Here is a 55,863-nt window from a genome sequence, read left to right as displayed (position 1 = left end):
CTGCCCGTTCCCTTGGCGCATGCCTCCATGCCGGGGGCGAGAACGGTCGCCATCCGATCGGGATCGCCGGCGCCCAGCGCATCGAGGAATGTCGTGATCGCCTGCTTGTTCGGTGTGGTCATGGCCGTCTCCTCAGCTTTGCAGATGCGCGGTGACTTCATCCATGATCGCGCCCAGTTCGGACAGGATCGGATTGCGGCGCAGCGTCAGCCCGCCGTTCACCTGCAGGTTCTGGCCGGTCATGAAACACTTGTCGCCCGCCAGCCAGATGACGGCCTCGGCAATATCCTCGCGCGTCCCCACGCGGCCCAGCGGATATTCCTTCTCAAACGCGTCCATGACCGGCTTCATTTCGAAAGTCGGCCCCGCCATCGGCGTCCTGGTCAGGCCGGGAGAGATCGAGTTGGCGCGAATGCCGCGCGCGCCATATTCATTGGCGACGGTGCGGACGATATGGTCGATCCCCGCCTTCGTGCCCATGTATGCGGCATGGTTTTCCAGCATGATCGTTGCCGTCGCGGACGATATCTGGATGATCGAACCACCTTCGCCCATCACGCGCAGCAGCGCCTGCATGAAGAAGAACGGCCCCTTAAACTGGATGGCAAGGATCTTGTCGAGATCGGCCTCGGTCGTTTCGGTCGTGGGCTTCATCAGGCCCCAACCCACCGCGTTCACGCCGATGTCGAGCTTGCCATAGGTCTCGACCGCAAAATCGACGGCAGCCTCGACCTCTTCCTTGCTGGTCAGGTCCATCAGGCAATAGCTGCCCCCGATCGTATCGGCGAGGCGCTTCAGCTCGTCTTCGTGACGGCCGGCGACGACGACCTTTGCGCCTTCCTCGGCCAGCCTTTCGGCGATCTTCTGTCCCAGATTGTCGCGACCGGCCGCGCCGGTGACGAGCGCGACCTTTCCGTCGAGCTGGCCCATGCTTATCTCTCCTGTTTTTCCCGTTGAACACCTTGGCGCGCGCTGGGCGCGGATGAAGGTTCCCGGGGGTGGTTCGCTAGCTAACCTATCTCCATCGCAGGCCGTATGGCAACACACTATCTTTTCCGGCTCGGCGCTCGGGGATGGGGTGCGCGCATGGCCAGCTGCGCAAAAAGTACACATGCAAACGCTTGACTCGAACAGGCGATGAGATAGATAGTACGCATATATACGATATTCCGCCCCGGAGGATCGGCGCTGACGAAAAGCGGCGACTGCTTGGCGGAGAGGACGGGTTTCGGGTGCGGCTTTACCGCGGCTTCGATGGTCTCGCGCTTGGCGGGAGTTCGGACGTGGCTGCGTCGCACCGATTGCAGGAGAATTGCGCGGTGCTGATCGAGCTGTCTGACGACCAGAAGGCAATCGCCGAGAACGTACGCCGGACGTGTGAGGATTTCGGCGACGACTACTGGAGCGCATGCGACACCGACAAGCGCTTCCCCGAGGAATTCCATCGCGCCATGGCCGATAATGGCTGGCTGGGCATCACCATGCCCGAAGAGCTGGGCGGCGCGAACCTGGGCGTGACCGAAGCGGCGATCATGATGCACGAGGTGTCGGCCAGCGCGGGCGGCTATTCGGCGGCGAGCGCGCTGCACCTCAACCTGTTCGGTCCGCACTCGGTCGTCGTGCATGGCACGGACGAACAGAAGAAGCGCATGCTGCTGCCGCTGATCGAGGGGCGTGACAAGGCGTGCTTCGGCGTGACCGAGCCCGACGCGGGTCTCGACACCACCTCCATCAAGACCTTCGCGAAAAAGGTCGACGGCGGCTATTCGGTGACAGGTCGCAAGATCTGGACCTCTTCCGGACAGGTGGCGAACAAGATCCTGCTGCTGACCCGCACGACGCCAAAGGAAGAGTGCAAGAAGCCCACCGACGGCATGACCTTGTTCTACACCGATCTCGACAAGACGCAGGTCGAGGTGCGGCGCATCCCCAAGATGGGCCGCAATGCGGTGGATTCGAACGCGACCTTCATCGACGATTATTTCGTGCCCGAGGAAGACCGCATCGGCGAGGAGGGGCAGGGCTTCAAATATATCCTCCACTCCCTGAACCCCGAACGCATTCTTGTCGGGATCGAGGCGGTGGGCCTTGGCCGCGGCGCGCTGGCCCGCGCCTCGCAATATGCGCGCGAGCGCAAGGTATTCGGCAAGTTCATCGGCGAGAACCAGGGCATCCAGCATCCGCTGGCGGAGAATTGGACCTATCTCGAATCCGCCTACTGGATGATCATGCGGGCGGCCTATCTCTACGATGCCGGGCTGCCTTGCGGGGCGGAGGCGAATGCGGGCAAGTTCCTCGGCGGTCGCGCGGCTTTCGATGCCTGCACCCGCGCCGTCATGACGCATGGCGGCATGGGCTATTCGACCGAATACCAGGTGGAACGGCTGTTCCGCGAATCCATCCTGCTGCGCATCGCGCCGATCACCGAGCAGCTGATCCTCAGCCATATCGCCGAGCGCGTGCTCGACCTTCCGAAATCATATTGACCAGAACGGGCGGATTTTCATGACCGAATTCGGGATCACATCTTTCGGGGCCTATATTCCCCGCCTCCGGCTGGAACGGGCCGCCATCGCGGGCGCGCACCGCTGGATGGCGCCGGGCCTGCGCGGCATGGGCAAGGGCGAACGTTCGTTCTGCAACTGGGACGAGGATACCGTCACCATGGGCGTCGAGGCGGCGCGCGATGCGCTGGGCGAGGATGATGGCGCATCAATCACCGCGATCAGTTTTGCCAGCACGCGTTCGCCCTATGCCGATCTGCAACCTACCGCGATCATGGCGCGCCCGCTGGGGCTGTCGCCCAGCATGCGATCGTTTGACAGTGGCTATACGCAGCGCGCGGGCACGTCGGGACTGCTGGCCGCGCTGAAGAGCGGGGAGCCGACCTTGTTCGTCGCCTCGGACGAACCCAAGGGCAAGCCCGCCAGCCAGCAGGAAATGCTCTATGGCGCAGGCGCGGCGGCATTCGTCACCGGGACCGAGAACGTGGCCGCGAAGCTGATCGGATCGGGCACCTCGATCTCCAATTTCGTCGACCATTTCCGCGATGCCGACGCCGATTTCGACTATAGCTGGGAAGAGCGCTGGATCCGCGACGAGGGCTACGCCAAGCTGATCCCCGCCGCGGTGAACGAGGCGCTGTCCGAAGCTGGGCTGGCCATCGGCGACATCGACCATTTTGCTATGGCCTCGATGCTGCGCGGGGGCGCCGCGCCGATCGCGAAAAAGCTGAAGTTCGAAGGCAATGTCGTCTCTGACCTCGATGGCCGGTGCGGCTATTGCGGGGCGGCGCAGGCCCCGCTGATGCTGGCCCTTGCGCTCGAGACCGCGAAGCCGGGCGAAAAGATACTCGTCGTCGGCTTCGGTCAGGGCGCCGACGTGCTGATCTTCGAAGTCACCGATGCCATCGAAAAGGCGCGCCCGAAACGCGGCGTCACCGGTTCGCTGGAGGCAGGCTATGCCACGCAGGATTACCTGCGCATGCTGTCGTTTGCGGGCGGGATCGATGTCGAATGGGGCATGCGTTCGGAAAAAACGGCCAAGACCGCGCTGACCGAGCAATATCGTTCGCGCACGCAGATGGATGCCTTCATGGCGGGTGAGTGCGGCGAATGCGGCACGATCCAGTTTCCCCAGCTGCAATATTGCGCGCGCTGCCATGCACCGGCCGAGAAGTTCGGCGATGTATCTTTGCGCGATGCGCCTGCCAAGGTCATGACGCAGACTGCCGACTGGCTGTCCTATTATCCCTCGCCCCCGCTCTATGTCGGCTTCATCCAGTTCGACAATGGCGCGCGGCTGCAGATGGAGATCGTCGATGTCGGCCCCGACGGGATCGATATCGGCACCCCGCTCGACATGGTCTTCCGCATCAAGGAGCGGGACAACCAGCGCGGGTACAACCGCTATTTCTGGAAAGCCGTGCCCGCGCTGGCCGGCGGAAAGGCTTGATCAATGGCATCGGGTATCAAGGACAAGGTCGCGATTCTGGGGGCGGGCTGCTCCAAGTTCGGCGAACGCTGGGACGCAGGCTCTCCCGAACTGATGGCAGAGGCTTTCGAGGAAGCGCTGGCCGACGCCGGGATCGAGCGGAAGGACATTCAGGCGGCATGGTTCGGCTGCTGGGGCGACAGCATCAATGTCGGCAATTCGTCGATCCCCGCCGCAGTCGCGCTCAGGCTTGACGGCATTCCCGTCACCCGCGTCGAGAACATGTGCGGCACCGGGACCGAGGCGTTGCGCGGCGCGGCCTATGCGGTGGCGTCGGGTGCGGTGGATATCGCGCTCGCCATCGGGGCCGAAAAGCTGAAGGATACAGGCTTTGGCGGGCTGCCGCCGCCGTTCAAGGGCACCTTCAACGATCTGTGGATGCCGATGGGATCGGCGCCCGCCGGTTTCGCCCAGCTCGCCGATGGCTATCGCACCCGCTATCAGGTTTCGAAGGAGGATCTGAAGCGCGCGATCGGGCATGTGAGCTGGAAGAGCCACCAGAACGGGCAATACAGCCCCAAGGCCCATTTCCAGAAGCCCGTGCCGATGGACAAGATCCTGAACGCGCCGATGATCGCCGAGCCGCTGGGCCTGTTCGATTGTTCGGGCGTTTCCGACGGGTCGGCCTGCGTCATCGTGACCACGCCCGAAATCGCGAAATCGCTGGGCAAGAAGGATATCGTCACGATCAAGTCGCTGCAGATCTCGACCAGCTCAGGCCGCGAAACGCAATTGTCGGACTGGGACGGCGCGACCGTTCCCAATACCCGCACCGCGATCCGCAAGGCCTATGAGGAAGCGGGCATCACCAAGCCGCAGGAACAGGTGAGCCTGACCGAGGTGCATGACTGCTTCTCGATTACCGAACTCGTCACGATGGAGGACCTTGGCCTGTCCGAAGACGGGCAGGCGGTGAAGGACGTGCTCGACGGCAAGTTCGACCGCGACGGCAAGATCCCGTGCCAGATCGACGGTGGGCTTAAATGCTTCGGCCATCCCATCGGCGCGTCGGGCCTGCGCATGGCCTATGAAATCTACACCCAGCTGCAGGGCAAGGCGGGGCAGCGGCAGCTGGCCAATCCCTCGCTGGGCGTCACGCACAACCTTGGTGGCGTGCCCTATCAGGGCATTGCGGCCGTTTCGATCCTGGGACTTCTCTGATGGCTGGCGTATGGTTTGACGAGCTTGAGGTGGGGCAGGTGTTCCACCACGCGATCCGCCGCACCCTGACCGAAACCGACAATGTCATGTTCACCTGCATGACGCACAACCCCGCGCTCCTCCATCTGGACGAGGAGTATATGAAGGGCACCGATTTCGGACAGCGGCTGGTGAACAGCGGGTTCACGCTGGCGCTGATGGTCGGTATCTCGGTCAATGAAACGACACTGGGCACGGCAGTCGCCAATCTGGGCTGGGACGAGGTGCGCTTTCCCAAACCGCTGTTTCACGGCGATACCATCCGGGTCGAGACCGAAGTGCTGGAACTCAGGGAATCGAAATCGCGCCCGACGCAGGGCATCGTCACCTTCCAGCACCGCGCCTTTAACCAGCACGACGAGCTGGTCGCCACCTGCAAGCGTTCGGGCCTGCAGTTGAAGAAGCCGGTGGAGCAGGCGCCGTGAGCGAAGCCCCGATCCGGTCCTTTCTGTTCATCCCCGGCGACAGCGAAAAGAAGCTGGGCAAGGCGGATGCGTCCGATGCCGATGCGCTGATCTTTGACCTTGAGGACGCGGTCAGCCCCGACAACAAGCCGATGGCGCGAAAGCTCTTGTCCGAATTCCTGGCCGCCCGCCCGCGCGGCAGCCGGAACGCGCAGTTCTATGTGCGGGTCAATCCGCTCGACACCGGCATGACGCTGGAGGACATGGCCGCGGTCATTCCGCACGGGCCCGACGGCATCATGCTGCCCAAGTGCAATGGCCCTGCCGATGTGGTGCAAGCCTCGCACTACCTCGATGCGTTCGAGCAGATGGGCGGGGTTGAGGCCGGGTCGATCAGGATCCTGCCGGTCGCCACCGAAACTGCCATCGCGCCATTCACGCTGGGCGAATATGCCAGGGCGGACCTGCCGCGCCTGATGGGACTGACATGGGGAGCAGAGGACCTGTCCGCCGCCATCGGGGCCAGCAGCAATCTCGACGAGACGGGGAGCTGGGCCTTTACCTATCGCATGGTGCGCGCGCAGTGCCTGCTGGCCGCCCATGCCGCGGGGGTGGAGGCAATCGATACGCTTTATGTCGATTTCCGCGACGACGAAGGCCTGCGCGCCGCGAGCCGCACATCGCGCGGCGAAGGCTTTACCGGGCGCATTGCGATCCATCCGGCGCAGGTCGCCGGGATCAACGAAAGCTATATGCCCAGTGCCGAAGAGGTCGAACATGCCAAGCGCATCGTCGCGGCCTTTGCCGCCGCGCCGGGCGCGGGCACTGTCGGGCTGGACGGCAAGATGGTCGACATCCCGCATCTGAAACAGGCGCAAAAGGTGCTGGCGCAGGCCAAGCTTTATGGGGGAGCTGCATGATGGAGCGCACGCTGTTTTCGAGCGAGCACGAGATTTTCCGGGAGTCGGTGCGCAATTTCGTCGACACCGAACTCGTGCCAAACCACGCCCAGTGGGAGGAGGACAAGCGCGTCCCCCGCGAGATCTGGGCCAAGGCGGGCGAGGCGGGCATCTTGTGCCCCGACATTCCCGAGGAATATGGCGGTTTTGGCGCAGACTGGCTGTATAATGTCGTCGTCATCGAGGAGCTGGCCAAGAAGGGCATGAGCGGGCCGGGCTTCATGGTCCATTCCGAAATGGTCGCGCCCTATATACTTGCCTGGGGATCGGAAGAGCTTAAGCGCGAATGGTTGCCCAGAATGGTCGCGGGCACCGCGATTGGCGCGGTCGCCATGACCGAGCCGGGCGCGGGCAGCGATTTGAAGGAACTGCGCACCCGAGCGGTTCGCGATGGCGATGACTATGTCATCAACGGGCAGAAAACCTATATCTCCAACGGGCAGAACTGCGATTTCATCCTGCTCGCCTGCAAGACCGACCCCGAGGCGGGGCCGCGCGGCGTTTCCATCATATTGTGTGAATCCGCGCGCGAGGGTTTCGAGCGCGGGCGCAATCTCGACAAGATCGGGCTGAAGGCGCAGGACACGTCGGAACTGTTCTTTTCCGACATGCGCGTACCCGTTTCCAATCGGCTGGGTGACGAGAACGCCGGTTTCTCGATGCTGATGACCAAGCTCTCGCAGGAACGTCTGACGCAGGCGATCCGCAGCATCTGCGTGGCCGAGGCGGCGATCGACTGGACGGTGGAATACACTTCGGAACGCAAGGCGTTCGGGGGGACGATCGCGGATTTCCAGAACACCCAGTTCACGCTGGCGCAGCTTTCGGCAGAAACGACTGCGATGCGCGTGTTTACCGACTGGTGCATCGCGCAGCATCTGAAGGGCGAGCTGAGCCCCATCGATGCCGCCAAGGTCAAGCTGTGCGTCACCGACCTGCACAACAAGGTCGTCAACGAATGCCTGCAGTTCTTTGGCGGCTATGGCTACATGCTGGAATATCCGATTGCGCGTGCCTTTATCGATGCGCGCATCACGCGGATCGCGGGCGGCGCGACCGAAGTGATGAAGCAGATCATCGGGCGCGACCTGTTCAGGAACCGCCGATAAAAATTCGAAGCGAGAGGTGAGAGATGTCTAACTACCCAACGCCCGACAAGGCGACCTTGCTGGAGATCTACCGCAAGGCGGCGACCATCAAGCTTAACGACGAACGGATCATCAAGGAGATGAAGTCGGGTCGGCTCGTCACCCCCTATTACAGCGGGCGCGGGCAGGAAATCATCCCCTCGGCGCTGGCGATGAGCCTGAATGACGACGATTACCTGTGCACGATCTATCGCGGTACGCATGACATGGTGGCCAAGGGGTTTCCGCTCGACACCATGTGGGCAGAACTCGCCGGGCGCGTCACCGGATCGTGCAAAGGCAAGGGCGGGCCGATGCACCTGACCCATCCGGAATCGGGCTGTATGGTCACCACCGGCATTGTCGGGTCGTCCATGCCGATCGCCGTGGGGCTGGGCTGGGCGGCGAAGCTTGACGGCAAGGGGCAGGTGGCGGTCGCCACGTTCGGCGATGGCGCATCGAATATAGGCGCGTTCCACGAAAGCATGAACATGGCGGCGCTGTTCGACCTGCCGGTCATCTTCCTGTGCCAGAACAATCTCTACGCCGAACATACCTCGATGCAGAAATCGACCAAGATCGACCGCTATTCAAAGCGCGCCGATGCCTATGGCATGGTCGGCGTGACGGTGAACGGCAATGATCCGGACGAAATGTACGGCGCCGCCAAGGTCGCCATCGACCGCGCTCGCGCGGGTGAGGGGCCGACCATGATCGAGGCGATGACCTTCCGCTTCAACGGCCATCTGATTGGCGACATGTGCGATTACATGAAGCACGGCGAACTGGCCGAGGCCAAGCAGGAGGACCCCGTCCCCGCGCTGCGCCAGCGCCTGATCGACGAGGGGATCGCCAGCGAGGACGAGCTGGCCGGCATGGAAAGCGGCATCAAGGAGGTCATCGAGGCCGCCGTCGCGGCCGCCTATGACGCCGACTATCCCGATGCCATCGAACTGAAGCGCGACGTGTTCGCGCAGGAAATCGCGTGAGGCTGCCATGACCGAGACAACGAAAATCACCATGCTCGAAGCCATCAATCGCGCGCTGCACGATGCGATGGAAGCCGATCCCAAGGTCCTAGCGCTGGGCGAGGAAGTGGCCGATCCCGAAGAGGGCGGCGTGATGGGCGTTACGAAGGGCCTGTCGACCAAGTTCGGCGCCGAGCGCGTCGTGTCCACCCCGATTTCGGAACAGGCGATCATCGGCTCTGCGATTGGCGCGGCGATCGGCGGATACCGCCCGGTGGCCGAGATCATGCTGATGAATTTCGTCGCCGTGGCGATGGACATGCTGACCAACCATGCCGCGAAATTGCGCTTCATGTCGGGCGGGCAGACCGCGGTGCCGATGGTGGTGCGCACCATGACGGGATCGGGCTTTTCGACCGGCGGGCAGCATTCCGATTACCTTGAGGCATGGTTTGCCCATACGCCCGGCATGAAGGTCGTCGCCCCGTCGAACCCGACCGATGCCTATGGCCTGCTGCGCGCCGCGATCGAGGACGATGATCCGGTGCTGTTCATCGAGAACATCCAGCTCTATTTCATGCCCGCCGATTTCACCGCGGAAAAAATCCCGCTGGGCAAAGCCCGCATCGCGCGCGAGGGCAGCGATCTTACGATCATCACCCATTCGCTGATGGTGAACCATGCCATGGCGGTGGCCGATCAGATGGCCAAGGACGGGACCGAGGCGGAGGTCATCGACTTGCGCACGATCTCTCCGTGGGACCGGGAAACGGTGCTGGCGTCGGTTAAAAAGACCGGCCGCGCTCTGATCGTGCACGAGGCGGTGAAGGAATTCGGCATTGGCGCCGAAATCGCGTCGGTCATCAACGAGGAACTGTTCGGCCAGCTGAAAGCGCCGGTGAAGCGGGTGGGCGGCGCGTTTTGCGCAGTGCCCTATTGCAAGCCGCTGGAATCCGCCTTTGCCCCCAGTGCCGATTCCATCGGCAAGGCGGCACTGGAACTGGTGGCCTGATTGTCGTGCGGGGCGGTCAGCCGCCCCGCCGCGCTAGAATTATGACCGGCACTAGAAACGCCGGCAATCCGGGAGAATGACATGGACTACGATTACGACGTGATCGTCGTGGGCGGCGGCGGTGCGGGCATGACGGCGGCGATTGTCGCGCATGACGCGGGCGCCAGCGTCATGATTCTGGAAGCTGATGAAAAGCTGGGCGGTGCGACATGGCTGTCGGGCGGGGTGATCTATGCCGCCGGCACTTCGGTGCAAAAGGCGCAAGGGATCGAGGACAGCCCGCAGGCGATGTACGATTACATTATGACGCTGAACGCGTGGCAGACCCGACCCGATATCATCCGCACCTTCGCCAATCGCAGCGCCGAGGCGGTGGAATGGATGGTCAGCCTTGGCGCCGAATACGAATGGGTGGTGAAGTCGGGCGTCGATACCGTGCCGCGCGGCCATTGCACCAAGGGTTCGGGCTATACGATTGGCGAAATCCTCAAGAACGAAGTGGGTGCCCGCGGAATCGAAACCGCGTTGAAGACCCGCGTCGAACGCTTGCTGGTCGAGGATGGCCGCGTCTGCGGCGTCCATGCCGACGGCGTGGACCTGAAGGCCAAGGCGGTGGTGCTGACCACCGGCGGCCTGGGCAACAGCCCCACCATGCGGGCGAAATATTTCCCCTCTGTCGCGCAGCACGGCGATATCGTCTACGCCGTCCACGACGATGCGCCCTTTATCCTGGGCGATGGGATCAAGCTGGGCGAACAGGTCGGGGCCGAGATTACCGGCATCGATACGGGCCTTGTCCTGCCGTCGGCCGCGCTGGTGCCCAAATCGGTGGAAGCGTTCCTGCCGCCGTGGATGATGCTGGTGAACGATGACGGCCATCGCTTCATGCCCGAAAACGCGCCCTATGCGGTGTCGGGCTACTTGATCAACGAGCAGCCGCGTGCCCATGCATGGGGCATCTTCGATGAAAAGACGATGGTCGAGGGGAGTCAGGACAAGCGTTTTTCCGACCCCTATCACACTGGCGAGGTGTCGCAGACCTGGGACGAGGATCTGATCCGCAAGCATGTGAAGACGGGGCGGATCAAGCAGGCCGACACGCTTGACGATCTGGCCGACATGATCGGCGTCAACCGGCTGGCCCTGCGTTCGACCGCGGCGCGCTATAACGAGGATGCGCGAAGCGGCGTCGATACCGAATGGGAGAAGAACGCACCTAAGCATTTCCCCATCGACAAGGCACCGTTTTTCGCGGTCGAGGTACGCGCATCGGTCATTGGCCAGACCAGCGCCGGGGTCGATATCGACGCCACCACTCGCGTGCGTGACTGCAATGGCAAGATCATTCCCGGCCTGTTCGCCGCGGGCGAAACGGTCGGCTGCATCCAGGGCAAGCGCTATTCGGGCGGCGGCATGGGGGTCGGCAATGCGCTGACCTTTGGCCGTATCGCCGGCGAGGAAACCGCCAAGGAAGTGCTCGCCAACGATCCGCTGCCGGGGCTGACCCCGGCCTGACCGCGCCAAGGAACCATTGGGAGAGAATGCGGTGAAGCTTAGCCAATATGACGAATTTCCCGTCCACCAGACGCCCTATCCGGTGACCTATATCCCCTCGACCGATTATGCATGGGACGAGGGGTACTGGTTCGGCGTGTTCAATGCGGATGAAAAGGTATTCCTTGGCACCTATCTGCGCATCAATCCCAATACCGACATGATCGGCGGCTGCGTGCTGCTCAACGTCGCGGGGCATCAGACCACGATTCGCTTCAACCGCTGCTGGCGCCGCAATGTCGCGCTGGAGGTGGGACCGTTCCGCGTCACCATCGTCGAGCCATTGAAGCGCATCCGCATCGAACTGGCTGAAAACGACAGCGGCGTTTCGTTCGACATCATGTGGGAAGGAACCTCGCCCGCCTTTCTGGAAGACCACCACATCGCCACCCATCGCGGGCGGCGCACCACCGACCAGAGCCGCTATTCGCAGCCCGGCAAATGCACCGGCTGGATCAAGTCGAGCGAGCGGAGCTGGGAGGTGGAACCCGAAGGCTGGTCGGGTTCGCGCGATCACAGCTGGGGTCTTTACGCCTCGCGCCCGCCGCTCTCCCCGCTCCCCACCCTGTTGCCGCCGATGGAGGACGATGAAGGACCCAAGCGCGCGATGCGGTTCTGGAACTGCTTTCGCACGGGCGAATACAGCGGCTTCTACCACGTCCACGAAACGGCAGAGGGCGTGCAGGGCAAGATGAACGACGTGTTCGGCACCCCCTTTGGCGGCCGCATCTTCAAGGGCTGGGACGAGGAGGAGGTCGAGCTCGTCTCTGGCCGGCACGAGATGGAGTTCACCGAAGGCACCCGCATCCTGAAACGCGCCACCTTCTTCCTGGCCGATAAAGATGGGCGCGAGTGGAAGCAGGTCTTCGATATCGAGACGCCGCCGTGGGTGGTGCAGCCGATGGGCGCGTTTCCGGGCAGCTGGTACGATGGCGGCACTTTCTTCACCTATCACGGGTCGGAGGAGCTTGCGCTGGAATGGGAGGCGGCCGATTATTCGGTGCAGCCATTCCAATATACGCCCCATTCCGTCAGCGGCGCGGGCGCGTCCGAAGGGTTCAACACCGGCACCAGCGTCGGCAGCATGGTCCACGGCCCCGAATATCTGGCGCGTGTCACCACCTATGCCCCCGATGGCACGGTGTCGCGCGGATCTTCGCAGGTCGAGCTGTTCATCAATGGACGCTACGACCCCTACGGCTTCCAATGAGGCGCAGGGCATGAAGCTGGGGCTGGAGAACCGCGTCGCACTGGTCTCCGGCGGGAGCGCGGGCATGGGCCGCGCCATCGCGATGGAACTGGCGGGCGAGGGCGCGCGGGTCGCCATCGTCGCTCGGCGGGAAGGGCCGCTGGCCGAAACCGTCGCCGCGATCGAGGTGGCTGGCGGCACCGCCATCGCGATCAGCGCCGACATGGCAAGCGAGGCCGGGGTGCAGGAGGCGGTGGCGCGCACTCGCGAGGCTTTCGGCGATCCCGACATCGTGATCGGCAATGTGCGTTCCATCCTGCGCTATGGCTTTGACGAGGCGGCGGACGAGGACTTTCGCCAAAGCAACGACCAGGTCGTGCTGTCCTTCGCCATGCTGGTGCGCGAGGTGATGGGGCCGATGAAGGACCAGGGATTTGGCCGGATCGTCAATCTCGGTTCGGTTTGCGCGAAAGAGCCGCACCGGTTTTTCAATATCGTGCTGTCCAACACCTATCGCACCGCGGCGGTGGCGCTGGCGCGCAGCCTTTCGAACGAGCTGGCGCCCTTTGGCATCACCGTCAACACGATCGCGCCGGGCAGCATCGACACCGGCCTCAACACCGAGGCGCAGTCGGGCGGCGGCATGCGCACCCCGCGCGAGGAGCCGCCGGTAATCCAGATGGGGCGCAACGGCACGCCAGATGAAGTGTCGGGCCTTGCCGCGTTCCTGTGTTCCGACCGCGCCAGCTATATCACCGGCCAGACCATCGCCGTCGACGGCGGCTGGACGCGCGGCCTGTTCTAAGGAGAGGAACCGATGACACCCGATCAGGCACTGGCGCGAGAGGCGATCCGATACACGCTGGAACTGTATAACCGCAACGCCGACACCGCCGATTACGAACGCCACGCCGAGGTCTTCCACCCCGAGGCGCATTTTTCGGTACGCGGGCTGGGCGATGCGCATGGGCTGGAGGAAATTCTCGCCATGCTGAAACCCGGCGCGGAAAGCCGGGCCGCCTATGACGATGCCAATTTCCAGCGGCACAATCTGACGAGCACGATGATCGAACTGACCGGTCCCGAGACAGCTGATGCCACCACCTATGTCTGCGTGACCAGCGAATTGGGGTTCGACCATTTCGGCCGCTATGACGACCAGTTTGTCAAGACCGGCGATCGCTGGCTTATCATGAAGCGCCACGCCGCGATGGAATGGTCGCGCCCCGATTCCCGCTTTGCGCGCTGGCTGGGCGAAGCCGCCCCGGTGCGCGAGTTTCCGTGGTGAGCGCCCCGCTCCCCTTTGAAATCGCCATCGCGCCCGAACGGGTGGACGACATGCGCCGCCGGATCGAGGGGGCGAGCTGGCCCGGCGATTTCGGCAATGACGACTGGCGCTATGGCGTCAACCAGGACTGGCTGTCCGACATGGCGCGATACTGGGCGCGCGATTTCGACTGGGAGGCGCAGCAGGCGAAAATGAATCGCCTGCCGCAGTTCATCGCCGATATCGACGGTATTTCGATCCATTTCGTCCACCTGAAAAGCGGGCGCCCCGATGCGATCCCGCTGATCCTGACCCATGGCTGGCCGTGGACATTCTGGGACTGGCACGCGCTGATCGAACCGCTCGTAACGGGGGAGCGAGATGGCCCTGCCTTCGATGTCGTGGTGCCTTCGCTTCCGGGCGTATGCTTTTCCGCGCCGCTTGCCACGACGGGCATCGGGCTTCGCCGGATCGGGCAGCTGTGGGTCAAGCTGATGGCGATGCTGGGCTATGACCGCTTTGCCGCGGCGGGCGGGGACTGGGGCGCGGGCGTCACGGCGGAACTGGGGCACGCGCATGCGGAGCACATCATTGCCGCGCATGTCTCGCTGATGATGTTGCCGGGGCTCAACCCCGCGACGATCGGGCCCGATGCCTTTGCCGAGGACGAGCAATGGATGCTGGCCCGCGCGTTCGAGGCGCTGCCCACCATCACCAGCCATGTCGCGGTGCAATCCGCCGATCCGCAGACGCTGGCCTATGCGCTGGCCGATTCGCCCATCGGCACCGCCGCATGGCTGTGGGAGCGGCGCCGCAACTGGAGCGATTGCGACGGCGATGTCCTGAACGCCTATTCCAGGGATTTCCTATGTACGACGGCATCGCTTTACTGGCTGACCAACACCATCGGTTCGTCGATGCGGATCTATGCCGAGCAGTTCAAGGGCTTTGGGCTGGAGATCGACTGGCCGGTCCTGAACGACGCGGCAAAGACGATTCCCGTTCCCTTTGGCGTCGCCATCGCCCCGCGTGAGGTCGCTTTCCTGCCGCGTGCCATCGTGGCGGAAAAGACCGACCTCAGGCGCTGGCAGCGCGTGCCGGCGGGCGGTCATTTCCTTCCGGCGGAGCAGCCGGGGATCGTGCTGGAGGAATATCGCGCCTTCTTCTCTTCGCTGAGCTGAGGGGAAATCCGGGCTGGATCAGCAAAGGCGGGGCAATCGGGTCTTTTCCTCCGGGCCAAAAGTGGTAAGCTAGGTGACGATATAAGATCATGCCGATGCGGGAATCGGCCGCGAAGCCAGAGGATGACTTGATGACCGACGTTTTCTACGAAGCGGAAACCCTCAAAAACGCCTATCCGCTGATGGCGAAAATGCGCGAGGACGAGCCGGTCAAACGGACGCTCGACCCCAATGGCAACGAGATTTTCATCGTCACCCAGGCCAAGGCGGTGTCCGATTGCGCGCGCCGGATGGAGGATTTTTCGAACGAGTTCAGCCATCTGCTGATGGCCGGCAACGCCTATCCCGAAGTGGCCGAAATCCTTGAAAGCGAGCCTTTGCCATCGGGCCTGCTGCTCACCACCGACGATCCCGATCACAAGCGTTTCCGCGCGCAGGTCAATGCCGCCTTTGCCACGGGCCGCGTTGCCAATATGGCCCCCGATATCGAAGTGCTGGTCGATGAGCTGATCGATGGTTTCATCGAGCGCGGCAGTTGCGATTTCGTCGATGAATTCGCGGTGCTTTTGCCCACCTATATCATCGCCGACATTCTGGGCATGCCGCGCGAACATTTCCGCCGGGTCAAGGAATGGTCCGATGCGGTGATCACCGTCGTCGGCCGCATGGGCACGAAAGAGCAGGAGATCGAGGCGGCCAGGCTGATGGCCCAGACCCGACGCTATATAAAGGATCTCGTCGCCGCTCGGCGCGAGAGCCCGCGTGACGATCTCATTTCGAACCTCATCCACGTCGATGTCGAAGGGGTCATTCCCCTCACCGATACCGAGGTGGCGGCGCTCGCCTTCGAAACGTCGGTCGCGGGGAACGAGACTACGCGCAACACGATGATGAGCGGGCTGGTGCAATTGCTGCGCCGTCCCGACCAGCTGCAGGCGCTGATCGACGATCCCTCGCTCACCGGCAATGCGGTGGAGGAGATGCTGCGCTATGAAACGCCGGCCAGCTCGATGTGGCGGATCGCGCGGCACGATACCGAACTGGCGGGCACGAAGATCCCCAAGGGCGGCGTCATCCTGCTGCGCTATGACGCGGCGAGCCGCGATCCGGCCATGTTCGAGAACCCCGAAGAATTCGACATCACGCGCAAGAACGCGATCCGCCATTTCGCATTTGGCGCGCCCAGCCCGCATCGCTGCCTTGGCCAGATGCTGGCGCGCAAGGAAATGACCATCGCCTTTCCCAAGCTGCTCTCGCGGATGAAGAACATCAAGGTCGCCGATGGCAGCCACACCGATTACCTGCCCAGCCTGCTATTCCACACCATCGGCAGCCTGAACCTGACGTTCGATCCGGGACCGAAGGTCGGCGCGAAACTGGGCGTGTCGCACGGCTGACCGCGCATAAAGGCAGATGCAACGAACCGCCGGCATGACCGGCGGCATGATGACGGAGAGGCAAGTTGCTCGATATTCCGCGCCTGACAAAGGCGCTCAATCAGGCATGTCACCGGCTGATCGGTGACGACTATGGCTATGCCAGCGATGAGGAAGCGATTGCGGCGACCCTCTCGATGATGGAAACGCGGCTGCTGCACGGGCGCGAGGTGTTCGATGCCTGGACGCAGCGGCTCGATGCCTATCTTGGCGAATTGCGCCAGCGGCTGGCGCTGGAAAGCGCCGCGCCCGATCTGGCGCGCGCGCTTGACGATCTGCGCGCGCAGATCGCTGCGGCCAATCCGGCGGGCAAGGCCGAACTGGACGAGGCCGAGCGCCAGCTGCTGAAGGCCTGGGGCCTGTTGAGCGCCCGCCTCAACGGCGAGGACGCAATCCCCCAGGCCGAGCGCGACCGCATGGCCATCGAACTGGCCGAGGCCGAGGCGCTGCGCACCGAAGAGCGCATGGGCAAGAGCGTGCTGAAGCGCGGAGCAGACAGCACCGATATCAGCGCCGAAACGCTTGCCGCCTATCTGGCCGACCGCTTCGACGATCCGACGATCCGCGTTCCCGAATTCCGCCGCCTGCCCGGCGGTTATGGCAAGGAAACGACGCTCTTTACCGTCGTGGGCGAGAAATTCGCGGGCGATTACGTCATGCGGCGCGACCGCGACACGCCGACCATCGACAATGATTGCCACCGCATCGACAATGAAACCCCGGTGATTGAGGCGGCCTTTGCCCAAGGCTTCCCCGCGCCCGAGGCGATGTGGTGCGATACCGAGCACGCAATGCTGCCCGGCGGCGATTTCCTGATCATGAAGCGCGCGCCCGGCACCACCGGCGGCGACGTGTTCGGTTCAGCGGGCGGGGTGTCCGATGGATTGACCCAGCTATTGGCAAGCAGTGTTGGCAAGCTTCATTCGCTGCCGCAATTGCGCGAACTGGGCGATCTTACCACCGGCATCTGGTCCGAATTGTGGGACATGAGCTGCAAGGAGGTGACGACCCATTACATCACCTCTTTCCGCGACCTGTATCTCGAGGAAATGGCCGAACCGACGCCTGCCGTGCTGGGTCTCTATGGCTATCTCCTCAACAATGTGCCCAACGCGCCGGGGGAACCCAAGCTGCTGCATGGCGACGTCGGCTTTCACAATTTCATCGTCGACGAAGGGACGTTGAGCGCGGTCGTCGACTGGGAATTCGCGCATATCGGCGACCCCGCCGACGATATCGGCTATATCGCGAATACGGTCGGCGGCTCGCTCGACTGGGCGCGGTTCATGGAATTGTACAAGGCGGCAGGCGGGCAGGACATCGATCCCGAACGTCTGCGGTTCTTCCGCATCTGGGGGCATTTGCGCAATCTGACCGCGTGCCAGCTTTCCACCAATGCCTATGAGATCGGGCGGCTGCACGACATCAAGATCGCGCATGTCGGCCATTCGATGACGCCGATGTTCCTGAATGCGATCAAGTCGGTGTTCGACCGGCGCTGACAACTGCGTTGATCGAATGTGTCAGGCGAGGGTGGGGTCGACCATCACCTTGGCTGGATGCGATCCGGTTCGCATCGCCTCGAAGCGGGCGGGCAGGTCGGTGAGCGAGATCGTGTCTCCGATCATCGCGTGCGGCTCCATATGGCCCGCCTCCAGCGTGTCGAGCACTTCGCGGAATTCGCTGCGGCCATAGGCGACGGAAAAGCGGATCGTCGCTTCCTTGATCATGCCGAAGAATGGCACGATCGGGTCGGGTTTCATGCAGCCGCCCAGCGACAGGATCTGGCCGTTCCAGCCGACGAGCTCGATGGCCTGCTGCAACAGGCCGGGGGCGCCCGCGCCCTCCACCACGATATCGGGCGCGCCGCCCAGCAGTTCGGCCACGCGTTCGTTCAGCCCTTCGCCGGTCGTGACAAGCCCGTCCGCGCCCATGGTGTCGACCAGATCGGCCCCGCGGCGCGTGCGCGCAATGGCGGTGATCCGGCCCACGCCTTTTTGCCGCAGCCAATAGATGGCGCCCGCCCCGATGGCGCCTGCGCCGATCACCGCGATGCGGCTGTCGGGCGCGATCTCCAGCCGCCGGATGCCGCGCAGCGAGGAGGCCAGCGGTTCGACCAGCGCGCCATCTGTAAAGCTCAATGCATCGGGCAGGCGAAAGCTGGCGCGGCCATCGACCAGCGCATATTCGCTATAGCCGCCTGCCATCGAGCGCATTTGCGCGCATTGCAGCGGCGCATCGGCGCGGCAGGCGGGGCAGGTCCCGCAACCCGCGATGGGGAGCGCGGTCACCCGGTCGCCCGGTTTCAGTCCGCTCTCCGCTCCAGCTTCCACCACTTCGCCGGCATATTCGTGCCCCGGGGCAGTGCCGGCGGGCATGTCGAAGGGCGAGCCGCCCGTCATCGACAGGTCGGATGCGCAAATGCCGCAGCGGCACACGCGGATCACCGCCTGCCCAGCGGCGGGGCGCGGAATCTCGCGCTCCTCGATCGCCAGTGGCTTGCCGGCACCTTCGAAAATGGCGCTGCGCATCGATTTCTCTCCCTTGTCGTAGCTATGCATACGGCTATAGAGTACGCGAGCGTACTATTCCAGCCTGACGAGACGGGCGGAGACAATGGGAGAGAAGAATGTCGAACCCTCCGCCGCTTCAGCGATATGAGGACGTGACCGCCGCATGGGTCGAGCAGGCGCTGGCCCGCGATTTTCCCGGCGCGCGGGTCGCGGCGGTCCGGTACGGGCCAATATTCGGCTATAAGCGCAACAAGTTCCGGATCGAGGTCGATTATGCCGATGGCGCGGAGCGGCCCGCGACCCTTATCGTCAAGAGCAATTTCCCGGGCGAGAACGATCCGCAGACGGGGTCCGCCTGGGCGATGGCGAATGAATTGCGCTCGCTGCGCGATCTGGTGCCGATGGTCGATGCGCCCGCCATGCCCCATTGGCACCACATCAATGTGACAGAGGACGCCTCCGACATCGTGATGGAGGATTTGTCGCCTAGGGGCGCGACCTTCTTCGATGCCTATCGCACGCTGAACCTGGGGCAGGCGATGGGTTTTGTCGATGCCTTTGCCCGCATGTATGCGAGTCGATGGGACAGCCGCGCCTTTGCCGAAGGGGGCGAAATGGGCCCCGAAACGCTGGCGGGTGAAAACCGCAGGCTGGTGAACGAGGTCTATTTCCCCGGCTTCTTCCAGCCCGAAAGCTGGCAGTCATACATCGAACTACCGCGCGGGCGCGCCTTGCCCGCCGCGTTTCAGGACATGGACAGGGCCAAGGCGACGTGGGACGCGATGTGGGGCGTTTTGAAATCGGCGCCGCTGGTTATGGTGCATGGCGACGAACACCTCGGCAATCTGTTCGTCAGCGCCGATGGCACGCCGGGCGTGATCGACTGGGTCGCCCGGCCCGAACACTGGCCCATCGGGCTCACCTATTTCATGCTGTGCAGCCTTGACGTGATCGACCGCCGCCGCTGGGACCGCGCGCTGATCGAGCATTTCGTGACCCGGCTGAAAGCGCATGGCGTGGCGCATCCGCCATCGGTGAAGGAGGCATGGTTCCTATACCGCTGCACCTGTTTCTATCCGGTGATGACATGGCTCAACAATAGCGGGATCTGGCAGCCCGAGGCGGTCAATACGGTCAACGCCGTGCGCGCCGCATTCGCCGCGATCGAGCATGATTCCATGGGTCTTCTGGGCGCCTGACGCGCTAGAGCCGCATCGGCAGTTCGAGCCAGCGGTCATAGACCATGTCGCGGTGAGTGAGCAGGATCGGGTCCACCGCCGCAAGTACCTCTGCATCCTTCAGCCCATAGCTGTCGTGTAGTTCGGGGCTGGTTGGGCACAGATCAATCGGAAGCGGGCGCACCATCGCCATGAAGCAGGCCGAATAGATGTCGAGCGCGCTGAGCTCGCCGAAATAGAGATCGCAGCCTGCCGCGCGCTGGCTGCGCAGCCGTTCGCCCAGCAGGGTGAGCACGGCGATCATGCGGTGGCGGCAATGGGCCATATCGCCGCCATGGCCATATTTGCCGCGCATGCGCACAAGCCCCTTGTTTGCGTTGATTTCGGGGCTGTCGGGCAGCGAATTGAAATGAAACAGGCGGCGGTTCCAGCCAAAGCCATCCTCGTCGCATAATTCGTGCAGCATGCCGAACATTGCTGCGCGCTCGGCTTCGCGCACGGGGATCAGCGCCGGCACGGGCGCGATGCGCTCGACAAGGGCAATTATCGCGCTCCACCCATCGCGGGGCGGCTCGTCGTTCCAGATAGCGATGGGGCTGTTGTTGAGGCCGGTCCAGCGGACCAGCTCCTCATTCGCTTCTCCCGGAAACTGCGCGACACGCAAATGGTCGATTCGCTTGACCCGCAGCATTCCCTTTGCCGCCTCGCTCCATGGATTGGGCACGCCTTCCGTCACGACGAGGCGCATGGCCCGCGCCTTGCATGCGTCGTCGACCGTCGCCTTGTCTGACGGCATCGCTACTCTCCTCTTGCAGCCCGCTTCGGCGGCGCCACGGGCCTCATCCGCGTCCCATCGAACTTGCGGCGCGCAAATATTGTATGCTAGCTATCTATCTAGCGGCGGAGGCCGAACGAAAGCAATGAGGAAAGGGATGGGAATGGCGGCAGCCGACGCGCAGATGGCGCGATCTCAGGGGCCAGAATTCGTGGAGGATGGCTTTCTGGCGATCGCCGATTACCCCGATCATTTCGCCCGCACCGTGCCCGACCGGCTTGCGCTTGCCGATGACCGGCGCGGCTGGACCTATGCCGAGCTTGACCGCGACTGCGACCGCTTCGTCGCTCTTTTGCAGCATTATGGCGTAGGCGTGGGAGAGCGTTTTGGCTGGCTGGGCAAGAACGATGCGCTTTTCATCATCGCCCATATCGCGGCGGCGCGCTGCGGGGCGGTGATGGTGCCGATCAACTGGCGCAATACCGCGCCGGAGGTCGGCTATGTGCTGGAGGATTCCGCGCCGCGCCTGGTCGTCGCCGACAGCGAATTTTCATCCACGCTCGATGCTGCCGACGCCGTGGGCCTGCCGCGCCTGCTTACCGATGACGATGGCCCCGAAGGGCTGCGCGCCCGACTGGCCGCCTACGACCCTGCGCCGCGTGCCGATTACGATGCGATGGCCCCGTTCCTCCAGCTTTATACCAGCGGCACGACGGGCAAGCCCAAGGGCGTGATGACATCCCAATATGCCATGTCCTTCATGCGCCATGGCGAAAAGCTGCTGCCCGGTTTTGCAGGCTGGGGCGATGACGAGATGCTGCTCTCGCCGTTGCCGGTGTTTCATATCGGCGGGCTGTCATGGGTGCAGACCGCGCTGTGCCGCGGCGTCACGGTTCACGTGACGGCGGATACGACGCCGGCGGGCCTCCTCGACCTGTGCCTCAGGCATGGCATCACCCGCACCTTCATGGTGCCGACGCTGGTGCGCGCGCTGATCGAGGAGATGGACGCGCGCGGGGTCAGGGTAGAGACGCTGCGATCCATTCATTACGGCGCGGCGTCGATGGACCCGCAATTGCTGGAAAAATCGGTCGACCGTCTGGGTTGCCGCTTCCTCCAATATTACGGAATGACCGAGATCGGCGGATCGGCCACCGTGCTCCAGCCCGAGGATCACGATACATCCCGCCCGCATCTGCTGCGATCGGTCGGGCGTCCGATGCCGGGCGTGACGATCGAGATCCGCGATCCCGAAACCGGGCGGCGCCTGCCGGTCGACACGCCGGGCGAAATCTGGCTTGCCTCGCCCAGCCTGTTTTCCAGCTATTGGAAGCGGCCGGAAGATACTGAAAAGGCCATGGAGGGCGACTGGTACAAATCGGGCGATGGTGGGCGCATCGATGCCGATGGTTATCTGTTCCTGACCGACCGGATCAAGGACATGGTCGTGTCGGGCGGCGAGAATGTCTATCCGGCAGAGGTGGAATCGGTGCTGCGCCAGCATCCCGCCATTCTCGATTGCGCGGTATTCGGACTGCCGCACCCGAAATGGGGTGAGGGAGTGACTGCCGGGCTCGAACTGCGGCCGGGGATGGCGGTGACGAGCGAAGAGGTGATCGCCTTCGCGCGACAGTCGCTGGCCGCGTACAAGGTGCCGCGCCGGATCGAGATCGGCGTGACCTTGCCGCGCACCGCCGCAGGCAAGGTGCAGCGGGGCAAGCTGCGCGCGCAGTTCATCGCCCAGATGGAGGACAGCTGATGGGCGCGCCCATGTACCTGATCGCGCAGCTGGAGCTGTCCTATGGCGGCGTCGCCGAATTCATGGCCGTCGCGCCAAAGGTGCGCGCCGCCATGGAGCAGCGCGGGTGCAAGATGATCCATGCGTTTTCGCAGGAAACCGGCAGGCTCAACACCTTTGTCCATATCTGGCAGCTCGACAGCGCCAACAGCTATGTCGATGCGGTCGCAGACCTGCGGCAAAGCCCCGAGATCGGCGATATCGTCGCATCGCTGGCGAAATCCGTGGTGAACGAGACGCTGACCCTGGCCAGCGCCTTGCCCTATGGCCCCGACGCCGCCTGAATTCAGGCGGTAAAGCGGGCCGAGCAGCGGTCGAGCACCACCACGCCGCGTTCCTTGGCAATGGCGCGGAAGCGGATCTGCCCGTCGCCCTGTTCGAAGAATTCGCACACGATCGTTTCGCCCGGCATCACCGGCTTGCTGAAGCGCACGAACATCGATTTCAGCCTGCTTGCGTCATTGCCGCAATAGGCTTTGAGGATCGCGCGCGTGGCGATGCCATTGGTGCAAAGCCCGTGCAGGATCGGCATGTCGAAGCCTGCTTTTTGCGCCAGATCGGGATCGGCGTGGATCGGGTTGTAGTCGCCGCTCAATCGATAGATCAGCGCCTGCCGGGGCAGGGTCGCGATCTCCACCACCTTGTCGGGCGCGCTCTCGGGCAGTTTTTCGGGAGCGGCGGGCGAGGTGCCAAAGCCGCCTTCGCCGCCATTGCCGCGCAGGAACAGGGTGGAGCGGACCGTCGCCAGATGGCTGTTACCGGCTTCGTCATACAGTTCCTTGGCCTGGTGCAGCAGCGCGCCACGGCCCTCGCCCTTGTCCTCTATTCCCATCACCGAATATTCGCCGCGAATCGCGCCGGTCGCGGGCAGGGGGCTGTGGATGGTGAAGTCCTGCTCGGCGTGGAGGATCTTGACCCAGTCGATCCCGAATTCCGGCTTTTGCGCCCAGAACCCCGGATGGCACAGCACATTGGCATAGGACGGCAGGCAGGTGAGGTCCTTTTCATACACGAAGGGCAGTTCCGACCGGTCAAGCGGATCGGCGCCGCAACCGAGGCCCAGGGCGTAAAGGATCGTGTCGCGAAAATCGTAGGACTGGACGATCGGCTCGATCGTCATGGTGCGAATGCGCTCGATGTCCACTGGTGTCTCCCGTCGTCTTATGACCGCATCTAGTGTGCATGCGTACTAATAGCCGGACGCCAAAGTGACAAGTCGTTTCTGGACATAATATACTAGCATACTATATAAGGGAGCCATGACGCCGGGCTGAATGGAAGCCTGGCATATCGACCGGGCGAAGAACCGGCACATCGGGAAGGACAGCGTGATGGAACATGCTAAGGTCAAGGGGCGCGGCGGGCCCGAATATCGGGACAGCCCGTCGCATCATTTTCAGGAAATCGCAGCAGGCGATGCCAATCCTGCGCCTGAATTGTTCCGCGAATATGCCCAAAGCGACCTGCCCGACCGCGCCGTGCCGCGCGCGCGCTATACCTCGCACGCCTTCGCCCAGTTGGAGCGCGAGCGCATGTGGTCGCGCGTCTGGCAATTCGCATGCCGCGAAGAGCAGATCCCCGAAGAGGGCGATTGCCACGTCTATGAGGGGCCGGGCGCTTCGATACTTGTCGCGCGCGGTGACGATGGCGAAATCCGCGCCTTCTACAACAGCTGCCCGCATCGCGGGATGAAACTGTGCGAGGGCGACACCAGCGTCGCCAAGATCAAGTGTCCGTTTCATTCCATCGCGTGGAAGCTCGACGGGTCGGTCGACCATGTTCCCGCGCGCTGGGACTTCAACGACACCTCGATGGAGGAGCTGAAACTGCGCGAGATCCGGGCCGAGCTGTGGCAGGGGTTCGTCTTTATCAACCGCGATCCGGCCGCGCCGCCGCTGTCCGAATATCTGGGCCGGCTGGTCCCACATTTCGAGGGGTGGAATTATTCGGACCGCTATGTCAGCGCGATCATGCGCCGCCCGATGCTCGCCAATTGGAAGACTTGCGTGGAGGCGTTCCTCGAGGCCTATCACCTGTCGGGCATCCACCCGCAGGCGCTGCCCTTTGGCGGCGAATCGAGCACGCAATATGACGTCTGGCCGGGCGAGCCGCATGTCAGCCGTTTTCTCGAACCGGTCGGCATTCACAGCGACCAGCTGCCCAAGGCGCTGAGCGAGCAGGAGATCATCAATTTCGCCACCCGCGTCGTCGCGGGGGCCGATAGCGAACTGCCCGAACTGCCCGAAGGCATGACCGCGCGGCAGGCGATGATCGCGGGCATGCGCGCCACCTATACCGAAATGCACGAGCATGATTATTCGGGCCTTTCGGACGTGGAGGCCGCCGATGCGATCCAGTATCACCTGTTTCCGAACATGGTGATCTTCCGCTCGCTCCCTTATCCCTTTGTCTATCGCTTCCTGCCCGACCGAAACGATCCGGGCCGCACCATGTTCGAATTCTGGGTGTTCCGCCCAAAGCCTGCCGACGGCGAGGTGCCCGAAGCGAAGATCGTGGAGCTGACCGACGACCAGAGCTTTGCCGAAGCCGGGGTGCTGCCCGACTGGCAGGCCCATATCTACGATCAGGACGCCGACGGGCTTGCCGCCTGCCAGAACGGGATGCGCGATGGCGGCGACATGCCGATCCGCTTTACCAGCTATCAGGAATCGCGCCTGCGGCTGCTGCACCACACGCTGTCGCGCTATGTCAGCGACAACCCGTGCGACGCTCCAGGGTTCTGAAGCGGGCTAACGACTCAGACAGTGTGCCGCACGAATTCCGCGCCGGACCCGTTCGGGTTGCGGCGCGGATGCGTATTGACAGGCCATGCGACAATAAGGTTATCTAGCGCACGATATCGACCGCATCGCAACGGCGGCGAAACACGCAAGGGAGAGTACATGCTGAAAACGCCCGAGGACCGCAGCTTCCTGGCCGAACTGACCGATGGCGTGCTGCGTCTTTCCTTTAACCGGCCCGAATTCGGCAATGCCATTCCATCGCAAAACGTGCCCTTGCTGACCGATCTGTTCCGCAGCGCGCAGGACAATCCCGCAGTGCGCAGCATCTTGATCCGGGGCGAGGGCAAGGTGTTCTCCGCAGGCGGGGACGTGGCAGCGTTCGGCCGCTCCGTCGAACAGCCGAAGGACGAGCGTGCCGCCGACTTCGACCGGCGCCTGCGCATCGCGGCCGACCTTGCCAAGGCGATCCATGCGTTCGAGGGCGGCATCGTGACCGCCGTGCGCGGGGCGGCGGCGGGTGCGGGACTATTCTATCCGCTGGTCGCCGATGTCGCGATCGGCGATCCCAGTGCATGTTTCGTGTTCGCGCATCAGCGCGTCGGCCTTACCCCCGATGGCGGGCTGACCACCGTATTGCCGCAGGTCGTGGGCGTGCGCATGGCAAGGAACCTGCTGATGACCTCGGCCAAGGTCGATGCCGAAGAGGCGCTGCGGCTTGGCATGCTGACCGAGATCGTGGCGGCAGAGGAGCTGGACGAACGCGCGATGAAGGCGGCGCAGCGTCTGGCACGCGCACCGCAGCTGGCGCTGAAGATGGCCAAGCACCTGATCAATGCCACGCCCGGCGCCACGCTCGATGCGATGCTGGAAGCCGAAACGGCCGGCATCGTCGGATGCGTCGCCGACGATGATTTCGAAGAGGGCGTGCGCGCCTTCCTTGAAAAGCGGGCGGCGCGCTTCCCCTCGGCTGCCTAGGCGGGGGGCACTTCGTCGACGAGATAGATCGTCGTCACCGCCCCGCGCTTTCGCGCCTCGGCATAGGGGCGATATTCCTCCGATGCGAAAAACGCCTGCGCCGCCTCCACCGAGGGGTAGGACACGATCGCCACCGTCTGCGGCACATCGCCATCGCCCTCCAGCTGGATCGGCGCGCGCGACAGCGCCATGTATTTCCCGCCCGCCTTCTCGATCAGACCCGGCACATTGGCGCGGTAATCGGCCACCCATGCCGGATCGGTGCAATCGAGGATGACGACCATATAGGCGGTCACGCCGGTTCCGTGGCCAGCGCCGCCTGGTGCATCAAATAGCTGTACTCGTTCCAGCTCACCTCCTGGCTCTCGCCATATCCGGTGCGGCCGTCCCAGTCCCATTTCACAAGGCCAAGGTGGCAGGTCATGTTCGACCACCCGCCCCATTCCGTCTGTGCGACCAGCGTGCCGGTGATGCGATAGCTCTCGCCCTTGTCGTCCTCGAACGTGTAATCATGGATGACAGGGGCGTGGCGCTCGCCGCTGCGACGGGTGATCTTGCTGGCGCTGACAATGCGGCGCTGCTCGCCGTTTTTCAGCACCCAGCCATCGTTGAAGATGCGCTGCGGGGCATCCATTACCCCCTGCCAGTCGGGATCGCGGGCGGGATCGTCATGCGATCCCACGTTGAAGGCGAAATCGGGGCCGAACGCGCCGGTCACCCATGTATAGGGCGGCACCGGCGCATTGCTTTCGGGCCGCAATTCGCCCCAGCTGCGATCGCGCACCGGGAAGCAGTCGACCGGATAGGTCCTGCCGCGCAGGGTCAGCGTGCCGGTGGCATGCATCAGCTGTTCGAAATGCTGGTTGTTGGCGCGCATCACCGGCACCTCCACCGCATCGAGCATTACATCGAACGCGCTCTGGCGCGAAGGGTCGTCGAAGGTCAGCCGCACCTTCTCAAGCGCCTTGACCGGGGTCACGGTAAAGCCGTTGGGAAACCGGATCGTGCCGTCTTCCCCGATCACCTCCATCGACAGATAGTCGCGGTAATCGAACAATTCGCAGGCCATGTGGCTGGGCTTGTGCCCCTGATAGATCATCAGCCCGCCCGAGCACATCTTGAGGTTCGGATGCACCCAGCAATAGGCGAAGCAATTGATGGCCGCCTCGGGCACATGGAAATTCCAGAACCATGTCTCGGTCAGCGTATCGCCTGCGGGGCCGGTGCCGTGAAAGAACTCGTCCGCCGGTTTATGCAGGCCAAAGCCGCCGCCCAAATTGCTGTTCCAGTCCGTGTCCGACATGCGGTCCTCTCTCTTAGTGCTTCGCTGCTGTCGCGCGCGTTTAATCGTACGCTAGACTACGACTGCGCTGCGATCAATCCGGCAGTAATGCCTGATACAATAAAGTAAGCAGACGTACCTTTTTTTCTGGACCCTCCAGGTAAAGTCGTTAATAAGCGTACTATCCGGTCGCCATGCATAATTGCAGTCGGCCGGTCGCTGATGGGAGAGGGCCATCGGCGGAAATAAGAAAGCATAGGAGAGGTACTTAGGATGCGTATCGTGCAAGCCGTCAGCCTTGGCGCTATCGCCATTTCCCTGGTGAGCAATCCCGCCCAGGCCCAGTCTTCGACCGCCCCCGCCGAGCAGGACGCGGAAACCACCGCACCTGCGGCTACGGGCCCACAGGAAATCATCGTCACCGCGCGTAAGCGCGATGAGACGCTGATCTCCGTGCCGGTCGTCGTCACGGCCGTTGGCGGCGAGCAGCTTGCATCGCAGGGCGTGACCAATCTTGACGGCATCGCGCGCATCACGCCGCAGCTGATGGTCGGCAACCAGGGCGGTTCGGTCCAGGGCGGCAATATCAACATCCGCGGTATCGAGGGGCCCGACCAGAACCCGTTCGGCGATTCGGCCGTATCCTTCAACATCGACGGGGTGCAGGTGACCAAGGCCACCGTGCGCCGCATGAGCGATTTCGACATGGCGCAGGTCGAGGTGCTCAAGGGGCCGCAGGCACTGTTCTATGGCAAGAACAGCCCGGCTGGCATCATCTCGATCCACACCGCCGATCCGACCGACGTGTTCGAGGCCAAGCTTTCGGCCGGCTATGAATTCAATGCCGACCAGTTGCGGCTGGAGGGCTATGTCTCCAGCCCGCTGACCGATTCCATCGGCGTGCGCCTTGCTGGCGTCTATTCCGACATGAAAGGCGACCTCAAGGATCTCACGCCCAAGGATTCGCCCTATTACAACGGCAGCCGCAATCCCAATTCGGAAGACTGGGCCTTGCGCGGCACGCTGAAATTCGACGATGGCGGCCCTTTCGACGCCAAGCTCAAGCTCAGCTATGGCGAACTGAAGGGCAATGGTCCGGCCTCCACCACCGCCTTTGTCAGCTGCCCCTATGGCGCGCGTTTCAGCACCTTCCTTGGCGGCACGATCGACCAGTGTTCGGCCAGCGATGGCGCCAATTCGAACGCGGGCTATGGCACGGTGCTCGCCGACATCGGCGGCGACATCAGCCTGTTCCGTCCCGATGGCAAGAATTTCAACAACCAGGACCAGTTCCTGGGCGGGCTTGAAATGAATTACGAACTGGGTGCGGTGACGCTCACCTCGGTGACCGGCTATTACAAGGTCGATGTCGACCAATGCCAGAACTATGAGAACGACGATACCGTGCTGCTGCCCAGCTGCAATGTGCTCGGTATTGACGAATTCAGCCAGGAGCTGCGCTTCAACACCGATTACGACGGCCCGCTCAATGTCTCGGGCGGCGTGTATTTCGCCGACACCAGCGCCTCGACCGGGTCGATCACCTATCTGTTCGGCGGCAATTTCGACCTGATCGCCGAAGGGTTCGGCGGCCCGGAAACGCCTGCGCTGATCAACAACTACTTCTTCAAGCAGAAGGGCAAGGCGTATTCCGCCTATATGCAGGTCAGCTTCGAGCCGATCGACACGATCGAGATCGACGTCGGCGGACGCTACACGCGTGAGGAAAAGCGACTGCCGCTGGTCCTGTCAGGCGGCGGCCTGTCGGATGGCGTGATCCCGGGCACGACCTATTTCGACGAATCGCTGGTGATTCTGACTCAGGCCGAACTGGACGCTGCCGGCAATCCCGACAGCTATAATCTCGGCGTTCTGAAGACGCGCAAGGGCGCGTGGACCGATTTCTCGCCCGAAGTCACCGTCAGCTATCGTCCGAACCGCGATCTCACCGTCTTCGGTTCGTACAAGCACGGCTTCCTGTCGGGCGGGTTCAACTCGGGCTCGGTGACATTCGCTCCGCCGAGCGGCGTGCTCGACCTCAGCTACAACCCGCAGACGGTGAAGGGCTTCGAGGCGGGCTTGAAGGCCAATCTGCTGAATGGCGATGTCCGCTTCAACCTTGCTGCCTATAGCTACACGATCAACGACCAGCAGGTGACGGTGGTCTTCAACGCGACCAATTCGATCCGCAACGCCGGCGCATCGAAGGTGAAGGGCATCGAGGCCGATGTCACCTATCGCACGCCGCTCGATGGCCTCAGCCTCAATGCGGCGGCGGCCTATAACGACGGCAAATATTCCGAATATGCCAATGCGCCCTGCTATGGCGGGCAGACGGCCGAGCTGGGCTGTCGTGCCGACGGCACGCAGGACCTGTCCGGGACCGAGCTGATCCGCGCGCCCGACTGGAACCTGCAGGCAGGGTTCGATTACAAGGCAGAGGTGACCGATGGGCTCGAGCTGGGGATCAATGGCGGCGTCAAATATGTCAGCAGCTATCTCACCGATGCGTCCTCGGCGCCGAATGGCCGCCAGCCCGGTTATACGCTCGTCAATGGCACCATTCGCCTTACCCCGCCGGATGAAAGCTGGGAACTGGCGCTGATCGGGCGGAACCTGACCGACAAATATTACTTCGTTGCCAGCAGTCTCGTGCCCTTCGCTTTCGATCCGACCGGCACCGGGACCACGCTCGACCGCTTCGCCTCGCTCAGCCGCGGGCGCGAGGTCATGCTGCGCCTGTCCTACCGTTTCGGAGGTTAGGCACCACAAGCTTCTCCCCTGGCAGTTTCTGCCACGGACTGAAGGGGGTGACGGTCGATCCGTCGCCCCCCTTTTTTCGGCTGGTGACAGCGGGTTGGCGCCAATGAAAAGGGGCGGCCCGACCATCGTCGGACCACCCCTTCGTTGCGGTGCAGTTGCCTTCGGGATCAGAAATCGAAGCTGATTTCCCCGCCAAAGGTGCGCGGCGCGCCCGGGGCCGAGGAATAGGCCGAACCCGAGGCCTGCGCGTAATAGTTGATGTTGTACTTCTCGCCCGTGATGTTCTTCATCCAGAACCGGAAGGTCACGTGGTCGTAATCTTCGGGCGTGAACGAGATCGATCCGTCCATCAGGAAACGTGACGGTTCGAAATACACATTGTCCGCATCCCAGGGATATTTGTCGGACCAGCTGGCCGACAGGTTGAACCGGGCACGACCTGCGCCCGCGAAGTCATGCTCGTAATCCATTCCGCCCGAGAACTTCCACTTCGACGCATAGGGCAGGCGGTTGCCCGAACAATCGGTGGTCAGCTGGTCGATATTGCCCGGCGCGACATCCGAATATTCATAGGTCGCGCAGTCGAGCGTGCCATTGCCGTCGACATCGCCGAAGCCGCGGAATTTCGCATCGAGATAGCTGCCCGCGACCCGGAACGTCAGCCCGTAGACCGGCGCCCAGCTGAGATCGAGCTCGACGCCCTTGGTCCGCGATGCTTCCGCATTGGCGAGGAAGACGAGGCCGTTGCGCTGCGCCTGGATCTGCGGGTTCTTGATGTCGTTCCAGAACAGGGCACCGTTCAGGCGGACATTGCCGCCGAATTCGGTCTTGAAGCCGATTTCATAAGCATCGACCACTTCGGGGTTCAACGCCGGCAGGTCGAGCGGCAGAGTGTTGAACGTACCCGCCTTGTAGCCGCGGCTCAGCGAAGCATAGAGCAGCGCATCGGCGGTGACCTTATAATCGGCCGCGGCGCGCCACGTCAGCTTCTTGTACTTGCGGCTATGGTTCGGATTGTCGCCATCGACGATTGCCACGCCATTTGCGCCGCCATAGTCGTTATTGGCATCGAACTGCTGCGCCCTGATGGTCAGCGGATCGGGGCCGAACACGCCGGGCAGGAAAGTTATGTCGGTGGTGCCGGTGCCCGTCACCTTGTCGATCGTATAGCGCAGGCCGCCGGTAATATTGAAATTGTCGGTGACCGGATATGTCACCTGACCGAAGGCGGCATAGCTCGAAACGTCCTGACGCCCCCTGATATCGAGGTAGTCGATCCCCGCCATGTCGGTGCCCGGGCCATAGATCGTGGTCGGATTGAACCCGCCCTTGGCGTCGAGGTAATAGAGTCCGAGTATCCATTCGACCGGCGACATGATCTTGGACTTCAGCTGGAATTCCTGGCTGAATTGTTCGTCGATGACGTTGAGGTCATAGCGCAGCCAGTTGTAGTCGCTGTAATTTCCGGCCGAGTAATACAGCTCGTCCGATTTGCGCCAGGCGGTGATGCTGGTGAAATCGGCAAAGCCGAGTTCGACATCGAGCTTGCCCGAAAAACCGTAGCCCTCGTTGTCGTCATACTGCTCTTCGGCAAGCGAGACATCGTAGAAGCCAAGCTGCGGCAGGACCTGCGATGGATCGGGCATGGCGCCCGGCACGATCGGGAAGCCGTTATGCGCGGCATCGGGCGAACCGCCGACGGTGCCGGGGAAGGGACGCGAATAAATGCCGATCTGGCTGTGCAGGTTGACGTAATAGCCGACGAGCTTGAGGTCGATCGTGTCGGTCAGGTCGAACAGCAGCTTGCCGCGGGCGCTGAAATGGCGGCCCTTCCAGTAATCCTCGCCGCCATCCTGATAGCCGAGCGAAGTGTCCAGCGGATCGACCAGCTTCTTGTTCCGGCCCCAGCCTTCGCCCTGGTCGTTGTAGCTGAGCGCGATATTGGCCGCGACCCGGTCGCCGATCGGCATGTTGGCATAAAGCGACGCGTCCATCGTCTGGTAATTGCCATAGCCCAGCGTCGCCTTCATTTCGGGGCTGCTGGTATCGGGGTCCTTGGTCACGATATTGATAACGCCGCCCGATGCGTTGCGTCCGAACAGCGTGCCCTGCGGACCTTTCAGAACTTCGACCCGCTCGACGCTGGACAGGTCGAAATAGGCAAACGAGGCGCGGATGAAATAGACATCGTCGATATAAACCGGGACCGATGCCTCGTTACCGGCCGTGGTGACGGGGTTGCCGACGCCGCGGATGAAGGTCGTCACCGTGCCGGTCGCCTTGCCGATCTGCAAGGCGGGGTCGACCCGGTTGAGGTCGGCGACTTCGGTTACGCCCTGCACCGCCAGTGTCTCGCCCGAGATCGCGGTCACGCTGAGCGGCGTTTCCTGCACGTTCTGGGCGCGTTTCTGCGCGGTCACGACGATTTCGGCCAGGCCGCCCGATTGCGTGTCCTGTGCCTCGGTGTCCTCGGCGGTGTCCTGCGCCTGGGCAGCGAGCGGCCATGCCAGCGCTGCCGTGCAGCCCAGCAGTATCGCGAAATGCCGACGCAATTTCGGTTCTGAATATGTCATTGTCTTCCCTCACCCAATTGCCTTGCGACGCGCAAAGGGCGCATCGAGACAGATCATGAGGGCCCGCCCATCCGATCCACGCGGTGGTTCCGGGCGAGGCCTCTCCCACTCTTTTTCCGGCTTTACAAACCGGTATCTTCATCGGGTCTTTGCCCGCTCCACCATGCGACCGATAAATGATACGGAAGCGCATGATAAGCTAATGTACTAGTTTTGTCGGGTCCCGCGGTCAATGCGTTTAGCGCCCTGCAGCCGCCGCCAGCAGGACCCTGCGCAGGAACGTTGCAAAAATAGCACGCATGATTACCAGTCCAGAGCGGGCAGGCCATCGTCCAGCCGGTCGGGAAATTCGGGCAAGCGCTTGTCGAGAAAGCTTTTCGCACCCTCCCGAATATCGGAGGATCGCATACGTTCGTGCAGCAGCCTGCTTTCGATCGCATGGGCGGCGTGCGGGTCGGGTGCCCCGGCCATGCGCCACAGTAGCCGCCGCGTCAGCGCGACCGAGACCGGCGCGGTATGTGTCGCGATCTCTTCGGCAAGGGCGAAAGCTGCGGGAATCAGGGCGCTTTCCGGGTGGACCGCGCTGACGAGTCCCGCCGCCAATGCTTCGGATGCATCGACGGTGGCGCCGCGCAGCATCCATTCCATCGCGCGGGGCAGTCCGACGATGCGCGGCAGGAACCAGCTCGAAGCCGATTCGGGCACGATGCCGCGCCGCACGAAGGGCAGGACGAATTTTGCCGTGTCCGATGCGATCCGGATGTCGGCGGCAAGCGCCAATGTAACGCCCATGCCCGCTGCCGGGCCGTTGAAGGCGACGATCACCGGCTTGACGCAATCATAGAGCCGCAAAGTGATGATCCCGCCGAAATCGCGGAACGGTTCTGCCTGCGTGTCGGCGGCGGCAGCGAAGGTGCCCTTTGACGCCGACAGGTCGGCCCCGGCGCAAAACGCCCTGCCATTGCCGGTGATGACGATGCAGCGCACGGCCTGCTGGCTTTCGGCCCGGTCGATCAGCTCGATCAGCGCCGCGCCCATTTCCCTGGTGCAGGCATTCAGCTTGTCGGGCCGGTTGAAGCGTATGACCGCAGTGGGGCCGTCTATTTCGAAGAGCACGGAATGCTCTGCGCCGGTTTTCTCGCTGTCGCCTGAAATGACGCTTCTCCTCTTGCCCAAAGGTTGCAGTATGCAAGCTTACGATCTATCGAGGAGGTCATCAACCATGAGATCGGCAAGGCCGACCAGAGACGGAGCGGATCGTGAATATGGCGCAGAAGATTGGCGTAGGTATCATCGGCGTGGCACCGGGCCGAAGCTGGGCCGCGATTTCGCACATACCGGCGCTGCGATCGCTGGACGATTACGAGATTGTGGCCCTGTCGACGACCCGGATGGAAAGCGCGCGGGCCGCAGCTGACGAGTTCGGCGTGGACAAGGCTTATGACAACCATCACGATCTTGTGAACGATCCGGCGGTCGATCTGGTCGTCGTTACGGTTAAGGTGCCGCATCACCGCGAACTGGTCACCGCCGCGATTCAAGCGGGCAAACATGTCTATTGCGAATGGCCGCTGGGCAACGGGCTGGCAGAGGCCGAGGAAATGGCCGCGCTGGCCGAGGCGAAGGGCGTTGTCGCCGCTGTCGGCATGCAGGCGCGTTCGGCGCCGGTGTTCCGCTTTCTCAAGGACCTCATCGCCGATGGCTATGTCGGCGAGGTGCTCTCGCTCTCTTTGATCGGGTCGGGCATGAACTGGGGCGCGGCGGTCGACCAGCCCAATGCCTATACATTCGACAAGGCGAATGGCGCGACCATGCTCTCCATCCCATTCGGCCATACGATGGACGCGCTGTGCCAGTGCGTGGGCGAGGTGAAAGAGGTCGAAGCCATGCTTGCCAATCGGCGCACGAGCGCGGTGCTGGTGCCTGATAATACTCCGCTGGACCTGACGGCCGAGGACCAGGTGCTGGTCAATGCGCTGTTCGAGGGCGGCGCGGTGGGGTCTATCCATTATCGCGGCGGGGTCTCACGCGAAACCAACATGCTGCTCGAGATCAACGGGACAGAAGGCGACATCGTCATCACCGGCCCGGGCGGCCATGCCCAGCTGTTCGACCTTTCCATCAGCGGGGGAAAGGGCGAGGACCAGGCAGTCGCGCCCATGGAGGTTCCCGCGAAATATAGCTGGACCGCAGAAGCCCCGGCGCTGGTGCAGAACGTGGCGCAGGCCTATGCGCTGCTGGCAGGCGATATCCGTAGCGGCACGCATGACTGCCCCGATTTCGAGGAGGCGGTGAAGCGTCACCGCCTGCTTTCCGCCATCGAGAAATCCGCCGCGTCCGGCACGCGGACGCAGGTTTAAGGGGAGAAACGCAGATGGCCACGATTCCCCTGTCGCAAATTCCCGAATCCGGCGCCTCGATCATCGAGGTGGAGGGCAAGCGCGTCCTCGTCTGCCGCAATGGCAATGCCGTGCTGGCGATGGACGAAACCTGCCCGCACCAGGACCTGTCGCTCGAAGGGGCAAGGGTGCGGCGCGGGTCGCTGTTCTGCCCGCATCACGGCGCGCGCTTCAGCCTTGAAGACGGCCGCTCGCTGTCGCCGATGACCGATTGTCCGTTGAAATTCTATCCCGTCGCGGTTTCGGGCGAAGAGGTCGAGATCACGCTCTGACCCGTACCCCAGCGGATCGCGCGGGCAATTATCTCGCGGTATTCGGGCACGGTCCATGGGCCGCGGATGGCCGGAATCTCGTCTATGAACGGGCGCAGGTCATAGGGCCCGCATGCATGGCCGGGCGCGACATAGAGCGCTTCGCCGTCGCCCAGCCGGTGCAGGATGATCTGCGGGCGCTCCTCGTCCTCCAGCCACGGTCCGCGCACATAACCCGGCGCTTCTCCGGTAAAGCGCGCGCTGGCCAGCACCTCGACCTCGCCGCGCAGCTCCATGACATAGGGTTCGTCGGTAACCCGGAACGGCGCGATCCCGGCTACGAGCGGATGATCCGAACAGGGCGCGATCTCGATCTCCTGCATGGCGAGATGCGAGACGAAGCGGCAGCCCAGTATGTCCATATAAGCGCCCTCCTTGTCGGGCGTGTCTGTCAGGCCGGGCAACCGGATGCCGCCGATATCGACTGCCGGCGGCCTGAATTCCGTATAGGCCGCGCTGCCATGGATGGCGAGCCAGCGCCCACCGCGCCGCAGGAACGCTTCCAGCGCGGTGCGCCCGGCAGCATCGGGGAACACATTGCTGGAATAGGTGAGAAGGAAATCGGTTTCTCCCAGCGCGTCGGCATGGCTCCAGTCGCTGTCGCAGCGCACGAGATTGAGCGGATCTGCCGACAGCATCTCGAGAAGTTCGCGGCGCACGTAATCGGCATCGTGGAATTCCGCGCCAACGATCAGCTGGACCCTGTTCCTGCCTGTCATGCCATTCTCCCCTCTTTCCGGTCGTGGGCATTGCGGCCATTGCCGGAATAATGCAGCGCAAGATGGTAAGCCTGTATACGAAAAGCAAGCAGCGATTGGCGAGCATTCGCACAGCTCCCCTATTGCCAAACCGGGCGGCCCCTCTACCGTAAAGCCGCGCCTGTACGATGGAGAATGGATGTTGGCAGCCAGGGACGAGGTGGAAAATGTCGATCCGATCAAGTCCAGCCTGCCCTATCTTCTCCAGGTCGCGGGCAGGCTGCAGGGTGCGCTCTACAGCGGCAGGACGGCCAGCTGCGAGGTGACGCCCGCGGGCGCCTATGTGCTGTACGAACTATCGCAGCGCGAACCGTTGACGCCCAAGGACCTGTCCGAGCGGCTTCGCCTTGGCCCCGCCGCCATCGGCCAGACGCTGACGCGGCTGGAGCGCGACGGCTTTATCACCCGGCGGCGCTCGACGAGCGATCGCCGCTGGGTCGAGGTCATGATGACCGATCTTGGCCGTGAGACCGAACCGCGCCTGCGCGAGGCGAGCGAAGTGCTGATCGCCGAGGTGCAGGCGGTGCTGGGTCCCGACGGAGAACGCGCGTTGCGCGAAACGCTGCTTCAGCTGATCGCCTTCTTGGGTGACAAGGCTGCCGAGGAGGGGGCGATAAATCGCGCGCGGATCGCGAAAGTCACCGGTTCCGACATGTAAGGCGGGGCGCTCAGCGCGCCTCCAGAGCCGCGACGATGCGGCCTGCCGTGTCCTGCGCGACCGCGTCAAGAATAGCGGGCAGCAGCAGGTTCATGATCGGGCCCGACCCGCCCGATGCGCTCACCTCCAGCCTGCAGGCGAGCGTGGTGCGGCGGCCGGCGGGGCCGGCTCTGGCAAGGGGTGTCGCCGGTCCGTCCGACGCGTGTTCGCCGCCCCGCCGGGTCAACAGGCGCAACAGCCAGCGCATGGCTGCCAATGCGATGCGCTTCACGACGGAATCCGTGCGAACGGGCGCATCGTCGCTGGCGGGAACGGGCGCGCCGATGCCCGCAACCGTGAATTCGCCGCCGCCAGCAAAGGGTTCGTTTACACCGGTGAGCGTGAAGGCGATCCGTTCGGACGCTTTCCATTCGGTGACGGCGACATCGATCTCGGCGATCCGGGTCAGCCCGGCAAGCTCGCCCTTTACCGTCCAGCGCGAATGGCGCTTGTCTGTTTTGACATGGCTTTCATAGCCGGTAAGCAGCGGCGCCCAATTGTCCATTTCCGAAATAAATGCCCATGCCGTCGCCGGATCGACGGCAGCACTGCGGGTGATGCGGATTTCGGGCATGTCAGAACCGGTTGGCGCCGGTGGCGGCGTGACGGCCCGCCAGATAGCCGAAAGTCAGCGCCGGGCCGATCGTGCCGCCCGCGCCCGGATAGGACATGCCGGTAAAGCTCGCCATGGCATTGCCCGCGGCATAGAGCCCAGCGATCACGCCGCCGGTCGTGGAGCGGACCTGCGCATTGCCGGTAACGCGCGGCCCGCCCCGCGTGCCGAGCGCGCCGATGCGCAGCTCGCAAGCATAGAATGGCGGCTGGTCGAGCGGGCCAAGTGTCCTCAAGGCGCCGTCGCGATCCGGGTCGCCGTAATAACGGTCATAGGCGCTTTCCCCGCGGTGGAAATCGGGGTCGGTGCCGGCCTTTGCGTGTGCGTTGAAGCGGGCGACCGTCGCCTCCAGCCCATCGGCATCGACCCCGATACTGTCGGCCAGTTCGCGCAGGGTGGGGGCGCGGGTCAGCCAGTCTGGCACCGGGTCGCCGGGCATGCGGGTCATGAAGGTATATTTGTCGAGGAAAGCGTGGTGGATGACGATCCACGCCTTGGCATTGGGGAATTCGAAGGTCTGCGGATCATGCTCGCGCATGGCGAGGCAGACGTCGTGATAGCTCAGCGCCTCGTTCACAAAGCGCTGGCCGTGCGCGTTGACGATGATCGAGCCGGGGGAGTGCCGTTCGGCCGAGGTGAGCCGGTTCAGCTGCCGCCCCTCGTATTCCTCGCCGGGTATCCGGATCGAGGCATGGAACCAGGCCTCGCTCATATTGCCCAGCTCGGCGCCTGCGCCCATCGCCATCTTCAGGCCGTCCCCTTCATTGAAGGGCGGGCTGAGCGGTGCGATCTCGGGGCCGAAGATGAAATCGCGGACCAGTTCATCGTTCCATTCGAACCCGCCCGAGGCGATGACGACGCCGCGCCGCGCGCCGATGCGCTGGCGGCCATCGGCGGTCTCGACCACGACGCCGACCACGACGCCATCCTCCATCACCAGTTCGCGCACGCGCATGCCCATTTGCATGCCGATGCCCTTGTCCTGCGCCGCCGCGATCATGCCCGCCATCAGTGCATGGCCGGTTCCGACAAGATCTTTCGCCATGCGGTCGGCGATCATCTGCGGGTCGAGCAGGTTCGTCTTGCCATCGTTCACATCGGCGAGCGAGACGGGGAAGGGGAAATGCGGGCTCATCCTGAGCGCCGGGCGCAATTCGCCCAGCTCGCCAGCGGGAAAGACGCGCGCGGTCAGCGAGCGGCCGGTCTTCCCGCCTTCGAATTCCGGGTGATAGTCGGGGATCGTCAGTGCGACGAATTCCAGCTCGGTCTCCGCCTCCAGGAAACGGATGACATCGGGCGCGGTGTCGACATAGGTTTCGCACAGGGCCTCGTCCATCTTGCCCAGCGACAGGCGGCGCAGATAGGTGAGCGCCTCCTCGCGCGAGTCCTCGGCCCCCAGCTCTTGCATGTGATGGTTATTGGGGATCCACGGCAATCCCCCCGAAACCGCGCTGGTCCCGCCCAGCTTTCCGGATCTCTCCAGAATCAGCACCTCTGCCCCGTGGCTGCGCGCGCTGAGCGCGGCCGACAGCCCCGCCGAGCCCGAGCCGATGACAACCACATCGGTTATCTGATCCCAGCTTTCCTGCATTTTCGCTCTCCCGGCGGGCCTTTGGCCCTGTTCATTATGCTACTATAATGATAGCGAGCGTACGACCCTGTCAATCGAAATAAAAGACGGGCCATGGCCCCGCGCAAAGCCGAGGAGGCGTGCGCGACCAGCGCCCGGTTTCTGGATGGATCGCGCAGGGCATACAGAATTTGGCGGGTGCCGGACGCTGTCCGATTGCGCCGTTCAGGCGGAGCGGGGATGGTCGCGCCGCGCGATGAAATGAAAAGGCAAGTGGGAGAGAGGCTTGATGGCACGGTTTGAAGAAAAGGTGGCGCTGGTTCTGGGCGCGTCCGATCCCGCCGGGATCGGGGCCGCGACGGCGCGCAGGCTTGCCGCCGATGGCGCGCAAGTGGTGGTCGCCGCACGCCGCGCCGGTGGCATCGCGGCGCTGGCGCGGGAGATCGGCGGCCATGCGATCGCATGTGACATCACCGAAGAGTCATCCGTCGCGGCTCTTGCCGATGGCGCCATCGGAAAATACGGCCGGCTCGACATCGCGATCAATTGCGCTGGCGCAAATGCCGGGGGCGCGATCGACGACATCACCGAAGCGGATTTCCTGCCGCAGGCGCGGCTGCACCTGTTCGGGACCGCCTATTTCATCAAGCAAATGGCCCGGTGCATGAGAGCTGGCGGATCGATCCTCACCACCAGCTCGGTCACGGCCTTTCACGCAGGGCCGGGACTGGCCGTTTATTCGTCGACCAAGGCGGGCGCGGATCAGATCGTCAGGGTGGCGGCGGCCGAATATGGCGCGGCAGGCATCAGGGTGAACGCAATCGCGCCGGGATTTACCCGGTCAGGGATTACCGAGGCCTATTTCGAATATGGCACGATGATCGACGCCTTTGTCCGCGAAACGCCGCTTGGGCGATTGGGCACGGTGGATGACATCGCCGCCGCGATGGCATGGTACAGCAGCGATGAATGTTTCGCGACCGGCCAGATCGTGCAGATCAATGGCGGCAACACGCTCCGCCGCATCCCGACGCAGGCAGAGATGTTTCCAAGCTAAGCGGAGCGGGCGCGCCGTCAGGCCGGGTCAGGGGACGAGCGGTCTGATCGGGTCGCTGCCGTCCCAGTCCCGCGCCGCATCGCGCATGGCCGCGAAGATTGCGGCGGTTTCGGGATTGCCCGATTCCGAAATTTCGCAAATCGTCGCGCCGGGCGTGCTTTCGGTTTCGAAATAGGCGAAGCGCACGCCCCCGATGGCGCCTTCCTGCCATGCCGCGCCATGGCGTGCGATGGTCTGCGCATAGACCGCATCATAGCCCGCCGTGTCGTGGAAGGCGGAAACATGGTTCAGCCCCTCGCGCCCGGAAACGAGGAATTCGCGATACATGCTGGGCGCAGCATTGTGCTGGTGGATGATCTCGATCTGCAGGTCGCCGCTATAGCCAAAGGCGATCGAGAGCACCGGCGGCTCCGATTTCACCCCGCGCAGGCGAAAGCCTTCGACCGGCGTGTCGGTGAAATAGAAGAACGGGCCGATGCCCTGCACCTCGGTCCAGTGGCGCAGCGTGCCCATGAAGTCGTGGACCACGATGCCCAGTTGCCGGGTCGGTCCGAATATGCGGCTCATGCATTCTCTCCCTTGCGCGGATCGCGCCAAATGGGCCCGCGCGCCTGTACCCGGCCAAGCATGCCATTGGCGGCATATTCGGGCGTCTCGTCGGGATCGAAGGGCAGTCGTTCCTGCCCCGGATAGCCGATCAGGCGGCGCACCTCTTCGTTGATGTAATAGCCGTGGGCGACCACTGCCCCCAGCGCGGCGAACAGCTCGGGCTCGTCCTCCAGAAAGGCGCGCAGCCAGGGCTCGCTCTCATGCCCCGCCGCGCGGTTCAGCACCTGCGCGAGTTCGGGCCTGAGATCGGGGCGATAGCCGATCACCGTGTCGAGCATGGTGCCAGCGATACCGATTTCGCTGGCCGCCGGCATTTTCCCATAGGCAGGCGCAAGTATATCGGCGAGCCTCGCCAGCGTTTCGCGCTGGCTTTCGGTGAACCCGGCGCTCACGCCGCGCTCCGGATGTCGCGGCGGCGCGCGACGATGCGTTCGGCATTGCGCAGCGCCAGCGCGCAGATTGTCGCCGTGGGGTTCACCCCGCCCGAGGTCGGGAACACGCTGCCATCGAAGATGAACAGCCCCGGCACGTCATGCGCCTCGCCCCAGCGGTCGACGACCGAGCTGGCCGGATCGTCCCCCATGCGCGCGGTGCCAAGGAGATGCGCGCCCATGTCGGTATCGGGGATCTTCTGCGTGCTATGCGCGCCGGCCGCCTCCAGTGCCTCGGTCGCGCGTTCCAAGTGAAATGCCGACAGGCGGCGGGCATTGTCATCGACGCGAAAGCGGATCCTGGGCGCAGGCAGTTCGTCGCTATCGGTCAGATCGCCGCTGAGGGTTACGCGGTTCTCAGGGTCGGGGAGGTCTTCATAGATGATGCTCCATCCCATCGACTTGCCGAACCAGACGTCGGTGTTGCGGTGCATCTGTTCGCCCCAGCCATGGTCGTATGGGGCACCTGCGACCCCAGCGTGAAAGGCCATCGGCCCAGCGCCCGGAAACAGCTGCCATTTCGCGCCGCGCAGGAACCCGCGCGAGGCGTCGGTGTCGTAGAATTCCATCGAATAGAGATGCTGCCCGAACGGTCCGCGCCAGCTTTGCAAATCCTCTTCGAACGCGCCGATCACCACGCTCATCCCGTGCATCATCAGGTTCCGCCCGACGAGGCCCGAGCCATTGGCAAGCCCGCCCCGAAACCGGCCCGTCTCGCTCATCAGCAGAAGCCGGGGCGTACCGATGCCATTGGCGCACAGGATGACGATGCTGGCGCGCTGGAAATGGCGGTCACCCATCCGGTCGATCCATTCCACGCCGCTGGCGTGCCCGGCGGCATCGGTCTCGACCCGGCTGACCCGTGCGCCAGTCACAAGCCGTGCGCCCAGCGCGATGGCATCGGGCCAATGGGTGATGTCGGGCGTGGATTTGGCCTGTTCGGGGCAACCGGAATTGCAGGTGCCGATCCGCTGGCACGGGTTCAGCCTGCCATGGGGCCTGGTCGCGATGGCGCTGTTCCCCACCCACCAGTGCCAGCCCAGCTTGTCCATGCCCTTGATCGCGGTCATCCCGGTCTTGCCCACGGGCAGCGGCGGCATCGGGTAGTCCTTGCCCCGGCGCGGCGGATAGGCGGGATCGCCGGCAAGGCCAGAGACGCCGACGACTTCCTCGACGCGTTCATAGAACGGCTCAAGCTCCCAGTAATCGAGCGGCCAGTCCGCCGCGACGCCATCCAGCGAGCGCACACGGAAATCGGATGGCGTCAGGCGCGGCCATGCGGCGGAATAGAGAATGGCCGAACCGCCCACGCCATTGAACATGGCGGCGGGTATCTCGCTTTCGCTTTCATCGACCGGATAATCGCTGGCCAGAAGCCGGACATTGGGACGCCAGTGGTATTTTTGCGCGGCCATCAGTTCCCAAAGTGGCTTATCGCCGACATGCGCGCCATGGTCTGTCCAATCGCCCTGTTCGAGGCAGGTCACGCTCATCCCCGCCTCGGCCAGCCGCTTGGCCGCCACCGCGCCCGACGGACCGGCCCCTACGATCACCACGTCGACGGTATCATTGCTGCCTGTCATGCGCCCCGCTCCTTCTATCCGTTCGGTCCCCACTTCACCGGTATCCATGCGCCGGGTTCATGCAGAAAAAGAGGCAGCCCTGTCCGGCAAGGTGAGGTTCGGCCGGACAGGGCTGTTACGGCGCCGTTTCAGAAGCTCTGCTTCACGCGGACGCCATAAGTGGGTGGCATGGGGCGGACCTGGAACGCGCCGAATGACGCGGTCTGCGCGAACTGGAGGAATTTCGCGCCAAAGATGTTCTGCGCATAGACGCCCACTTCCGTTCCGCCATCCGAAGCAAGGGCGAGACTGCCATCGACCTTGGTGTAACCGTGCTGGATGTCATTGCGCAGCAGCCCGCCCGCGCCTGCGGTGAATTCGTATTTCGTGGTGAAGCGTGCGATCGCATCGGCGCGCAGGCTCCAGTCGGCAAAGACCGGGGTTTCGTAATTGGCCGCGACGAAGCCTGCGAATTTCGGAGAACGGGGCAGCACCTTGCCCGACAGATCCAGCTTCTGGCTGCCGTCGAGCCCGCCGCAGGCACTGGCAGGGGCCCCCGCGCTGCCGCAGGGCGGAGCATCTGCCGGATAATCCGCATCGCCCGGATAGCTTGGGAATGGGCTGAAGACATTGGCATCCGGAAAGGAATTGAACTTGTTCCCCAGATAGGTCACGCCGCCCGACAGGATGAGGCCGCCTGCCGGCTTCAAAGTGGCTTCGAACTCGACACCTTTGACCTCTCCCTTGGCCGCGTTCTGAAGGAGCACCGAGCCGGTCTGGCTGTCGACGACCTGCACCTGTATGTCCTTGTAACTGCCATAGAACAGCGCCAGGCTCGTCGTCAGCAGGCCGTTCATGAAGCTATTCTTCGCCCCGATCTCGAAATTGTCGAGAGTCTCGGGATCGACCGCGGCTCCCGGTGCGATGATCGGGCTGCCGAACCCGCCGCTGCGCTCGCCCCGGTTGTAGCTGGCGTAATAATAGCCCGCATCCCCGTCGTAAGAGAGCACGAGGCGCGGCGTAAGGCTGCGAAAGCGCGCGCGTACCGAGAAATCGGCCGCCTCTTCTGGCAGGCCGAGCGCGATTCTTGCGCCATCGTTATTGGTGACGTGGATTTTCTTGGTGTCCTGGTTCCAGCGCGCGCCGGCGCTGACCCTGACCTCTGGCGTGATGTCATAGCTGGCCTCGCCATAGAACGAGATCGACTTCACGCTGATCTCGTTCCTGTTGCGCACGTCGAGATCGCCGAAGGCAAGGCCGGTGAAACCCACGTCCTGCGTATTGTCCTCGTCCATGTAGCTGCCGCCGGCAAGGACGTTGAGCGGACCGTCGAAGTCCGTGCGGATATAGGTGTCGTGATAGAAATTGGGGCCGTGTTCCCTGACGTGGCTGCGAAAGAAGTCGGGCGGCATGAATTCCTGGTCGTCGGACAGCGGCGTGCTCTGGCGGCGATAACCGGTGACCGAACTGACCGTGAAATCATCGCTCGCATAATCGAGCGTGAGCGTGTGCGCCCAGAATTTCACATCGTCCTTTACGCCGGGGCCGTCGGTCTGGCTGTTGTCGTAGAAATCATCGCTGCCCGGCGCATCGATGCCGAACAGGAAACAGACCTGGCAATAGGGTGAGGGCAGCGTCTCGCGCTGCGAAAACGATGTCGATGTCTGCTCCATATATTCGAGCATGTAGGTCGCATCGAAATTCGTGGTCGGTGAAAACCGGACCTTCGCGCGTCCGTAATAGGATCGCGACCGACCGCGCTTGATCGAGGAATCGTAGTAATTGTTCGAAAAATCGCCATTGCCTTTAAGCTGACCGGAAAAGCGGACCGCAATGGTTTGCGATACCGGCAGGTTCAGCACGCCCTGCACGCGGTAGCTGTCGAACCGGCCATATTCGCCCATGACCGATCCCTCCAGCCGGTCGGTCGGATCGGCGGTTTCGATCAATATGACGCCGCCGGTCGCGTTGCGGCCGTAAAGCGTGCCTTGCGGACCTTTCAGCACCTGCACGCCGGACAGATCCACCAGGTCGATGGCGGCGCCGTTCTGGCGCTGCAGATAGACGCCGTCGACATAGGTCGCGACCGCCGATTCCAGCCCGCCCAAGGAGAAATTGGAGCCCAGGCCGCGAATGAAGGCCTGCGCGAAATTGGACGGGTTGTTGTAGACGAGGCTGGGCACGCGGACCGCCACGTCCTGCACCGACGTGATGCGATAGGCATCGAGCTGCTCTGCATCGACTGAGGTCGCGGCGACCGCCGCCCTGTCGAGATCCTGCCCGAACTTGTTTGCGCCTGTGACCACGATTTCCGGCGGCGACGTGCTGCCTGCCGCGTCATTTGCGTCCTGTGCCCATGCCGGACCGGCGACAAACAGGCTCGCCCCCGCGAGCAGCCATGCCTTGCGTTGCATCATCCCTCCCGATGTTTTCTTTTTTTGATTCCCGGTAAGCTAGCGCACGTTGTGGCGGTGCGGCGGCGCATATCGGTGCAATAGTCCTCAATTACGGGGCCAAATGTCCCGAATGCCTGAATTGACGCAGGCCGTGTGCAGGGTTACGATCTCCCGATAACAAGACAATTGGGGAGAAGGGGATGCACAAGCCCGCCAAGATCCGCGCCTATTCCCGCCGGCTCGACCTCGCGGGAGAGACGCAAGACGCCGTGTTCGCGGGCGTGCCGCTCGACTCCGGCGCCATTGACCGGCTGAGCCCCCTCGACGATGTCAGCGCGGCACGCATGTTTTCCGCGCTGGGGCGGCACACACCGGGCAATTTCGCGCTGAAATGCGGCACGCGGGCCAAGCTTTCAGACCTTGGCGTCGCGGGCAAGCGCATGATGTTCCTGCCGGATTTGCGCACGGTCATGGAATATTGGACCGGGGCCACCCGGCTGGCCGGCGCGCCTTTCGATGCCACCTTCCGGCACGATGGTCAGCACTGGTATTACGAACAGGATTCGGCACTGCCATTCGACGCCAGCGGCTATCGCTTTTGTGCCGAGGCGTCGATCTCCTCGATGATCGAGCTCTGGCTCCAGCTTGCCGACCGGGTGCCGACCCTGCTGACGCTGGAGGTGCCGTTCGCAGCGCCCGACGAACGCAACGCCTATTCCGAACTGGGCTATCAGAAGATCGTTTACGATGCCGACCGGTTCCGCATGATCGGCGACGCGCGCGAACTCGATCTTCCGGTCATGTCGAGCGAACTGGGACATGCCTTTGCGATCGACCCGGCGGCGCACCGAAAAACGCGCGCGCGGCTGATCGACCTGTTCGAACAGAGCGAGCGCCTGCCGACATTGGACGAGGCCTGCGAACGGCTCGCCATGAGCAGGACGACGCTGCACCGCCGTCTGCAAGAGGAGAATTGCAGCTATCGCGAACTGCAGATGGAATTCCGCCGTGCCTATGTCGATTGCGCGCTGGCCGAGGGGGTGACGCCCAAGCGCATGTCCTGGCGGCTGGGCTATGAAGATGTCGCCAGTTTTCGCCGCGCGGTCCGCCGCTGGCACGATGGCGCGGGCTTGCGCGACCTGCGCCGGGGCGAGGGGGCAATGACGATCGGGGGCACGCGATGACGACGCGATTGGGCCCGGTCCGCCAGATGGGACTGGTGGTGAACGATTTCGATGGCGCGCTCGAATACTGGACGCAGATCATGGGAACAGGTCCGTTCTTCGTCTCGCGCGAGGTGGGGTTTGACGATTACCGCTATCGCGGCCAGCCGTCGGCGTCGCCGGTTCTCTCGCTTGCCTATGCCCAGATATCCGACACGATGCAGCTGGAGATCATCCATCAGCACGACGATGCGCCCAGCGGCTATCGCGATTTCCTGCGATCCGGCCGCGAAGGGTGCCAGCATCTGTCGAGCTGGTTCGACAGCGCCGATGCATTTGACGCGGCCCACGCCCACGCGCTCGCCAGCGGGCTCGCGCCGATCCATGAGGGGAGCGCCGGGGGGCCGCGCTTTGCCTATTTCGACAGCTATGGCGCCGGCAGCGCGGGCCTCGCCTTCGAGATTGCGGAGGGGCTCTTGCCCATGCTCGATCCGGTTCACGAGATGATGGTTGCGGCCGCGCGCGACTGGGACGGCAGCGATCCCGTGCGCGCCATGCCGGGCTAGGAGGGGAATTACAAATGGATCTGGGACTGACCGGCAAGACCGTTATCGTCACGGGCGGTGCCAGCGGCATTGGGCAAGCGATTGCCGCAGGCTTTGGCGGGCAGGGCGCGCGGGTCGTGGTGGGCGACATCAAGGGGGCAGGCGACGCGGCGCAGGCACTGGCGGCGCAGGGGGTCGATGCGATTGGCGTCCCGCTGGACGTTGCCGACGATGCCAGCATTGCCGCTGCGGTCGCGGGCGTCATCGCCAGCCATGGCGCGATCGACGTATTGGTGAATGCGGCGGGGTTGTTTCGCTGTCCTTCGCTGTTCGATACCACGCGTGAGGATTGGGCCGCGATTGACGCGGTCAATGTCTCAGGCCTGTTCATGATGCTGCAGGCTGCCGCAAGGCACATGGCCGAACGCGGGAGCGGGGCGATCGTCAATATCGCGTCTGTCGGCGGACGTCGAGGCGACGAAAATGCCCCGGTATATTGCGCCAGCAAGGCGTCGGTCATTTCGATCACCCAATCCGCGGCGCTGGCGCTGGTGAAAAAGGGCGTGCGCGTCAACGCCATCGCGCCCGGTCAGATCGAAACGCCGCTGTGGTCGGCGCTGTCGCGCGACATGGGTGCGCGTTTTGGCATTGATGCGGCGCAATTCACCGCAATGGTCGAAGGGATAATTCCCGCCGGTCGGTTGGGCCAGCCCGGCGATCTGGTCGGCACGGCGCTGTTCCTGGCCAGCCCGATGGCCGGTTTCCTGGTCGGGCAGACGATCAATGTCGATGGCGGGGTCTATCTCAGCTGAAACCCGAAGCTTTTTCGCGCTCTGGAAGATTTGACGAGAGCGCCGGTTCTTAAAGGCAATTTCCCCGCGCCTATCGCGCATGCTGCTAGCGTGCAGGTCCGGCGGGCGCCTGCGCCGCAGCCATGACAAGAACGGGAAGAGGAGGCGCAGAGACCATGAATGACAAGGCGATCGTGGCGGAATTCTTCCGCTGTCTGGGCAGCGACAATGACGCGGCGGGGCTTGCCGCGCTGATCAGCGCCGACGCGCTGGTCGAAACCCACTTTTCGCCCGAGGGGCAGTTGACGCGGTTCGACGGGCGCGACCAGATCCTGGCCCGCTTTGCCGGCGTGCGCTACACCATGGCAAGCTTTGGCTTTCACGATATCGAGGTCTATGCAACCGACCGGGCGGGGGAACTATTCGCCACCTGCACGTCATCGGGCACGCATGTCGACGGCCGGCATTACGCCAATGGATATTGCTGGCAGTTCCGGATCGTCGACGGACAGATCGCCTATTGGCGCGAATTCTACGATCCGCAAAAGGTGGTGCCCTTTATCGAGGATATCGCGATCGGCTAATCGTCCCCGCAGCACCGCAGCACCGCAGCACCGCAGCACCGCAGCACCGCTGCGCCAACCGGGGCCGCTCCCTTTTACGGGGAGCGGCCCCTTTTTGCGCGAGGATCAGAAGCTGAAGGTCGAAGTCAGTCCCACTTCGAGCGGATCGCCGGGCATCAGCAGCACGCCCGAGCCATTATTCGACACCGAGACGAAGGAATCGTCATTGGTCAGGTTGCGGCCCCACAGCGCAAAGCGCCACGGCCCATCGTCCTGTTCATAGGCGATTTCGAGATTTACCTTGAGATTGTCGGTGCACAGGTCGGCCAGATGGGTCGGCTCGGTGCACAGCTTCGATGCGTAATAGAGATTGGGGGAGACGGTGACCTCGCCCCCGCTGGTGGGGATCGCATAGGTCGCCGTCATGCTGACGGTCAGCTTCGGGGTCTTGAAAAGCCGCGTTCCGCTAAGATCGATGCCTTGCCCGGGAACGAACACGCCATCGCCGCCCGTCACATCGGTATTGAGCGGGTCTGCCGGATCGATCGGCCGCGGGAGGTTCACAGGGGCGCCGGGATATTCGAGATATTTGGCATAGGGTATCCACGACACGCCGCCGCGCACGGTGAACGCATCGGTCAGGTCGAACGATCCGTCGAGGTCGAGGCCATAGATCCGCGCCTTTGCCGCATTATCGACGATATTGACGACGCCGCCTGCGCCCCCATTCGTCTGGACCTGGATATCCTTGTAATCGTAATAGAATATCGCCGCGTTCAGATTGTATCCGGGCTGCGCGGTCTTGAGGCCCAGCTCATAGGCGGTGATCTGCTCGGGCTTCACCTCGGCAGCGCCGGGTGCGCCGCCGGGAATGATGCCCGACTTGAAGCCCTGGCTGAAGGTGAAATAGACGTTCGACCGATCGTCGAGTTCGTAGCGCAGCGATGCGCGCGGGGTCCATTTCTTGGCCTTGGTATCGGTCAGCGCGAAGTCGGGCGGCAAAAAGTTCACCACCTCGAACGTCGTGAAATCGAGGCCTCCGAACACATCGAGCACGCCGGTCTTCTTCTCGTCGCTATAACGGATGCCGGCTGACAGGTGCAGCCTGTCGGTCAGGTCGTAACTGCCCTCGAAGAAGAAGCCGAGCGCGTCGGTCCTGACCGTCTGCGTGTAGAAGAAAAGCGGCGGGTTCTGCACTTCGCCCAGCGGGTCGGGGCCGTAGGTGAAGTCATTGACCATCACATAGACCTGCGCATTGGCCTTGTAATAATTCGCGCCCGCAACAAAGCTGAAGGGTCCGAATTTCTCGGAAGAGAACAGCAGTTCCTGCTGGAAGCTGCGGTCGCGGATCGAATCGAACGGGGCGGTGCAGGCAAAGGCGGCGAGGCAGCCGGGGATGTAGGATGCTTCGGAATCGTTCCATTCGGAATATTTCGACCAGGCATAGGCTGTCGTCGAGGTGACGGTCCCGATCCCGTCGAAGCCGATATCGGCCACCATGCTGGCGCCGCGCGTTTTCGAAGTGGTGTGCGGACGCAGCGAGTCATAGCTCGATTCCCACGGCCTGACGGGGCTTATTCGATCGGGGAACGACAATTCGCCGGGCGTCAGCGCCGTGCCATTCAGGGCAAGATAGCCGCCCTGGTTCCGGCTGCTGTGCGTATCGGTCCAATATCCGGTAAGCAGAAGCGAGAAGTTGCTGCTCGGCTCGAAATAGAGTTTGCCGCGAAGCAGCTTGTCCTCAAGCGCCATGAGCCGGTCGCTGCCATAGACGCGGTCCACAGCTTCCGAGACCTGCCCATAGGCGACATTGACGCCATAGCCGTTGCTCTTCTGCATGGAAAAGGCGACGCTGGCGGCCACCGTGTCATTGACGATCGGCCCGGATACGAAACCGCGGACCGCAAGGTCGTAGGCCGACTGGCTGGCCGCCGCGCCGGGATAGAAGCCGGTCATCACCTCGACCTTGCCGGTCGGCACGAAGGAGGGTGTCTTGGTGGTGATACGGATCGCGCCGCCGGTCGCATTGCGGCCGAACAAGGTGCCCTGCGGACCTTTCAGCACTTCGACCTGCTCGACATCGGGCAAGGCAAAGACCGAAGAGCCCATGTTGCTGACGTAAACGCCGTCGAGATAGATCGCGACCGGGTTTTCGGCACCCGCCGTCACGACCGAGGTGGAAATGCCGCGCAGCGATGGATTCACATAGCCGTTCTGGCGCTGCATGGTGAGACCGGGGGTCACCCTTTCGAGGCCGGCGGTATCGACGACGCCTGCCGATTGCAGATTGTCAGACGTGACCACCGTCATGGATATCGGCACATCGCGCAGGCGCTCTGTCCGCCTTTGCGCGGTCACGAGGATCTCGGGCGCACCAGTACCGGCGGGCATCGGCTCGGCCTGATCAGGCCGATCGGTTTCATTCGCATCCTGCGCCCTGGCATTGCCTGCCATGGCCAGCGCGATGACGGCAGCCAGGGCCGTTGTTGCGGTATAGCTCGACTTCATGGATTACCTCCCACTCCCGTTGCGGATTTCGCTCCGCCTGCTCGGCTGTGTCGCCGATTCCCGTTAGCCCGGTCCCGCTTTCGCCCGCTTTGCGGGTCGGCGCCAAGGCCGGTCACCCCGCTTTCGTACGTCAGCGAACAAGATTTCGCAGCGGATAAGGTCGGCATGTTTCGACAGTCGGGCCAAAGCTTAAAGAAATAGGCCCGGAAGCCCGGTCCGCGTGCGGACCGACAGCTGAGATAAGGGCGCTCTTGCGCTTTGGTGATTGGGGCGATCTGTCCAGACTTGAGCGTTGCCGCGCTGCGAGGCGGCCATATTCTGCCGCCTTCCACCGCCGGAGCCGAAATGGCGTTGACCGGTCGGCAGGCAGGAAGCGACCGGGACAGGTTCGCCTTAAGAGGATCGGGGGCACAGCATGATACGCGGACTGCATCACGTGGCCGTCTCCACCCCCGATCTCGATCGGCTCGTCGGGTTCTATACCGATGTTCTGGGTTTTGAGCAGATCGGCTGGACCGGGGGATGGGACCGGGGAAACCCGCTTATCGACGAGGTGCTGGCGCTAAAGGATTCCGCCGCGCGGCAGGCGATGCTGAAGGCGGGGGACCTCCACCTCGAGATCTTCGAATATTCCTCGCCCCCTCCGCGCCCGGGCGACCCCGACCGACCGGTATGCGATCATGGCTATACCCACTTCTGCCTCGATGTCGTCGATATCGAGGCTGAATACGAGCGGCTGTCGGCGGCGGGCATGCGCTTTCACCGGCCCCCGCTGTTCGACCGCGAACAGGGGCTGGCCGCAACCTATGGGCGCGATCCCGACGGCAATGTGGTCGAGATACAGGAGGTGCTGAAGCCGTCGCACCCGATGCACATGCGACATTTGCCGGGAACCGCGAAATGAGCGGTCAAGCGAGGGAAGAAACCGCCATGCGCGGCGGCTGCCGCCGTTCCGAAGGGCGCGTCGCGATCGTGACCGGCGCGGCCTCGGGCATAGGTGCCGCGGTCGTCGAGCGGCTTGCCGGCGAAGGAGCGAAGGTCGTTGCGGTCGATATAGACGATGCCCATGGGCCGGAGATCGCCCATGCGCATGGCGCCCGGTTCCATCACATGGACACCGGCGACAGGGAAGATTGGAGAATGGCATGGACCAGACAGTGACACCGCCCCCGGCCGCCGCCATCGGGTACAGCGCGTTTCCGCTGGTCCAGACGGCCTGGGTGGTGGACGATCTCGACCAGGCGATGAAAAGCTGGCTGGCGCTGGGGATCGGGCCGTTCTTCCGTTTCGACCTCGAAGTGCCCGACGCGCTGTATCGCGGGCGCCGCGTGCCGCTCGCCTTCAGCATCGCGCTGGCGCAGGCGGGGCCTTGCCAGCTCGAACTGATCCGGCAGAACAGCGAGGGGCCGTCGGCCTACCGCGACGGCGTGCCTGCGGGGCAGAGCGGGTTTCATCACGTCTGCCGCGCCTTTGGCGGCTTCGACGAAGGGATGCGCAGTCTTGGCGTCACGGTCGATGGTGCCGCCACCTATATGGAAATCGCAGGATCGCGCACGGCCTATGTCGACATGCGCGCGACCCATGGCTGCATGATCGAACTCGTCGACCGCACGCCCGTCAGCGACCTTCTCAGCAAGACCGTGGCCGAGGCGGCCGGCGGCTGGGATGGCAGCGATCCGATCAGGGCCTTCGCGCTATGACGCAAGAAGGGCGGGGCAGGCCATAGCCGCGCCCGCCCGGTGCAGCGCGGTCCTTGCGCCATTGTGGCGGCGCCGCGCGGCATCAAGCGATTAGCTCGGGCACAGAGCGGGACATGGCAGATCTCCCTTGAGCGAGGCGATAGCCGGCATCCACGCCATGGCACCGACAGTTCCAGCCCAAAGAATGGATCATCTGGCCCCGCCATCAAGGGTTTCCTCCCGCACATGGTGCCCCCGCATGGCCGCTTTGCGCAATGCTGGCGCAGACGCGGCACTATGGATTTGAGGGGCGCAACATGATTTCGATTTATGGCGGGGATTCCCCCAATGTCATCAAGGCGCTGATCGGCATGGAGGAGCTGGGCATCGCCTATCGCCGCGAGCCGCTCGACATCATGGCGGGGGAACAGTTCTCGCCCGAATTCCTGGCGATCAGCCCCAATAATCGCATCCCTGCGATCGTCGACGACGACCCAGCGGACGGCGGCGAACCGCTGTCGGTGTTCGAATCTGGCGCGATCCTCCTTTATCTTGCCGAAAAGGGCGGCGCGCTGGTCCCGGCATCGGTGCGGGCGCGCAGCGCGGCCCACGCCTGGCTTATGTGGCAGATGAGCGGACAAGGGCCCATGCTGGGGCAGGCGGGCCATTTCCTCAACTACGCGCCCGAAAGGCTTCCCTATGCCATCGCGCGGTTCAGCCGCGAGGTCGCGCGCCTCTACCGCGTGCTCGATACGGCCCTGGCGCATCGCGACTTTCTGGCAGGCGAATATTCGGTGGCGGATATCGCCTGCTGGCCGTGGCTGCTGTTCCGCGCACACCACGTGACCGCGCTGTCCGATTATCCCAATGTCGCGCGCTGGTTCGCCGCGATCGGCGCACGGCCGGCGGTCCGGCGGGTCATGGCCGACATCACGGTCGACCCGCCGCAGGATTTCGACGAGGAAACCCGGCGTATTCTCTTCAACACCGGAGGCCGGTGACATGCGGCGCGATTATGTCAGCGTGGAAGAAGCCATGGCGCTCCCCGGTCTCAGGATCGCGTTCACGCGCGGCGTGCCCGGACCGTGGGGAGAGGCGGCACGCGCCTTTTTCGACATCAAGGGCATAGATTACTGGCCCGTCATCCAGGAAGGCGGAGCGCCCAATGAAGCGCTGCGGCAATGGAGCGGCCAGACATCGGCGCCCTGTGCCATGCTCGACGACGAACGGCCGCGCGCGCACTGGTCGGAAATCCTGATGCTGGCCGAACGGCTGGCCCCTGAACCGCGGCTCGTCCCCGATGACGAGGACGAGCGCACCGCCATGTTCGGCATTGCGCATGAGCTATGCGGCGAGGACGGTTTCGGCTGGTCGGCCCGCCTGCTGATGCTGGAGGTGATGGAGCGACAGTTGAGCGAAGTGCCCGTCGCCCATATGAAGCGCAAGTTTTCCAGCGGCGGCAGCCTTGCGCACTCGGCAATGCGGGCGGGCGCCGTGATGGAAATGCTGGCGCGGCGGCTTGAACGACAGCAGGCAGCGGGCAGCCCCTATATCGTCGGCGACCGGCTGAGCGCTGCGGATATCTACTGGACCACTTTTTCCAATCTGGTGGCACCGATGGACGAAGCCGATTGTCCCATGCCCGATTTCTATCGCGAATGGTCGCGCGGCTGTCTCGAACTGATCGGCATAAAGGTGCCCGCCGCCCTGATTGCCCACCGGCAGCACATGCTGAAAACGCATTTCGTGCTGCCGATGCGGTTCTAGGCCGACGTCATTCAGGCGCCATCGCGACATAGCGGGTGATCATCTCGTGGAAATGCCGCAGGCGGCATTCCTGATAGCGGGCGAAGATCAGCGTGTCGCTCTCCAGCGATTTCATGCCCTGTTGCTGAAGCCCGAGATTGCCGGTGTCCTGATCGTAGGTGATGCCGAAAAACGCATCGAAGCCGAGCTTTTCGGTCAGTTCGCGATAGGTCATGTCGCCCATCTCGAACACTTCGGCCGGGTCGGGGCGGGGGCTGCCTTCCGGATATTCGAGCAGCATGAACAGGTCGAAGATGCAGCTGTCGGGATCATTGCCATTGGGCCGGAAGCGATAGACCACCGGAACCGCCAGCCCGTGGAACAGGACCATGTTGGGAAAGATCGAATATTCGATCGAATCCAGCGCCTCTGCGTCGGATACCTGCGAATAATCGCGGCCCATGGCTTCGGACCGCTGCTGTCGGACGAGGTCGGCGGCAAAGCCGCGTGCCTTTTCACCCGGCGGCAGGGTTGGGGCCGGCTCGCCGCTCCAGAAGATGGAGAACAGCTCCTCCAGCACTTCCTGTTCCGACAATTCGCGGTCGAGATGCGGGCTCTGCACACCGAAGGCATGCATAAAACGGCTGACATGGGGCGTGTCGGGAAACACGTCATATTGCGCATTGGCGTCATTGGTGAAGCCCATCGACCAGCTATGCGTCTCGACCGAATGGTAGGCCTCCAGAAACGCCTCTATGCAGGCCTTCCAGTTCGCGGGCAGCACCTTGCGGATATAGTGCGCGATATATTTGTTCGCGAAGTTCTCGCCGGGCAAATTGCTGTCCAGGACACCCAGATATTCATTTAGCGGCGGGGCATTGCCATCCATGTTGATGAAGACGAAGCCGCCCCAGCATTCCACCCTTGCCTGCGGCAGGCGCATGTCGGCCCGGTCGATCTGGGGGAAGTCCCACCGGCAGGGCACTTCGGTCAGCTCGCCCTCCAGCGACCAGGTGAAGCCGTGGAACGGGCAGCGCAATTGCTGCAGGCTGGTATCTTCCTGACACAGCCTAGTGCCCCGGTGCAGGCAGGCGTTGCGATAGGCGCGGATCTCGTCAGGCGCGGTGCGCACGACGATATGGCTGATGTCGCCGATGTCATAGACGACAAGATCGCCGACCTCGGGAATCTCCTCTTCGCGGCAGGCGAATTGCCAGACGCGCGGCCAGAGCCGCTCCATTTCAATCCGGTGGAAAGTCGGGTCGATATAGCGTGCCTTTGGCGGTCCGTCGGTGCCATTGTCGGCGGGCAGGCTGGTCGCGATATGCGAAGGGGCGGCCACGCGGTCATTGCTGATCAGGCGCTGATAGACCTGCGATGGATCCTCGCCCTCCTGCGCTGCCGTGCCCGGCCGGCTCAGCGTGTCGATCTTCCACTTGCTCATGTTTTCGCCATCCTTCCGGCCCGATGCTGCGACCTTTGATGCAGGCAGGAAACCGCTGGCGGCTCACTCATGCAAGCCATGGCGGGGGGAAGCATTTACGCTTTGGCCAAATGCTCAAGACATCGGCCAT

53 protein-coding genes (2 of these 53 running past the window's edge) are annotated in these 55,863 nt (G+C 63.4%); 34 read left to right on the top strand and 19 right to left on the bottom strand.

The window, feature by feature from the left end; all coding sequences use genetic code 11:
- Positions 1–122 carry the 5' portion of a nuclear transport factor 2 family protein gene (locus A9D13_RS04780; RefSeq protein ID WP_172808104.1) on the bottom strand. It extends 292 nt beyond the left edge of the window, so only the first 122 of its 414 coding nucleotides appear in the window; it begins with the start codon at positions 120–122; the stop codon falls past the left edge of the window.
- 10 nt (positions 123–132) lie between these two features.
- On the bottom strand, positions 133–930 hold the full coding sequence (locus A9D13_RS04775) for an SDR family oxidoreductase (protein WP_066770886.1): 798 nt from the start codon (positions 928–930) through the stop codon (positions 133–135).
- Positions 931–1,283: 353 nt separating this feature from the next.
- Between A9D13_RS04775 and A9D13_RS04770 the strand changes: the two genes are divergently transcribed.
- The 15 genes from A9D13_RS04770 to A9D13_RS04700 all read left to right on the top strand — a co-directional run bounded on the left by A9D13_RS04770 (position 1,284) and on the right by A9D13_RS04700 (position 17,792).
- The gene (locus tag A9D13_RS04770; protein ID WP_229665556.1) at positions 1,284–2,486 is read left to right on the top strand and encodes an acyl-CoA dehydrogenase family protein; all 1,203 of its coding nucleotides are present in this window, start codon (positions 1,284–1,286) and stop codon (positions 2,484–2,486) included.
- Positions 2,487–2,505: 19 nt separating this feature from the next.
- Complete coding sequence (locus A9D13_RS04765; protein ID WP_066770881.1) at positions 2,506–3,954, top strand: 3-oxoacyl-[acyl-carrier-protein] synthase III C-terminal domain-containing protein; 1,449 nt, start codon at positions 2,506–2,508, stop codon at positions 3,952–3,954.
- 3 nt (positions 3,955–3,957) lie between these two features.
- The gene (locus tag A9D13_RS04760) at positions 3,958–5,154 is read left to right on the top strand and encodes an acetyl-CoA acetyltransferase (protein WP_066770874.1); all 1,197 of its coding nucleotides are present in this window, start codon (positions 3,958–3,960) and stop codon (positions 5,152–5,154) included.
- The gene (locus A9D13_RS04755) at positions 5,154–5,618 is read left to right on the top strand and encodes a MaoC family dehydratase (protein WP_066770872.1); all 465 of its coding nucleotides are present in this window, start codon (positions 5,154–5,156) and stop codon (positions 5,616–5,618) included. The genes A9D13_RS04760 and A9D13_RS04755 overlap by 1 nt, the downstream gene beginning before the upstream one ends.
- Positions 5,615–6,517 carry an HpcH/HpaI aldolase/citrate lyase family protein gene (locus A9D13_RS04750; protein ID WP_066770870.1) on the top strand — a complete coding sequence of 301 codons (903 nt, stop codon included), beginning with the start codon at positions 5,615–5,617 and terminating at the stop codon, positions 6,515–6,517. Before A9D13_RS04755 ends, A9D13_RS04750 begins: the two co-directional genes overlap by 4 nt.
- The gene (locus A9D13_RS04745; RefSeq protein WP_066770867.1) at positions 6,514–7,665 is read left to right on the top strand and encodes an acyl-CoA dehydrogenase family protein; all 1,152 of its coding nucleotides are present in this window, start codon (positions 6,514–6,516) and stop codon (positions 7,663–7,665) included. The genes A9D13_RS04750 and A9D13_RS04745 overlap by 4 nt, the downstream gene beginning before the upstream one ends.
- A 23-nt stretch (positions 7,666–7,688) precedes the next feature.
- Complete coding sequence (locus A9D13_RS04740) at positions 7,689–8,672, top strand: thiamine pyrophosphate-dependent dehydrogenase E1 component subunit alpha (protein ID WP_066770865.1); 984 nt, start codon at positions 7,689–7,691, stop codon at positions 8,670–8,672.
- A 7-nt stretch (positions 8,673–8,679) separates the two neighbouring features.
- The gene (locus A9D13_RS04735) at positions 8,680–9,663 is read left to right on the top strand and encodes an alpha-ketoacid dehydrogenase subunit beta (RefSeq protein WP_066770861.1); all 984 of its coding nucleotides are present in this window, start codon (positions 8,680–8,682) and stop codon (positions 9,661–9,663) included.
- Positions 9,664–9,744: 81 nt separating this feature from the next.
- Entirely contained in the window at positions 9,745–11,178 is a 1,434-nt protein-coding gene (locus A9D13_RS04730) for an FAD-dependent oxidoreductase (protein ID WP_066770859.1), read from the top strand.
- Positions 11,179–11,209: 31 nt separating this feature from the next.
- Entirely contained in the window at positions 11,210–12,427 is a 1,218-nt protein-coding gene (locus tag A9D13_RS04725) for an Rv3169 family protein (RefSeq protein WP_082922114.1), read from the top strand.
- Positions 12,396–13,211: an SDR family NAD(P)-dependent oxidoreductase gene (locus A9D13_RS04720; protein WP_172808103.1), complete on the top strand. Its 816-nt coding sequence runs from the start codon at positions 12,396–12,398 to the stop codon at positions 13,209–13,211. The genes A9D13_RS04725 and A9D13_RS04720 overlap by 32 nt, the downstream gene beginning before the upstream one ends.
- A gap of 12 nt (positions 13,212–13,223) precedes the next feature.
- Entirely contained in the window at positions 13,224–13,694 is a 471-nt protein-coding gene (locus tag A9D13_RS04715) for a nuclear transport factor 2 family protein (protein ID WP_066770851.1), read from the top strand.
- The gene (locus tag A9D13_RS04710; RefSeq protein WP_066770995.1) at positions 13,691–14,854 is read left to right on the top strand and encodes an epoxide hydrolase family protein; all 1,164 of its coding nucleotides are present in this window, start codon (positions 13,691–13,693) and stop codon (positions 14,852–14,854) included. The genes A9D13_RS04715 and A9D13_RS04710 overlap by 4 nt, the downstream gene beginning before the upstream one ends.
- A gap of 131 nt (positions 14,855–14,985) precedes the next feature.
- A complete protein-coding gene (locus A9D13_RS04705) occupies positions 14,986–16,251 on the top strand; it encodes a cytochrome P450 (protein WP_172808102.1) in 1,266 nt (421 codons plus the stop codon).
- A gap of 65 nt (positions 16,252–16,316) precedes the next feature.
- Positions 16,317–17,792, top strand: a complete 1,476-nt coding sequence (locus A9D13_RS04700; protein ID WP_066770846.1) for a phosphotransferase — start codon at positions 16,317–16,319, stop codon at positions 17,790–17,792.
- 21 nt (positions 17,793–17,813) lie between these two features.
- On the opposite strand, the gene A9D13_RS04695 is transcribed toward A9D13_RS04700, so the two are convergent.
- Positions 17,814–18,821 carry an alcohol dehydrogenase catalytic domain-containing protein gene (locus A9D13_RS04695; protein ID WP_066770843.1) on the bottom strand — a complete coding sequence of 336 codons (1,008 nt, stop codon included), beginning with the start codon at positions 18,819–18,821 and terminating at the stop codon, positions 17,814–17,816.
- A 98-nt stretch (positions 18,822–18,919) separates the two neighbouring features.
- Here A9D13_RS04695 and A9D13_RS04690 point away from each other — a divergent pair, with 98 nt between their 5' ends.
- Positions 18,920–20,002 carry a phosphotransferase gene (locus tag A9D13_RS04690; protein WP_066770840.1) on the top strand — a complete coding sequence of 361 codons (1,083 nt, stop codon included), beginning with the start codon at positions 18,920–18,922 and terminating at the stop codon, positions 20,000–20,002.
- 4 nt (positions 20,003–20,006) lie between these two features.
- On the opposite strand, the gene A9D13_RS20780 is transcribed toward A9D13_RS04690, so the two are convergent.
- Entirely contained in the window at positions 20,007–20,777 is a 771-nt protein-coding gene (locus A9D13_RS20780) for a hypothetical protein (protein WP_066770837.1), read from the bottom strand.
- A gap of 142 nt (positions 20,778–20,919) precedes the next feature.
- On the opposite strand from A9D13_RS20780, the gene A9D13_RS04680 reads away from it, so the two are divergent.
- Both A9D13_RS04680 and A9D13_RS04675 read left to right on the top strand, forming a co-directional pair.
- The gene (locus A9D13_RS04680; RefSeq protein ID WP_172808101.1) at positions 20,920–22,515 is read left to right on the top strand and encodes a class I adenylate-forming enzyme family protein; all 1,596 of its coding nucleotides are present in this window, start codon (positions 20,920–20,922) and stop codon (positions 22,513–22,515) included.
- Positions 22,515–22,838, top strand: a complete 324-nt coding sequence (locus tag A9D13_RS04675) for an NIPSNAP family protein (protein ID WP_066770835.1) — start codon at positions 22,515–22,517, stop codon at positions 22,836–22,838. Before A9D13_RS04680 ends, A9D13_RS04675 begins: the two co-directional genes overlap by 1 nt.
- Positions 22,839–22,840: 2 nt before the next feature.
- On the opposite strand, the gene A9D13_RS04670 is transcribed toward A9D13_RS04675, so the two are convergent.
- The gene (locus A9D13_RS04670) at positions 22,841–23,698 is read right to left on the bottom strand and encodes a MaoC/PaaZ C-terminal domain-containing protein (protein WP_216635486.1); all 858 of its coding nucleotides are present in this window, start codon (positions 23,696–23,698) and stop codon (positions 22,841–22,843) included.
- A 130-nt stretch (positions 23,699–23,828) separates the two neighbouring features.
- Between A9D13_RS04670 and A9D13_RS04665 the strand changes: the two genes are divergently transcribed.
- A complete protein-coding gene (locus A9D13_RS04665; protein WP_066770830.1) occupies positions 23,829–25,298 on the top strand; it encodes an aromatic ring-hydroxylating oxygenase subunit alpha in 1,470 nt (489 codons plus the stop codon).
- Between the two features lie 159 nt (positions 25,299–25,457).
- Positions 25,458–26,273, top strand: a complete 816-nt coding sequence (locus A9D13_RS04660) for an enoyl-CoA hydratase/isomerase family protein (RefSeq protein WP_066770827.1) — start codon at positions 25,458–25,460, stop codon at positions 26,271–26,273.
- Here A9D13_RS04660 and A9D13_RS20025 read toward each other — a convergent pair.
- Entirely contained in the window at positions 26,270–26,569 is a 300-nt protein-coding gene (locus A9D13_RS20025; RefSeq protein ID WP_172808100.1) for a DUF1330 domain-containing protein, read from the bottom strand. The two genes, A9D13_RS04660 and A9D13_RS20025, sit on opposite strands and share 4 nt — an antisense overlap.
- Entirely contained in the window at positions 26,566–27,576 is a 1,011-nt protein-coding gene (locus tag A9D13_RS20775) for a DUF7064 domain-containing protein (protein ID WP_066770819.1), read from the bottom strand. Before A9D13_RS20775 ends, A9D13_RS20025 begins: the two co-directional genes overlap by 4 nt.
- A gap of 252 nt (positions 27,577–27,828) precedes the next feature.
- On the opposite strand from A9D13_RS20775, the gene A9D13_RS04645 reads away from it, so the two are divergent.
- Positions 27,829–30,318, top strand: coding sequence for a TonB-dependent receptor (locus A9D13_RS04645; protein WP_066770816.1), 2,490 nt, complete (start codon positions 27,829–27,831; stop codon positions 30,316–30,318).
- A gap of 167 nt (positions 30,319–30,485) precedes the next feature.
- Here A9D13_RS04645 and A9D13_RS04640 read toward each other — a convergent pair whose 3' ends face one another.
- Positions 30,486–32,891, bottom strand: coding sequence for a TonB-dependent receptor (locus tag A9D13_RS04640; RefSeq protein WP_066770814.1), 2,406 nt, complete (start codon positions 32,889–32,891; stop codon positions 30,486–30,488).
- A 303-nt stretch (positions 32,892–33,194) separates the two neighbouring features.
- Positions 33,195–34,007, bottom strand: coding sequence for an enoyl-CoA hydratase-related protein (locus A9D13_RS04635; RefSeq protein WP_229665557.1), 813 nt, complete (start codon positions 34,005–34,007; stop codon positions 33,195–33,197).
- Positions 34,008–34,156: 149 nt separating this feature from the next.
- Between A9D13_RS04635 and A9D13_RS04630 the strand changes: the two genes are divergently transcribed.
- Together A9D13_RS04630 and A9D13_RS04625 are read left to right on the top strand one after the other, a co-directional pair.
- Entirely contained in the window at positions 34,157–35,251 is a 1,095-nt protein-coding gene (locus A9D13_RS04630; protein WP_066770811.1) for a Gfo/Idh/MocA family protein, read from the top strand.
- Between the two features lie 14 nt (positions 35,252–35,265).
- A complete protein-coding gene (locus A9D13_RS04625; protein WP_066770808.1) occupies positions 35,266–35,562 on the top strand; it encodes a Rieske (2Fe-2S) protein in 297 nt (98 codons plus the stop codon).
- Here the strand turns inward: A9D13_RS04625 and A9D13_RS04620 are convergent.
- The gene (locus tag A9D13_RS04620) at positions 35,517–36,320 is read right to left on the bottom strand and encodes a ThuA domain-containing protein (protein ID WP_066770806.1); all 804 of its coding nucleotides are present in this window, start codon (positions 36,318–36,320) and stop codon (positions 35,517–35,519) included. The genes A9D13_RS04625 and A9D13_RS04620 overlap by 46 nt on opposite strands.
- 178 nt (positions 36,321–36,498) lie before the next feature.
- Here A9D13_RS04620 and A9D13_RS04615 point away from each other — a divergent pair, with 178 nt between their 5' ends.
- The gene (locus A9D13_RS04615; RefSeq protein WP_066770803.1) at positions 36,499–37,017 is read left to right on the top strand and encodes a MarR family winged helix-turn-helix transcriptional regulator; all 519 of its coding nucleotides are present in this window, start codon (positions 36,499–36,501) and stop codon (positions 37,015–37,017) included.
- Between the two features lie 10 nt (positions 37,018–37,027).
- Here the strand turns inward: A9D13_RS04615 and A9D13_RS04610 are convergent, their stop codons facing one another.
- The gene (locus tag A9D13_RS04610) at positions 37,028–37,630 is read right to left on the bottom strand and encodes an SRPBCC family protein (RefSeq protein WP_066770800.1); all 603 of its coding nucleotides are present in this window, start codon (positions 37,628–37,630) and stop codon (positions 37,028–37,030) included.
- Between the two features lies 1 nt (position 37,631).
- Positions 37,632–39,260, bottom strand: coding sequence for an FAD-dependent oxidoreductase (locus A9D13_RS04605; RefSeq protein ID WP_066770798.1), 1,629 nt, complete (start codon positions 39,258–39,260; stop codon positions 37,632–37,634).
- 268 nt (positions 39,261–39,528) lie between these two features.
- On the opposite strand from A9D13_RS04605, the gene A9D13_RS04600 reads away from it, so the two are divergent.
- Complete coding sequence (locus A9D13_RS04600; RefSeq protein ID WP_066770796.1) at positions 39,529–40,296, top strand: SDR family NAD(P)-dependent oxidoreductase; 768 nt, start codon at positions 39,529–39,531, stop codon at positions 40,294–40,296.
- 27 nt (positions 40,297–40,323) lie between these two features.
- On the opposite strand, the gene A9D13_RS04595 is transcribed toward A9D13_RS04600, so the two are convergent.
- The 4 genes from A9D13_RS04595 to A9D13_RS04580 form a co-directional block, all read right to left on the bottom strand.
- Positions 40,324–40,863, bottom strand: coding sequence for a VOC family protein (locus A9D13_RS04595; protein WP_066770793.1), 540 nt, complete (start codon positions 40,861–40,863; stop codon positions 40,324–40,326).
- The gene (locus A9D13_RS04590) at positions 40,860–41,297 is read right to left on the bottom strand and encodes a hypothetical protein (protein WP_066770787.1); all 438 of its coding nucleotides are present in this window, start codon (positions 41,295–41,297) and stop codon (positions 40,860–40,862) included. The genes A9D13_RS04595 and A9D13_RS04590 overlap by 4 nt, the downstream gene beginning before the upstream one ends.
- Positions 41,294–42,919 (bottom strand): GMC family oxidoreductase, encoded by a 1,626-nt coding sequence (locus A9D13_RS04585; protein WP_066770984.1) that lies wholly within the window; start codon positions 42,917–42,919, stop codon positions 41,294–41,296. Before A9D13_RS04585 ends, A9D13_RS04590 begins: the two co-directional genes overlap by 4 nt.
- A gap of 128 nt (positions 42,920–43,047) precedes the next feature.
- Entirely contained in the window at positions 43,048–45,312 is a 2,265-nt protein-coding gene (locus A9D13_RS04580) for a TonB-dependent receptor (RefSeq protein ID WP_172808099.1), read from the bottom strand.
- A gap of 182 nt (positions 45,313–45,494) precedes the next feature.
- Here A9D13_RS04580 and A9D13_RS04575 point away from each other — a divergent pair, with 182 nt between their 5' ends.
- The 4 genes from A9D13_RS04575 (at position 45,495) to A9D13_RS04560 (ending at position 48,377) form a co-directional block, all read left to right on the top strand.
- A complete protein-coding gene (locus A9D13_RS04575) occupies positions 45,495–46,478 on the top strand; it encodes an AraC family transcriptional regulator (RefSeq protein WP_066770781.1) in 984 nt (327 codons plus the stop codon).
- Positions 46,475–47,023 carry a VOC family protein gene (locus A9D13_RS04570; protein WP_066770777.1) on the top strand — a complete coding sequence of 183 codons (549 nt, stop codon included), beginning with the start codon at positions 46,475–46,477 and terminating at the stop codon, positions 47,021–47,023. Before A9D13_RS04575 ends, A9D13_RS04570 begins: the two co-directional genes overlap by 4 nt.
- A gap of 14 nt (positions 47,024–47,037) precedes the next feature.
- Positions 47,038–47,814: an SDR family NAD(P)-dependent oxidoreductase gene (locus A9D13_RS04565; RefSeq protein WP_066770772.1), complete on the top strand. Its 777-nt coding sequence runs from the start codon at positions 47,038–47,040 to the stop codon at positions 47,812–47,814.
- A gap of 155 nt (positions 47,815–47,969) precedes the next feature.
- Complete coding sequence (locus A9D13_RS04560; protein ID WP_066770770.1) at positions 47,970–48,377, top strand: nuclear transport factor 2 family protein; 408 nt, start codon at positions 47,970–47,972, stop codon at positions 48,375–48,377.
- Between the two features lie 105 nt (positions 48,378–48,482).
- Here A9D13_RS04560 and A9D13_RS04555 read toward each other — a convergent pair whose 3' ends face one another.
- Complete coding sequence (locus A9D13_RS04555) at positions 48,483–50,864, bottom strand: TonB-dependent receptor (protein WP_066770768.1); 2,382 nt, start codon at positions 50,862–50,864, stop codon at positions 48,483–48,485.
- Positions 50,865–51,279: 415 nt separating this feature from the next.
- On the opposite strand from A9D13_RS04555, the gene A9D13_RS04550 reads away from it, so the two are divergent.
- The 5 genes from A9D13_RS04550 to A9D13_RS04530 all read left to right on the top strand — a co-directional run bounded on the left by A9D13_RS04550 (position 51,280) and on the right by A9D13_RS04530 (position 54,310).
- Positions 51,280–51,768 carry a VOC family protein gene (locus A9D13_RS04550; RefSeq protein ID WP_066770765.1) on the top strand — a complete coding sequence of 163 codons (489 nt, stop codon included), beginning with the start codon at positions 51,280–51,282 and terminating at the stop codon, positions 51,766–51,768.
- The gene (locus tag A9D13_RS04545; protein ID WP_229665558.1) at positions 51,765–52,025 is read left to right on the top strand and encodes an SDR family NAD(P)-dependent oxidoreductase; all 261 of its coding nucleotides are present in this window, start codon (positions 51,765–51,767) and stop codon (positions 52,023–52,025) included. The genes A9D13_RS04550 and A9D13_RS04545 overlap by 4 nt, the downstream gene beginning before the upstream one ends.
- Complete coding sequence (locus A9D13_RS04540) at positions 52,010–52,564, top strand: VOC family protein (protein WP_066770761.1); 555 nt, start codon at positions 52,010–52,012, stop codon at positions 52,562–52,564. The genes A9D13_RS04545 and A9D13_RS04540 overlap by 16 nt, the downstream gene beginning before the upstream one ends.
- A gap of 296 nt (positions 52,565–52,860) precedes the next feature.
- A complete protein-coding gene (locus tag A9D13_RS04535) occupies positions 52,861–53,544 on the top strand; it encodes a glutathione S-transferase N-terminal domain-containing protein (protein ID WP_066770982.1) in 684 nt (227 codons plus the stop codon).
- Between the two features lies 1 nt (position 53,545).
- Entirely contained in the window at positions 53,546–54,310 is a 765-nt protein-coding gene (locus A9D13_RS04530; RefSeq protein WP_066770759.1) for a glutathione S-transferase family protein, read from the top strand.
- Positions 54,311–54,317: 7 nt separating this feature from the next.
- Here A9D13_RS04530 and A9D13_RS04525 read toward each other — a convergent pair whose 3' ends face one another.
- Positions 54,318–55,733, bottom strand: coding sequence for an aromatic ring-hydroxylating oxygenase subunit alpha (locus A9D13_RS04525; RefSeq protein ID WP_082922105.1), 1,416 nt, complete (start codon positions 55,731–55,733; stop codon positions 54,318–54,320).
- 114 nt (positions 55,734–55,847) lie between these two features.
- Positions 55,848–55,863, bottom strand: the 3' portion of a protein-coding gene (locus A9D13_RS04520; RefSeq protein WP_066770756.1) for a nuclear transport factor 2 family protein. Its footprint extends 512 nt past the window's final position; 16 of the gene's 528 nt are visible here — the last part of the coding sequence; its start codon lies off the right edge, out of view; it ends in the stop codon at positions 55,848–55,850.

Source organism: Croceicoccus mobilis (assembly GCF_001661965.1).
In the GTDB taxonomy this organism is placed as follows: domain Bacteria; phylum Pseudomonadota; class Alphaproteobacteria; order Sphingomonadales; family Sphingomonadaceae; genus Croceicoccus; species Croceicoccus mobilis.
The sequence above is the reverse complement of the archived record's forward strand: the minus strand, read 5'-3'. Positions and strand labels throughout refer to the sequence as shown.

What these genes read in the sequence shown, in the direction of transcription:
- A9D13_RS04775 (WP_066770886.1), bottom strand. Translation starts at nt 930, where the DNA reads ATGGGCCAGCTCGACGGAAAGGTCGCGCTCGTCACCGGCGCGGCCGGT.
- A9D13_RS04765 (WP_066770881.1), top strand. Translation starts at nt 2,506, where the DNA reads ATGACCGAATTCGGGATCACATCTTTCGGGGCCTATATTCCCCGCCTC.
- A9D13_RS04760 (WP_066770874.1), top strand. Translation starts at nt 3,958, where the DNA reads ATGGCATCGGGTATCAAGGACAAGGTCGCGATTCTGGGGGCGGGCTGC.
- A9D13_RS04755 (WP_066770872.1), top strand. Translation starts at nt 5,154, where the DNA reads ATGGCTGGCGTATGGTTTGACGAGCTTGAGGTGGGGCAGGTGTTCCAC.
- A9D13_RS04745 (WP_066770867.1), top strand. Translation starts at nt 6,514, where the DNA reads ATGATGGAGCGCACGCTGTTTTCGAGCGAGCACGAGATTTTCCGGGAG.
- A9D13_RS04740 (WP_066770865.1), top strand. Translation starts at nt 7,689, where the DNA reads ATGTCTAACTACCCAACGCCCGACAAGGCGACCTTGCTGGAGATCTAC.
- A9D13_RS04735 (WP_066770861.1), top strand. Translation starts at nt 8,680, where the DNA reads ATGACCGAGACAACGAAAATCACCATGCTCGAAGCCATCAATCGCGCG.
- A9D13_RS04730 (WP_066770859.1), top strand. Translation starts at nt 9,745, where the DNA reads ATGGACTACGATTACGACGTGATCGTCGTGGGCGGCGGCGGTGCGGGC.
- A9D13_RS04720 (WP_172808103.1), top strand. Translation starts at nt 12,396, where the DNA reads ATGGACGCTACGACCCCTACGGCTTCCAATGAGGCGCAGGGCATGAAG.
- A9D13_RS04715 (WP_066770851.1), top strand. Translation starts at nt 13,224, where the DNA reads ATGACACCCGATCAGGCACTGGCGCGAGAGGCGATCCGATACACGCTG.
- A9D13_RS04705 (WP_172808102.1), top strand. Translation starts at nt 14,986, where the DNA reads ATGACCGACGTTTTCTACGAAGCGGAAACCCTCAAAAACGCCTATCCG.
- A9D13_RS04695 (WP_066770843.1), bottom strand. Translation starts at nt 18,821, where the DNA reads ATGCGCAGCGCCATTTTCGAAGGTGCCGGCAAGCCACTGGCGATCGAG.
- A9D13_RS04690 (WP_066770840.1), top strand. Translation starts at nt 18,920, where the DNA reads ATGTCGAACCCTCCGCCGCTTCAGCGATATGAGGACGTGACCGCCGCA.
- A9D13_RS20780 (WP_066770837.1), bottom strand. Translation starts at nt 20,777, where the DNA reads ATGCCGTCAGACAAGGCGACGGTCGACGACGCATGCAAGGCGCGGGCC.
- A9D13_RS04680 (WP_172808101.1), top strand. Translation starts at nt 20,920, where the DNA reads ATGGCGGCAGCCGACGCGCAGATGGCGCGATCTCAGGGGCCAGAATTC.
- A9D13_RS04675 (WP_066770835.1), top strand. Translation starts at nt 22,515, where the DNA reads ATGGGCGCGCCCATGTACCTGATCGCGCAGCTGGAGCTGTCCTATGGC.
- A9D13_RS04665 (WP_066770830.1), top strand. Translation starts at nt 23,829, where the DNA reads ATGGAAGCCTGGCATATCGACCGGGCGAAGAACCGGCACATCGGGAAG.
- A9D13_RS04660 (WP_066770827.1), top strand. Translation starts at nt 25,458, where the DNA reads ATGCTGAAAACGCCCGAGGACCGCAGCTTCCTGGCCGAACTGACCGAT.
- A9D13_RS20775 (WP_066770819.1), bottom strand. Translation starts at nt 27,576, where the DNA reads ATGTCGGACACGGACTGGAACAGCAATTTGGGCGGCGGCTTTGGCCTG.
- A9D13_RS04645 (WP_066770816.1), top strand. Translation starts at nt 27,829, where the DNA reads ATGCGTATCGTGCAAGCCGTCAGCCTTGGCGCTATCGCCATTTCCCTG.
- A9D13_RS04640 (WP_066770814.1), bottom strand. Translation starts at nt 32,891, where the DNA reads ATGACATATTCAGAACCGAAATTGCGTCGGCATTTCGCGATACTGCTG.
- A9D13_RS04630 (WP_066770811.1), top strand. Translation starts at nt 34,157, where the DNA reads ATGGCGCAGAAGATTGGCGTAGGTATCATCGGCGTGGCACCGGGCCGA.
- A9D13_RS04625 (WP_066770808.1), top strand. Translation starts at nt 35,266, where the DNA reads ATGGCCACGATTCCCCTGTCGCAAATTCCCGAATCCGGCGCCTCGATC.
- A9D13_RS04620 (WP_066770806.1), bottom strand. Translation starts at nt 36,320, where the DNA reads ATGACAGGCAGGAACAGGGTCCAGCTGATCGTTGGCGCGGAATTCCAC.
- A9D13_RS04615 (WP_066770803.1), top strand. Translation starts at nt 36,499, where the DNA reads ATGTTGGCAGCCAGGGACGAGGTGGAAAATGTCGATCCGATCAAGTCC.
- A9D13_RS04610 (WP_066770800.1), bottom strand. Translation starts at nt 37,630, where the DNA reads ATGCCCGAAATCCGCATCACCCGCAGTGCTGCCGTCGATCCGGCGACG.
- A9D13_RS04605 (WP_066770798.1), bottom strand. Translation starts at nt 39,260, where the DNA reads ATGCAGGAAAGCTGGGATCAGATAACCGATGTGGTTGTCATCGGCTCG.
- A9D13_RS04600 (WP_066770796.1), top strand. Translation starts at nt 39,529, where the DNA reads ATGGCACGGTTTGAAGAAAAGGTGGCGCTGGTTCTGGGCGCGTCCGAT.
- A9D13_RS04595 (WP_066770793.1), bottom strand. Translation starts at nt 40,863, where the DNA reads ATGAGCCGCATATTCGGACCGACCCGGCAACTGGGCATCGTGGTCCAC.
- A9D13_RS04585 (WP_066770984.1), bottom strand. Translation starts at nt 42,919, where the DNA reads ATGACAGGCAGCAATGATACCGTCGACGTGGTGATCGTAGGGGCCGGT.
- A9D13_RS04580 (WP_172808099.1), bottom strand. Translation starts at nt 45,312, where the DNA reads ATGCAACGCAAGGCATGGCTGCTCGCGGGGGCGAGCCTGTTTGTCGCC.
- A9D13_RS04575 (WP_066770781.1), top strand. Translation starts at nt 45,495, where the DNA reads ATGCACAAGCCCGCCAAGATCCGCGCCTATTCCCGCCGGCTCGACCTC.
- A9D13_RS04570 (WP_066770777.1), top strand. Translation starts at nt 46,475, where the DNA reads ATGACGACGCGATTGGGCCCGGTCCGCCAGATGGGACTGGTGGTGAAC.
- A9D13_RS04565 (WP_066770772.1), top strand. Translation starts at nt 47,038, where the DNA reads ATGGATCTGGGACTGACCGGCAAGACCGTTATCGTCACGGGCGGTGCC.
- A9D13_RS04560 (WP_066770770.1), top strand. Translation starts at nt 47,970, where the DNA reads ATGAATGACAAGGCGATCGTGGCGGAATTCTTCCGCTGTCTGGGCAGC.
- A9D13_RS04555 (WP_066770768.1), bottom strand. Translation starts at nt 50,864, where the DNA reads ATGAAGTCGAGCTATACCGCAACAACGGCCCTGGCTGCCGTCATCGCG.
- A9D13_RS04550 (WP_066770765.1), top strand. Translation starts at nt 51,280, where the DNA reads ATGATACGCGGACTGCATCACGTGGCCGTCTCCACCCCCGATCTCGAT.
- A9D13_RS04545 (WP_229665558.1), top strand. Translation starts at nt 51,765, where the DNA reads ATGAGCGGTCAAGCGAGGGAAGAAACCGCCATGCGCGGCGGCTGCCGC.
- A9D13_RS04540 (WP_066770761.1), top strand. Translation starts at nt 52,010, where the DNA reads ATGGACCAGACAGTGACACCGCCCCCGGCCGCCGCCATCGGGTACAGC.
- A9D13_RS04535 (WP_066770982.1), top strand. Translation starts at nt 52,861, where the DNA reads ATGATTTCGATTTATGGCGGGGATTCCCCCAATGTCATCAAGGCGCTG.
- A9D13_RS04530 (WP_066770759.1), top strand. Translation starts at nt 53,546, where the DNA reads ATGCGGCGCGATTATGTCAGCGTGGAAGAAGCCATGGCGCTCCCCGGT.
- A9D13_RS04525 (WP_082922105.1), bottom strand. Translation starts at nt 55,733, where the DNA reads ATGAGCAAGTGGAAGATCGACACGCTGAGCCGGCCGGGCACGGCAGCG.